Here is a 54,684-nt window from a genome sequence, read left to right as displayed (position 1 = left end):
GGCTTGGCGTCGGCGCTCAGGTCGCCCTTGGCCACGGTGTCGGCGAGGGCCGCCGTGGCGCGCAGGTTGGCGGTCATGCGGTTGACCGTGTCGACCAGGTCCTTGACCTCATCGTTGGACGTGACCTTCACCTCCTGGTTCAGGTCGCCGATGGCCACGGCGTCGGCCAGCATGCCGATGCGGCCAAGGCCGCGCGACACGGTGAGGCCGATCCAGGCGGCCGCGGCGCCCGCCAGGGCAAGGGACGCCAGGGCCAGGCTGATCAGGATCGCGCGGGTTCGGCCATAGTCGGCCGCCGCCTTCGCGGTGGCGTCCTGGACCACCTGCTGCTCGTGGGCGTGCAGCGCGGTCATGGCCTTGTCCATGTGGTCGGCGGCAGTGTGCAATTCGCCGTGCGAGACGGCGACGGCTTCCGCCGTCTTGTTCTGCATGCCGAACTCGCGCAGGTGGGTGTCGGCGGTGACGAATTCCCCCCAGCTGGAGCGCAGACCTTCCCAGGACGGCTTGCCAGCCTCCGAGACGGTCGCTTCCGTCTGGTCCAGCAGCGTCTGGAAGCTTGCGCGCCAGCGCAGCGCCTCATCGTTGTACTTGGCGTTGTCCTCGGCCTTGGAGCTGAGCATCAGGTTCTTCTCGGCCCGGATCATCTCCAGCTGCATGATGTTCAGCTTGTCCGCCGCAAGCTGCTTGCTGACCGGACCCGTAAGAATGCCGTTCAGCGAAGTGTTCATCGATCCCAGGCTGGCGACCCCAAAGCCGGCCGCGGCGAGCAGCAGGATGATCATCAGGCCGAAGGCGAGACCGAGTTTCAGTTTGATCGTGAAGCGCATGAAGGCGGTGGTCCTGTGGGCCCGTTCTGGGCCGGATTGGCGGTTGAGGAGAGCTGACCCGGGGGTCAGGCGTAGTCGCGGAAGTCCTGGTCGTCGGCGTCGGGGCCGCCCTGGGCGAGGTCGAGGGCGAAGCCCTTGGCCTTGGCCTGCTGCATGGCGACCGTGGCCTTGGCGACGGCGGGGGACTTGCGGATCGAAGGGGTCTTGAGCGGCGCGGCCGGGCGGCGGGCGGGAGCCCGGCGCTGGGACCCGGCGCTGTCGGTTCGGAAATAGGCGATGGAGGCCTGCAGTTCCTCGGCCTGGGCGGCGAGCTCCTCGGATGTGGCGCTCATCTCCTCGGAGGCGGAGGCGTTCTGCTGGGTGACCTTGTCGAGCTGCTGGATGGCCTCGTTGATCTGGCTGGCGCCGATGTCCTGCTCGCGGCAGGCGGCGCTGATCTCGGCCACCAGTTCGGCGGTCTTGCGGATGTCGGGCACCAGGGAGGACAGCATCTCGCCGGCCGACTGGGCGGCCTTGACGGTCTCGGAGGAGACGGCGCTGATCTCGGCGGAGGCGGTCTGCGAGCGCTCGGCCAGCTTGCGCACCTCGGAGGCGACGACGGCGAAGCCCTTGCCGTGCTCGCCGGCGCGGGCGGCTTCCACGGCGGCGTTGAGGGCCAGCAGGTCGGTCTGGCGGGCGATCTCCTGCACGATGGTGATCTTCTCGGCGATGGTCTGCATGGCGCTGACGGCGCGGGCCACGGCCTCGCCGGAGACCTCTGCGTCCTTGGCCGACTGACGGGCGATCTTCTCGGTCTGCGCCGCGTTGTCGGCGTTCTGCTTGATGTTCGCCGCCATCTCTTCCATCGAGGCGGAGGCTTCCTCGGCCGCGGAGGCCTGCTCCGTCGCCCCCTGGCTGACCTGCTCGGACGTCGCCGATAGCTCCTGGCTGCCGGAAGAGACGTTCTCCGAGGCGGACATCGCGTCCGCGACCACCGAGCGCAGGCGCTCGACCATCTGCTTCAGGGCGATGCCCAGGCTGTCCTTGTCGGAGAGCGGGCGCGCCTCGACCATCAGGTCGCCTTCCGCCACGGCGTTGGCCAGGGCGGCGGTGGCGCGCAGGTTGGCGGTCATCCGGTTGACCGTGTCGACCAGGTCCTTGATCTCGTCGTTGGTGGTGACGGTGACCTCCTGGTCGAGATCGCCGAGCGCCACGGCTTCGGCCAGGCCGGTGATCTTGCCGAGGCCCCGGCTGATGTTCAGGGAGATCCACACGCCGGCGGCGATGGCGATCGCCACCGAGGCCGCGAGCACAGCGATCAGGGCGTTGCGGGCATGGGCGTAGTCGATGTCGCCCTGCAGGTCGGCCGCCTTCACCTCTTCCTGGTCCATGTGGATCAGGTCGGTGGTGCGCTGGGTGATGGCCTCGACCACGGGCTTTTCCGCCGTCTGCATCAGCTTGGCGGCCTCGGCGTTCCTGTTCTCGGTCCCCAGGCGGCGGATCTCGGTGTCCAGCGGCACGAAGCGCTGCCAGGTGTCGCGGATGCCGGCCAGCTTCGACTTGCTCTCGGCGCTGGCGATGGCGTCCGACTTTTCCAGCAGGTCATTGAACGCCTTGATCTGCACGTCGATGGCGGCGCTCTCGGCGATGTCGTCCTGCGCGTTGTCGCTGATCGCCATCGCCTTTTCGCCCTGCACGATCTGTAGCAGGGCGATGTTCATCTCTTCCGCATTGCGCAGTCGCGCCACCGGGCCCTGGATCACGGCGCCCTCGGCGTCGTTGATCCTGTTCAGCTCGACGATGCCGAAGGTGGTCGCGCCGGCCAGCAGCAGCACGAGCATGCCGAAGGCGGCGGCGAGTTTCAGCTTGATGGTCAGGCGCATGGGCGGGACTCCAGCGGGTTCAGGCTGTGGCCATCGGGATGACCGCGCCGACGGCGCCGCCACGGGTCAGGAAGATCTGTTCGAGGTCGGGGACGACGATCAGGTCGCCGGCCCGGCGGGCGAGCCCGCGGATGAAGTCGCCGCGCCAGCGCAGCCCGACGCGCGGGGCCGGCTCCATCTCGGCGGGGTCGATCTCGGTGACCTCGTGCACCTTGTCGGTACGCAGGCCGATCAGGGTCGGATCGCCATCCAGCTCGTACTCGATGACGACGATGCGGCTGTCGATGTTCGCCGCGGTGCGTTCCAGACCGAAGGCGACGCGCAGGTCGGCCAGGGGAATGATCCGTCCCCGGAAGTTGATCACGGCGTCGACGAAGCTGGCGGCGCCCGGCACCGCGGTCTCGGCGGTCGGGTCGAGCACCTCGCGCACGACGCCGGCGTCCAGGGCGAAGGTCTCGCCGTCGAGGTCGAAGGTCAGGACCTGCATGGTGTCGTCCCCCATCAGCCCGCCGCCCGCAGCTGCGCATCGCGCTTCTGGCCGGCGGCGACCAGGTGCGGCACGTCGAGGATCAGGGCCACGGCCCCGTCGCCCAGGATGGTCGCGCCCGAGAAGGACCCGACGTCGGCATGGAACCGGCTCAGCGATTTGATCACCGTCTGGTGGTCGCCGAGGATCTGGTCGACCACCAGGCCGACGCGTTCCTGGCCGGTGGCGACGATCACCACCTTCTGGTGCTCGTCGGGCGCCGTGCGGGTGTCGAACAGCTCGCGCAGACGGATGAACGGCACCAGGCGATCGCGCAGGGTGATCAGGCTGCGGCCGGTGGAGCGCAGATCCTGCTCCAGGCTGAGCTCGACGCATTCCTCGACCGCCGCCAGCGGGATCACGTAGCGGGCGGACCCCACCCGGACCAGCAGCCCGTCGATGATCGCCAGGGTGAGCGGGATGCGCAGGGCGATCTGCGAGCCCTCGCCCAGCGTGCTGGTGACCTCGATGGCGCCGCGCAGGCCTTCGATGGTGCGCTTGACCACGTCCATGCCGACGCCGCGGCCGGACAGGCTGGTGATGGTCTGGGCGGTGGAGAAGCCGGGCTGGAAGATCAGCTGCAGCAGTTCGTGGTCGCTCAGCACCGCGTCGGCGGCGATAAGCCCGTTCTCTTCGGCCTTGGCGCGCACGCGAGCGCGGTCGATGCCGCGGCCGTCGTCGGTGATGGTGATGATCACCTCGGCGCCCGACTGGCGGGCGGCGAGCGCGATGGTGCCGGCGGCGGACTTGCCGGCGGCGGCGCGGGCCTCCGGCGTTTCCAGGCCATGGTCGGCGGCGTTGCGGATCAGGTGCACCAGCGGATCGGCGAGGCGCTCGATCACCGTCTTGTCGAGCTCGGTGGTCTCGCCTTCCAGCGTCAGGCTGATCGACTTGCCGGTGTCGCGCGCCAGGTCATGGATCAGGCGGCGGAAGCGGCCGAACAGCTGGCCCACCGGCACCATGCGCACGACCATCATGGTGTCGCGCAGCTCGGCGGCGAGGCGCTCGATCTCTTCCGATACGCTGCGCAGCAGCGGATCGACGCCGGCGCCGGCCAGCGACTTCAGTCGCGACTGGGCGATCACCAGCTCGCCGACCCGGTCCATCAGGGCGTCCAGCCGCTCGGCCGGCACGCGCACGGTCTCGCCGCCGCGCTGCGCCTTCTCGGCGGCTTCCGGTTCGGCCCTTTCGGCAGGCGCCGAGGCCGGCTGGGCGGTGACGGGCTCCGGCGTGGCCAAGGGCGAAGCGGCTGCGGCCACGGCCGGAACCGCCGGCGCCGACAGGGTCTCGACCTCCAGCTCCATCTCATCGATGACGAAGATGAACACGTCGTCGATCGCCGAACGGTCGTGGGCTGTGGTGAGGATCACCTCCCAGCCCAGGTGGCACTCGGTGGGGTTCAGGGCGCCCAGCGCCGGGACCTTGTCGGTCAGGGCCGTCACCTGGCACGCACCCAGGTCGCGCAACTCGTCGATCAGCGGCAGCGGCCGGGTGCCGTTCATCAGGGCGTCGGCCGGCAGACGGAAGACAATGCGGAAGGTGGTCAGGGCCGGTCCGGCAGGGGCTGCGGCCGGCGCCGCCGTCCCGCTGGCGCCGTCGACGGCCCGGCGCAGGCCTTCGAGCAGGGCCTCGCCCTCGGCGGCGGAGGCTTCGCGGCCCTCGGCCAGGGCGCGCATGTGGTCCTGGGCGGCCAGCACGGCGGTGACCAGGTCCGGCGAGGCCGGGACCTCGCCCTTGCGCACGCGGTCGAAGGCGGTCTCGCAATGATGGGTGAAGGCGGCGAGGGCGTCGAAGCCGAACATGGCCCCTGAACCCTTCAGGGTGTGCAGGGCGCGGAACACCGCGTCGACGGTGTCACGGTCACCCGGACGCGCAGCGAGATCGAGCAGGCCCTGCTCGATCTGCTCCAGAAGGTCCTGGGCTTCCTGGCGGAAGATTTCGACCGGATCGGAACTCACGCGGCCAGCACCTTCTTGACGATGCGCACCAGCTGCTGCGGGTCGAACGGCTTGGTCAGCCAGCCGGTGGCGCCGGCGGCCTTGGCCTGGGCCTTGATCTCGGCGTCGCTTTCGGTGGTGAGGAACAGGATCGGCACGCCCGCGCCGGCCGGCTTGGTGCGCAGCTGGCGGATCATGGTCAGCCCGTCCATGTTCGGCATGTTCAGGTCGGTGATGATCAGGTCGAAGCCGCCGGCCCCGGCCTTGGAGAGGCCTTCGACGCCGTCGCCGGCTTCGGCCACGGTGTAGCCCTCGCCGGCCAGGGCGATCTTGATCGCCTGACGGATGGAGGCGCTGTCGTCGACGGCGAGGATCGAGGCCATCAGGCTTCTCCCGATTGCGCGAGCCAGAAGGCCCGTTGCTCGGCGGTCTCAGTGAAGCCGCCGCGGTTGAGGGTTTCGAGAAAGGCGCCGGCCGCGGGGGCGGCCAGGGCGAAGTCGACGCCATTGTCCGTCGCGGTGCGCCGCGCGGACTCCAGGAGCTGGGCGAGCGTCAGGTCGACGGAAGCGTCCGGGGCCACGTCCACACGCACCGGGCCGCCGGCGGCGAAGGCTTCGCGCAACCGGGCGTGGGCGCCGGCGATGTTCTGGATCGTCAGGTCCCCGGCCAGGGTCACCACCGGCGCCTCGGGGCCGGAACCGGCGCGTGGCGCCTTGGGCGACGTAGACCGGGGGGCGCGGGACCGTGACGACGGGGACTTGGGCACAGGCGAAGCCAATGTCTGCGACGACCCTAACGGCCGACTGAGTGATGCCCTGTCGACTTACGGATTGGCCCACTAAGAGAAGGTAAAGTGCGACATTTTGGCGCGCGCGGGGGTCGGGAATGTGACGATTTTGTGTGTTCGGCCTAGCATTGGTTCGTTAATGACTGCGCACCTTGCTTAGGCAGGTGTGTGCATATTTCAATCAATATTGAATTGTGCCGCTATTCGGGAGCGAATGGGTGGCGTATCGGTGTTATTTCAATAAGCTTAACCGCAAGATTTGACGAAGATTACCCGGTGGTCGTTGAGTTCATCGTCTCGCAAAAGTTGCGAAGCGGCCCGTGCTCTTCCCTTCGCTCTCGCGACAAGTGGTAGCGATGCCGGTGGATCAACCGGTGCGTTTGTGTGCGCAGCTGCCGGCGACAAATGTACGCGCGATGGCGCGGTCGTCGGCCAGCAGGCTGAGGGCGAACAGCCGCTCGCGCCAGTTGCGCGCCGCGGCGGTGCGTCGGGCCAGCAGGGGCGTGGCCGCCGGATCGATCACCAGGAAGTCGGCTTCCTTGCCCGGCGCCAGGTTGCCGATCCGGTCGTCCAGGCGCAGCGCTCGGGCGCCGGCCAGGGTGGCGGCATAGAAGGCCTGGAACGGGTCCAGCGGTTCGCCGGCCAGCTGGCCGACCTTGTAGGCCTCGCCCATCATCGCCAGCTGCGAGAAGCTGGAGCCCGCGCCCACGTCGGTGCCCAGCGCCACGTTGACCCCGCAGCGGCAGGCCTGGCGCAGGCTGAACAGGCCGCTGCCCAGCAGCAGGTTGGACGAGGGACAGAAGGCGGCAGAGGCGCCGGCCGCGGCCATGCGCTTCAGGCTGTCCTCGCTGGCGTGAACGCAATGGGCGAAGACCGATCGCGACGTGACCAGGCCGTGCTGGGCATAGACGTCCAGGTAGTCCTTGGCGCCAGGGAACAGTTCGGCCACCCGGTCGATCTCGGCCAGGTTCTCCGACAGGTGGGTGTGGATCAGCACCTCGGGGTGGGCGGCGGCGACCGCGCCGGCCATGGCCAGTTGCTCGTCGCTGGAGGTGACGGCGAAACGCGGGGTGACGGCGTAGCCCAGCCGTCCGCGGCCCTGCCATGCGCGGATCAGGGCCTCGGTGTCGGCGCGGCCCGTCTCGACCGTGTCCAGCAGCCCGGCAGGGGCGCCGCGGTCCATCAGCACCTTGCCGGCCACCAGCCGCATGTTCCGCGCCAGCGCCGCCTCGAACAGGGCCTCCACCGAAGCCTTGTGCACGGTGCAGAACACCAGGGCGCTGGTGGTTCCGTTGCGCAGCAGCTGGTCCAGAAAGAACCCGGCGGCCTCGTCGGCGTGGCCGCGGTCGGCAAAGGCCAGCTCGGCGGGGAAGGTGTGGTTGTTCAGCCAGTCCAGCAGCTGCGAGCCCCAGGCGGCCATCACGTCCGTCTGCGGATAGTGGGTGTGGGCGTCGATGAAGCCGGGGATGATCAGCTGGCCCGGCAGTTCGGTCAGCTCGACGTCGGCCGACAGGGTCGGACCCCGTTCTGCCCAGTCGCCAAAGGCGGCGACATGCCCGTCCTCCACCAGCAGCAGGCCGTCGTCGTGGGCGACGATCGCCTCGTCCGCCGGGACCACCGAGGGGTCGTCGACGGCGTGCAGCAGGGCGGCGCGATAGGCCTGCCGGCTCATGCGTCGGCCAGGATCTGGTCGGCCTCGGCCAGGAACACCTCGTCGAGGTTGTCGCCAGGCCCGGCGCGGTCGATCACCAGGAAATCGCTCTCGGCCTCCAGCGCCAGCAGGAAGTGGTGCCAGACCCCCTTGGCGTAGTTCACGCCCTGGCTCGGCGCGGCGCGGAACAGGCGCACGGCGGCGGGGTCGAAGTCGCCCGCCGGGGCCACCGCCACCAGGTAGGGGCGCCCGTGCAGCGGCATGAAGGCCTGGCTACCGGCCGGATGCCGTTCGAACACCTTCAGCAGGGGCGGCTCGAGCGGCCGGGCGCGGAACAGGCTGACGATGGCGTGGCCGCCGCCATCGCCCACGTCCAGGCGCGCCAGGTCGTTATAGCGGGTGGTCCAGCCGTAGTTGATCGGCAGGCGCTCGGCGCGGTCCGACGCCTCGATGACGTCGCCGAACGAGGCGAAGGCCTCGGCGGTCAGGGGTTCGGGGACCAGGCTCCGGCTCATGGCGCCGCGCCGTCGGTTGGCGCGCCCGCCTTGATCCAGGCTCCCAGCCTGGCGCGCTCGGCGTCGGTCATGCCGGTCTCGTTGCCGAGCGGCATGGAATGGGTGGCCACCGCCCGTTCGTAGATCTTGTCGGCGCGCGCCTTCAGGCCCTGGGCGGTGTCGAACATCGCGCCGTTGGGCGCGGCGGCGATGCCGGCGTGCGTCGGGTGGGCGGCGTGGCACATGACGCAGTGCCGGTCGACCAGCGTGCGCACCTCGGCATAGGCGGGGACCGGCGCCGCCGCCACCTTCGGCCGGAAGCCCTCGTTGGCCAGGGCGACGCCGATGAACACGAAGGCGCCCAGGGCCAGCACCTCGGGATGCATCCGCCCGGCGTTCTTCAGGTTGAAGAAATGCCGGATCGTCCAGCCGGCCACCCCCAGAGCGGCCAGCCACAGCCAGTTCAGCGGGGCGGCGAAGATCATCGGATAGTGGTTGCTGATCATGATGAACAGCACCGGCAGGGTCATGTAGTTGTTGTGCACCGAGCGCTGTTTGGCCTGCTTGCCGAGGCTCGGGTCGGGGGCCTGGCCGGCCAGGATCTGGGCCACAACCTTGCGCTGGTTGGGGATGATGATCAGGAAGACGTTGGCCACCATCACCGTGCCGATGATCGCCCCGACGTGCATGAAGGCGCCCAGGTCGGAGAAGATGCGCGTCAGGCCGTAGGCCGCGGCGGTGAGCAGCAGAAACCACACCACGCCGAAGAGGCGCAGGTTCTGGCCGACGGGCGAGCGACAGAGGCCGTCGTAGACCAGCCAGCCGGCGACGAGGCTGCCGAGCCCGATCGCCACCGCCTGCCAGGGGGCAAGATCCAGCTTGGCCTTGTCCACCAGGTTGATATCCGCGCCGAGGTAGAAGATCAGCGCCAGCAGCAGGAAGCCGCTGATCCAGGTGGTGTAGGCCTCCCATTTGAACCAGTGCAGCTCTTCCGGCATGCCCGCCGGGGCCACCATGAACTTCATCTGGTGATAGAAGCCGCCGGAGTGGACGCTCCACAGCTCGCCCGCGACGCTGCCGCTGGCCATGTCCTCGCGCGCCTGCCCGGGCGGCTTCAGGTGGCTGTCCAGCCACATGAAGTAGAAGGACGAGCCGATCCAGGCGATGCCGGCGGTCAGGTGCAGCCAGCGGAGGGCGAGATTGGCCCAGGCCCCGGCGTCAGACATCATCTCGGCCAGACTCACGCCCCCTGGTCCTCCGTCAGCTGCAGAAGTTCGGCGGCGAGCGAGACCGCGATCACGGCCGGCGCCTTGCTCTTCAGCGTGCGCACGCCCAGCGGACAGGTGAGCCGCGCCAGATCGCCGTCGCCGAAGCCGTCATCCCGCAACCGGCTCTCGAAGCGCGCGCGCTTGGTGCGCGAGCCGATCAGGCCGAGATAGGCGAAGTCGCCCCGGGCGAGCACCGCCCGGGTCAGGCGATAGTCCAGCTCGTGGCTGTGGGTGAAGATGGCGAACAGGGTCCCCGCCGGCGCGGCCTCGATGCAGGCTTCCAGTTCGTCCTCGGAGAGGATCGTCGCCTGGGTCCCGCCGGCCTCGGGCCGCAGGTCCTCGCGGCTGGCCAGCCAGTCCACGTCGAAGGGCAGGGGGGCGAAGGCGCGCGCGACGGCCTGGCCGATGTGGCCGGCGCCGAACATCACCAGGCGGGGCTGGGCGGGGGTGAACATCTCGCTGAGGATCCGGACTTCGGCCAGGGGAACCCGCGGGCCGTCGGCGGCCGCGGAGGGGGGGATCGCCGCCACGCTGCGCGCCATCGCGCCATCGTGGAAGCGGGTGGTCAGGTGGAAGCGTTCGCCGCCGGCGCGGGCCGTCTCGGCCGGGCCCAGCCACGCCAGGCTCTCGCGATCGAGGGTCTCCAGCAGCAACCGGACATGGCCGCCGCAGCACTGTCCCAGCATCGGCCCCAGCGGATAGTCCTGCAGGGCGTGGCGGCGGCAGGCCTGGGACAGCAGCCGGCGGGCCTGATCCAGGGCCTGGCGTTCCAGGGCGCCGCCGCCGATCGTGCCTTCGAACCGCCCGCCCGCCCAGACCAGCATCCGCGCGCCCGCCTCGCGCGGGGTCGAGCCGCGCGCGCCGACCACGCTGACCATGACCAGCCGCTCGCCCCGGCGGACGGCGGCGTGGGCGCTGCGGATCCACTGGGTGGCGAGGTCGGTCATGCCGCCCCGCTCCCCGCCAGGCCGCTTCGCCGCCGCACATCCTCGATCGCCGCCAGCACCCGCTCGGGCGTGGCCGGGGCGTCCAGGTCGGGCATGATCCTGTGGCCGCCGACGCTGGCGACGGCGTCGGTCAGGGCGCTGAACACCGAGATGGCCAGCATCAGCGGTGGCTCGCCCACCGCCTTGGACCGGTGGACCGTGTCCTCCCGGTTCTCGCCGGGGCCCCAGATGCGGATGTTGAAGGCGTCCGGCCGATCGCCGGCGGTGGGGATCTTGTAGGTGGAGGGCGAGTGGGTGGCCAGGCGGCCGCTGGCGTCGAACACCAGCTCCTCGGTGGTCAGCCAGCCCATCCCCTGGATGAAGCCGCCCTCGATCTGGCCGAGGTCGATGGCCGGGTTCAGCGAGCGGCCGACGTCGTGCAGGATGTCCGCGCGCAGCAGCCGGTGTTCGCCGGTCAGGGTGTCGACCGCCACCTCCGACGCCGCCGCGCCATAGGCGAAATAGTAGAACGGCCGGCCCTTGTGCGCCGCCCGGTCGTAGTGGATGTCGGGCGTCCGGTAGAAGCCGGCCGCCGACAGCGAGACCCGCGCCAGATAGGCCTGGCTCACCAGTTCGCGGAAGCTCATCCGCACTTCGCCGGCGCGCACGCCGTCCGGCGTGAATGCCACCTCGCGCTCGGAGCAGCTGAATTCCTCGGCGGCGAAGGCAGTCAGCCGCGCCTTGATCTGCCGGCAGGCGTCCAGCGCCGCCATGCCGTTCAGGTCGCTGCCGGACGACGCCGCGGTGGCCGAGGTGTTCGGCACCTTGTCGGTGCGGGTCGAGGTGATCCGCACCTGGCTGATCGGAACCTGGAAGGCGTCGGCCGCCACCTGGGCGACCTTGATGTTGAGCCCCTGGCCCATCTCCGTGCCGCCGTGGTTCAGGTGGATGGAGCCGTCCACATAGACGTGCACCAGGGCGCCGGCCTGATTGAGGTGCTTGGTGGTGAACGAGATGCCGAACTTGACCGGCGTCAGCGCCAGGCCCCGCTTCAGCCAGGGGTGTTCGGCGTTCCAGCGGCCGATCGCGGCGCGCCGGGCGCGATAGTCGCAGTCGCGCTCCAGCTCGCGCATCAGCTCCGCCGCCACCGCGTCGGTCACTACCTGGCCGTAGGGGGTGAGATCGCCGGCGACGCCGTAGAGGTTGGCCAGGCGCACGTCGAGCGCATCCTTGCCGAGGCTGAGGGCGATGGCGTCCATCGCCCGCTCGATCCCCATCATCCCCTGCGGCCCGCCGAAGCCTCGGAAGGCGGTGTTGGAGACGGTGTGGGTGCGCAGCCGGTGCGAGACGATCCGCGCGGCCTTCAGCGCATAGGCGTTGTCGGCGTGGAACATGGCCCGGTCGTTGATCGCCATGGACAGGTCCGCCGAATGGCCGCAGCGCGAGGCCAGGTCGAGGTCGGCCCCCGCCAGCCGGCCGTGGTCGTCGAAGCCCACCCGCCAGCCGATCTCGAAGTCGTGCCGCTTGCCGGTCATGGCCATGTCGTCGTCGCGGTCCAGCCGGATCTTCGCCGGCCGGCCGGTCAGGCGCGCGGCCAGGGCGGCGATGGCGGCATAGTGCACCGACTGGGTCTCCTTGCCGCCGAAGCCGCCGCCCATGCGCCGGACTTCGACGGTGATCAGCGCGTCGGCACAGCCCAGGGTGCGGGCGATGACGTGCTGGGTCTCGGTGGGATGCTGGGTGGACGACCAGACGTGCAGCTCGCCGGCCTCACCGGGGATGGCCAGGGCGACCTGGCCCTCGAGATAGAAGTGCTCCTGGCCGCCGATGGCGAGGCGGCCTTCCAGCCGGTGCGGCGCGGCGGCGATGGTGGCCTCGGCGTCGCCCAGGACCATCACCTGGGCGGGCTCGATCACGCTTTCCGCCGCCCGCGCCTCGGCGATGGTCAGCAGCGCCGGCAGGTCTTCGTAGTCGACGACGGCCAGGGCGGCGGCGGCGCGGGCCTTGGGCAGGCTGTCGGCGGCCACCGCGAACAGCGGCTGGCCGAGGAAGCGGACCTCGCCCTCGGCGAACATCGGGTCGTCGCCGGCGAACGGGCTGATGTCGTTGCGGCCCGGAATGTCGGCGGGGGTCAGGACGGCGGCGACGCCCGGCGCCGCGCGGACGGCCGCCAGGTCAAGCCGGGTGATCCGCGCATGCGCCCGGGCCGATTGGGCGACGAACAGGTGTGTCAGGCCTGGCGGCTCGGGCAGGTCGTCGATGTAGACGGCCGTCCCCGCCACGTGCCGCTCGGCGCTGTCGTGGCCCAGGGCCGCGCCGACCACCGGCGCGGGCTTCAGCGGGGCGCCAGCGTCAGCCATCGACCGGCTCCAGGTCGGCGAGACCGGGGGCGGCTGGCGCCTGGTCTTCCAGCAGGGTCTTGAGCAACAGGTTCTTCGCCGCCTGCAGCCGGTAGCCGGCGCTGGCGCGCAGATCGTCGATCGGCTGGAAGTCCATTGCGAGGCGCTCGGCGGCGGCGCGGACGACATCCTCCGTCCACGGAGCATCGACCAGGGCCGCCTCCGTGGCGCGGGCGCGCCGGGGCGTCGCCGCCATGCCGCCGAAGGCGATGCGGGCGCCGGCGACCCGCCCTTCCGTCACGGTGATGGCGAAGGCGGCGCAGACGGCGGAGATGTCCTGGTCGAAGCGCTTTGACAGCTTGAACAGGCGGAAAACCTGCCCGGCCGGCGGCTTCGGCACGATCACCGCCTCGACCACCTCGCCCGGCCGGCGGTCCTGGCGACCATAGGCCAGGAAATAGTCCTCCAGCGGCATCTGCCGGGTCGCCTCGCCGAGGCGCAGCACCAGGGTCGCGCCAGCCGCGATCAGCGCCGGCGGGGAGTCGCCGATCGGCGAGCCGTTGGCGATGTTGCCGACCAGGGTCCCGGCGTTGCGCACCTGCTGACCGCCCAGCCGCCGCAGCAGGGCGCCGAACGCGGGGTGCAGGTCGCTCAGGGGGCCGATCGCGTCGGCGTAGCGCACCGCCGCGCCGATGCGGATCGCGTCGGCCAGATCCTCCACCCGCGCCAGCTCGGCGACCTCGCCGACCGAGATAAGGTCGGGCAGCGCCCGGTGCTGCTTGGTCACCCACAGGCCGATGTCGGTGGCGCCGGCGATGATGCGGGCCTGCGGCCTCGCCGCCGCCGCCGCGGCGAACGCAGCCAGTGTGCGTGGCGCGCTGAAGCGGCCCTTCGGGTGGTCGATCTCCAGCGGTTCGGCGACGTCCAGCGCCCGCAAGGCCTCGGCCAGCGCGGCCAGGGCGGCCGCATCAGGCTGCGCGCCCATGGCCTGTCCGGCGGCCAGGATCGGACCATAGCCGGTGCAGCGGCAGAGGTTGCCGGCCAGGGCGTCCTTCAGGCTGGCGGTATCGGTCGGGGCGCCGGACTGCTGGTGCGCCCACAGCGACATGACGAAGCCGGGGGTGCAGAAGCCGCATTGCGAGCCGTGCAGCTCGACCATGGCCCGCTGCACCGGATGCAGCTCGCCGCCTTGCGCCAGGTGCTCGACGGTATAGAGCGCGCGGCCGTCCAGCATCGGCAGGAACAGGATGCAGGCGTTCAGCGCGCGCAGGCGCACGCCCCCGGCGCTGGCCTCGGCCAGCTCGCCGAGCACTACGGTGCAGGCGCCGCAATCGCCCTCGGCGCAGCCTTCCTTGGTCCCGGTCTTGCGCGCGTCGTAGCGCAGCCAGTTGAGCACGGTCGCCGTCGGCGCGACGTCCGCCAGCTCGCGGACCTTCCCGTTCAGCAGGAAGCGGATCGGACGGCCCATGGCTCAGCTGCCGCGGTAGGTGGAATAGGCGAACGGGCTGACCAGCAGCGGCACGTGATAGTGCGCGGCCGGTTCGGCGACGCCGAAGTCGATGCCGACGGTCTCCAGGAAGGCCGGTTCGGGCAGGGCGACCCCCAGCCCGCGGAAATAGGCCCCGACCTCGAACTCCAGCCGGTAGGCGCCCGCCGCCAGGTCGTCGCCGGCCAGCAGCGGCACGTCGACCCGGCCGTCGGCGTTGGTGCGCGTCTCGACCAGCACCGCGCCATCCCGTTTCAGGCGCAGCGCGACGCCTGCCGCCGGCCGGCCGTGCATGGTGTCGAGGACGTGGGTGGTAAGACCGCTCATGAGGCTTTCGTGACCGCGAGCCGACCAGAATCCGCCGACGCGACGGCAATTGCAACTTTCACCCCGCCTTGCGACGGTGCGCGCCCGATTTTTGCTTAGTAAGCAGCCCTGATGAGTTCAGACGCCTATCCCCGCGATCTGGTCGGCTACGGCCCGGTCCCACCCCACGCCGACTGGCCCGGCGGCGCGCGCATCGCCGTGCAGATGGTGCTGAACTACGAGGAAGGCGGCGAGAACAGCATCCTGCACGGCGATCCGGCGTCCGAGAGCTTCCTCTCCGACATGATCAATCCGGCGCCGGTGGTCGGCGCGCGGCACATGAGCATGGAGCAGATCTACGAGTATGGCGCCCGCGCCGGGGTCTGGCGGCTGCTGCGCCTGTTCGACCGCTACGACGTGCCGGTGACGGTGTTCGGCGTGGCGATGGCCATGGAACGCAATCCCGCCGCCGTGGAGGCCATGCTGCAGGCGGGGCACGAGATCGCCAGCCACGGCTGGCGCTGGATCAACTACCAGGACGTGCCCGAGGCGATCGAGCGTGAACACATGGCCCGCGCCATCGAGATCCACACCCGCCTGACCGGCGAGCGGCCGCTGGGCTGGTACACCGGCCGCACCAGCCCCAATACCCGTCGCCTGGCGGCGGAAGAGGGCGGCTTCCTCTACGACGCCGACGACTATTCCGACGATCTTCCGTTCTGGACGCTCGAGGCCGGCCGGCCACACCTGATCGTCCCCTATACGCTGGAGGCCAACGACATGCGCTTCTCCGGCACGGGCCTGAACACCGGCGAGCAGTTCTTCAGCTACCTGAAGGACGCCTTCGACGTGCTCTACGCCGAGGGGGCCGAGCGGCCGAAGATGCTGTCGATCGGCCTGCACTGCCGGATCGTCGGCCGGCCGGGCAAGATGGCCGGCCTGGAGCGCTTCATCCGCTACGCCCTCGGCCACGACGACGTCTGGTTCTGCCGCCGCCTGGACATCGCCCGCCACTGGCGCGCGCGTCATCCGTACGGGGGCTGACATGGCTTGCCCAGCGATTCTCCTCCCCCCCTGGGGGAGGGGGACCCCGAAGGGGGGGAGGGGGCTTCCGCTGGACGCCGGCGGTCGGTTCTTCGCTGGAGCCCCCATCCCCCGCTTCGCGGGCACTTCCCCCAGGGGGGGAAGAGAATGACTCCGGACCGCGCAACCTTCCTCGCCCGCTACGGGGGTGTCTACGAGGCGTCTCCCTGGGTGGCCGAGGCCGTCTGGTCGCGGGTGGCCGACGGGACGATCGCCGATCTGCAGGCCCTGAAATCGGCGATGGCGGACGTCGTCGACGGGGCCAGCCACGAGGCCCGAATGGCGCTGGTGCGCGCGCACCCGGAGCTGGCCAGCCGTGCGCGCATGGCCGACGCCTCGGTGCGCGAACAGTCCGGCGCGGGGCTGGACCAGTGCTCGGCGGAGGAGTTCGCCGCCTTCCAGCGCCTCAACGCCGGCTACAACGCCCGCTTCGGCTTTCCCTTCATCGTCGCGGTGAAGGGCCTGACCCGCGGCGACATCCTGGAGCAATTCAAGTTGCGACTTAACAACGACGCGGAGGTGGAATTCCGCACGGCGATGGCGCAGATCCACCGGATCGCCGGCTTTCGCCTGGACGACCTGGGGTTCGGCGCATGAGCCTGTTCGACGACCTGCGCGGCCGCTACGTCGACCTGGCCCAGCCGCGCCTGGGCTCGGCGGTGGTCTACGCCACCGATGACTTCTTCGCCGACAAGAGCCGGCTGATCAGCCCGGCCGAGCCGGTGTTCATCCCCGGCAAGTACGACGACAACGGCAAATGGATGGATGGCTGGGAGAGCCGGCGCAAGCGCACGCCCGGTCACGACTGGTGCGTGGTCGCGCTGGGCGTGCCGGGGATCGTCGCCGGCTTCGAGATCGACACGCGGCACTTCACCGGCAACTTCCCGCCCGGCGCCATGGTCGAGGTGTGCCGCTCCCGCGACGAGCTGCCGGGCGACGACGCCGGCTGGCTCGCGCTGACGCCGCGGCTCGACCTCAAGGGCGACGACCGGGCCTGGGTTGCGGTCGACCACGCCGAGCCCGTGACCCATGTGCGGCTGCACATCTATCCCGACGGCGGCGTCGCGCGGCTCAGGGTCTGGGGCCGGGTGGTGGCGGACTGGTCGACGACGCTTCCCGGCGACGTGGTGGACCTGCTGGCCATGGCCGCCGGCGGGCGCGGGGTGATCGCCAACAACGAGCACTACGGCCGGGTCGAGAACCTGACGGCGCCCGGGCGCGGGGTCGATATGGGCGACGGCTGGGAGACCCGCCGCCGGCGCGAGCCGGGGCACGACTGGGCGGTGCTGGAGCTTGGCGCCGCGGGGATCGTCGAGGAGCTCGAGGTGGATACCGCCCACTTCAAGGGCAACTACCCTGACCGCTGCTCGGTGCAGGCGGCGCTGACGGCCGACGGCGCGCCCGAGGCGATCGCCGCCGCCGCCGAGGCCTGGCCGGAACTGCTGCCGGAGACGAAGCTGCGGGCCGACCACGTGCACGTGTTCCGCGGGCTGGCGCCGCTCGGCCCGGTGCGGTTCATCCGGCTGAACATCTTCCCGGATGGCGGCGTCAGCCGGCTGCGCGTGCGCGGACGGCTGGCGGCGGGCGGATGACCGAGAACGCCACCGCGGACGTCGCCAGCTTCATCCGCGAGCGTATGCCGCTGACCGCGGTTCCCGGCCGGCCGGACCTGCGGCTGCATCGCGCCACGCCAGCCAGCGGCCTGGGCCGACTGGCCGCGGCCGACGCCGAGCGCTTCGGCTCGCCGTACTGGGCCTATGCCTGGGGCGGGGGATTAGCCCTGGCGTTGCATCTGGCGGCGGAGCCCGGGATAGTCGCCGGCCGGTCGGTGCTCGATCTCGGCGCCGGCTCGGGACTGGTGGCCATCGCCGCGGCGAGGGCCGGCGCGCGGTCGGTGCTGGCGGCCGACACCGACGCCTACGCCGTCCAGGCCATCCCGCTGAACGCCGCCGCCAACGGGGTGGATGTGAAGGTCGTTGCCCGCGACCTGACCGCCGGCGATCCGCCGAACGTGGAGGTCGTGCTCGTGGGCGACCTGTTCTACGCCCGCGATCTCGCCGAGCGGGTGACCGGCTTCCTCGCCCGCTGCCGGGCGGCTGGGGCGCTGGTGCTGGTGGGCGATCCGGGCCGGGCCTTCCTGCCGCTGGACCGCCTGACGCCGCTGGCCGAGTACCCGGTGGCCGACTTCGGCGACGCACCGGCGTTCGGGACGGCGCTGGGGCAGGTGTTCGCGTTCGACTAAGTTGGAGGGCGGCCGAACCCCTCACCTTCCCACGCGCCTTGCTGCCGCACGCCGCGCGGGCCCCTCCCTCTCCCTGTGGGAGAGGTGAAGGACTGGGGCGCCGCGAGCGATTGATCTTATTGATCACGCTGGGAAAACCACCTCTCCCGTAGGGAGAGGGAGGGGCCCATGGCGCAGCCATGGGAAGGTGAGGGGTTCCGCCGTTCGGCCCTGCTAAGCCGCAACCTCACGCGGCGCCGGCAGGCCGCCGGCCCGCACCAGGAAGGCCTCGATCTCGTCCACCCCGACCTGCCGGTTGAGGTCGGTGAAGACGTAGGGCCGCTCGCCGCGCGCCCTGGCGGTGTCGGCGCGCATGACGGCAAGGTCGGCGCCCACGTGCGGCGCCAGGTCGGTCTTGTTGACGATCAGCAGGTCCGAGCGGGTGATGGCCGGGCCGCCCTTGCGGGGGATCTTCTCGCCCTGGCAGACGCTGATCACATAGAGGCTGAGGTCGGCGAGGTCGGGGGAGAAGGTGGCGGCCAGGTTGTCGCCGCCGCTCTCGATGAAGATCACGTCCAGGTCGGGAAAGCGCCGGTTCATCTGGGCGATGGCGGCCAGGTTGATCGAGGCGTCCTCGCGGATGGCGGTATGCGGACAGCCGCCGGTCTCGACGCCCAGGATGCGGTCCTCCGGCAGCGCCTGCACGCGCGCCAGGATCATGGCGTCCTCCTGGGTGTAGATGTCGTTGGTGATCACGGCCACCGACCAGCGGCCGTGCATGCGCCGGCACAGCTTTTCCACGAGGGTGGTCTTGCCCGAGCCCACCGGCCCGCCGATGCCGACGCGAAGCGGTCCCTTCATGTGATGAAAATCCTTGTGGACAGGGTTTCGTGGCGCATGGCGGCGATGTCGGAGACCAGGCTTGCGGCGCCCAGGTCGTCGAGGGTCGAGGCCGCGGCCCGTTCGGCGGTGGCCAGCAGCAGCGGGGCCAGGCCGGCGATCACCGCCACGCCCTGGGTCTGGCCCAGCGGAACGAAGCGAACGGCGACGCTGACCAGGTTGGCGGCGAAGGCCTGCAGCCAGGCGGCCAACGCCGGCCGTAGCGGCACGCCCGCTGCGCCGCACACAGCGCCCACGGCCACCGGATAGGCGATTGGGCCGAAGAGCGGCGTCTGGCCCCAGGCCCCGGCGGCGATCAGGAAGGCCTCGCCCTGGCTCAGGGTTTCGCGGCGGCGCTCCAGCGAGGGGCAGAGCGCCTGCGCCAATTCGGCGACCTCGGCCAGGACGGAAGCGTCGCCCGCGGCGCGCCAGGCGGCGGCGAACAGCACCGCGTCGGTCCAGGCGGAGCCGAACTCCACCAGACCGCTGATCCAGGCCGTCAGGGCGTCGGGGTTCGCCACGACGCCGTCGACGATCACCGTCTCCAGCCCGTGCGAATAGGAGAACGCCCCCACCGGGAACGCTGGCGACAGCCAGGTCTGCAGGCGCAGCAGGTGGGCGTCAGTGATCATGACCGTGGTCATGCTGGGGGTCGTGATGGTGGTGATGGCCGTGGTCATGGCCGTGGCCATCGTGGTGATGGCTGTGATCGTGCGGCCCGTGATCGGGAGCATGGTCGTGGTAGGCGCCACCCTCCGGATCGAACGGCGCCTCGACCTCGGTGACCTCCGCGCCCAGGTGCTCCAGCATGTGGCCGATCACGGGATCGCGCCGGATCAGGATCACGTCAGCCTTGAGGGCGGCGGTCAGGTGCCGGTTGCCAATGTGCCAGGCCAGGCGCAGCAGCGCCTCGGGGCTGGCCGCGCGCACGGCCATCAGCGGCTCCGGCCTGGCGACCACACGCACGTACCGCCCGCGCCCGATGGCGAGGCCGTCGCCATCGCGCAGGTGCTGCGCCTGGTCGAGATCCAGCAGATAGGCGGCGCCCGAGGTTCCGGTGAGCACGATCCGGCGGCGGTGACGGCCGTCGTAGTCGAGCACGGCTTCGTCGACCGTCTCGCCGCTCCAGGTTCCGGCCGGCGCCACGCCGGCGATGGGGATGGGATTGGGCTGGGTCATGCTCAGAACAGGAAATAGCGCTGGGCCATGGGCAGCACCTCGGCCGGTTCGCAGGTCAGCACCTCGCCGTCGGCGCGCACGACGTAGGTCTCGGGATCGACCTCGATCACCGGGGTGGCGCTGTTGTGGATCATCGAGGCCTTGGAGAGACCCCCGCGGACGTTGCTGACCGCCAGCAGCTCCTTCTCCAGGCCCAGCCGGCCCTTCAGATCCAGGTCCATCGCCCGCTGCGAGACGAACGTCACCGAGGTGCGGGCCAGCGCCCGCCCAAGCGCGCCGAACATCGGCCGGTAGTGGACCGGCTGCGGCGTCGGGATCGAGGCGTTGGGGTCGCCCATCGGCGCGGCGACGATCATCCCGCCCAGCAGCACAAGGTCCGGCTTGACCCCGAAGAAGGCTGGCGACCACAGCACCAGGTCCGCCCGCTTGCCGGCCTCGACGCTGCCGATGTGGGCGCTGACCCCGTGGGCGATGGCCGGGTTGATCGTGTACTTGGCGATGTAGCGCTTGATGCGCGCGTTGTCGGCCAGACCTTCGCTTAAGGGGCCATCGCCGGGCAGGGCGCCGCGCTGACGGCGCATCTTGTCGGCAGTCTGCCAGGTGCGGATCAGCACCTCGCCAACCCGCCCCATGGCCTGGCTATCGGACGAGATGATCGAGAACGCCCCCAGGTCGTGCAGGATGTCCTCGGCGGCGATGGTCTCGCGCCGGATCCGGCTCTCGGCGAAGGCCACGTCCTCGGGGATCGACGGGTCCAGGTGGTGGCAGACCATCAGCATGTCGAGATGCTCGGCCAGGGTGTTGCGGGTGTAGGGCCGGCTCGGATTGGTGGACGAGGGGATGACGTTGCTTAAGCCCGCCACCTTGATGATGTCCGGCGCATGGCCGCCGCCGGCGCCCTCGGTGTGGAAGGCGTGGATGGTGCGGCCCTTCAGGGCGGCGATGGTGTCCTCGACGAAGCCGCTCTCGTTCAGGGTGTCGGTGTGGATCATCACCTGCACGTCGTGATCGTCGGCCACCCCCAGGCAGCAGTCGATGGCCGCCGGTGTGGTGCCCCAGTCCTCGTGCAGCTTCAGGGCGCAGGCCCCGGCCTCGACCTGTTCCACCAGCCCCTCGGGCAGGCTGGCGTTGCCCTTGCCGGCGAAGCCGATGTTCATCGGCAGGCCCTCGGCCGCCTCGATCATCCGCGCCAGATGCCAGGCGCCCGGCGTGCAGGTGGTGGCGTTGGTCCCGGTGGCCGGCCCCGTGCCCCCGCCCAGCAGGCAGGTGACCCCGCTCATCAGCGCCTCCTCCACCTGCTGCGGGCAGATGAAGTGGATGTGGCAGTCCATCGCCCCGGCCGTCAGGATCTTGCCCTCGCCGGCGATGATCTCGGTGGCCGGGCCGATGACGATGTCGACGCCCGACTGGGTGTCCGGATTGCCGGCCTTGCCGATGCGGGCGATGCGGCCGTCCTTCAGGCCCACATCCGCCTTCACGATGCCCCACCAGTCGATGATCAGGGCGTTGGTGATGACCGTGTCCACCGCGCCGGCCGCGCGGGAGACCTGCGACTGGCCCATGCCGTCGCGGATCACCTTGCCGCCGCCGAACTTCACCTCCTCGCCATAGGTGGTGAAGTCCTTCTCCACCTGGGCGAACAGCGCGGTGTCGGCCAGGCGCACGCGGTCGCCCACCGTCGGGCCGAACATGTCGGCATAGGCGGCGCGGGGCAGGCGGGCCGGCATCAGAGGTCTCCCATCACGGCGCCGCGGAAGCCGTAGGCGCGGCGCAGGCCGCCGATCGGGACCAGGCTCACCTCGCGGGTCTGGCCGGGCTCGAAGCGCACGGCCGAGCCGGCGGCAATGTCCAGCCGCTGGCCGCGCGCCGCCTCGCGGTCGAAGGCCAGCGCCGGGTTGGTCTCGAAGAAGTGGTAGTGGCTGCCGACCTGGATCGGCCGGTCGCCGGTGTTGGCCACGGTCAGCACCGTCACCGGCGCGCCGGCGTTGAGCTCGATCTCGCCCTCGGCGGGGATCAGTTCTCCCGGGATCATGGCGTGGGGCCTTTCAGCGGATCGGGTGGTGGACGGTGACCAGCTTGGTCCCGTCGGGAAAGGTCGCCTCGACCTGGACGTCGGGGATCATCTCAGGCACGCCCTCCATCACCTGGTCGCGGGTGATCACATGGGCGCCGGCCTCCATCAGCTCGGCGACGGTGCGTCCGTCGCGCGCGCCCTCGACCACGAAGTCGGTGATCAGGGCGATGGCCTCCGGATGGTTCAGCTTCACGCCGCGCTCCAGGCGGCGGCGGGCGACCACGGCAGCCATAGCGATCAGCAGCTTGTCCTTCTCGCGCGGGGTCAGGTTCACGGCGCTTCAAAGTCTCCAGACACGGGGGCAGGGCTGGCCGTCCCGCAGGATGGCGAGGGCCGGGATCAGGGCGCGGCGCAGGGCCAGGCCATCCTCGGCCACCAGCCGGCAGAACAGCTTGCCGTCGAAGGCGCTGGCGGCGCCGACGCCGGCGATGGCGGCGCGCAGGGGGGCCAGGAAGCGGTCGGCGTCCTGCGCCATCAGCAGCAGGGAGGCGAAGGCCCGCGCGCCGCCAAGCAGCGGCGCGGCCGCGGCCGTGGCGGCGATCGGACCAGCCAGGGCCAGGTCGTCGGCGAACACCAGCCGGCCCTCCCGCCGGATGCGCCAGCGGTCACGCAGTTCGCCGCGGCGGACGGTCTCGTTCATGGCCGTGCGGCCCAGGATCACCGCCTCGACGGCGAGCAGCGTCGCATCGGCCGCCAGGTCGACGTCCAGCCGCCGGGCCAGGGCCGCGCCGTCGAACAGGATGGTCTCCTGCGGCAGCCAGTCCAGCCGGGCGCCGGCGCCGACCGACAGCCGGGTCTCCACCTCGGCGCGCCCGGCCTCGGCGCGGTACAGCTTCTCGCAGGCCTGGGTGGTGAGGGTCAGGCGGGTTCCCGCAGCAGCGTCGGCATTCCAGCTCAGGCGATCGCCCCCGGTCAGCCCGCCCGCAGTGTTGATCAGCACGGCCTCCAGCCCGTGCGCCGCCGCGTCGCGCGGCAGGCGGATCTTGCCGCAACCGTCCTGGTGCAGACGATCCAGCCGGGTGACGAGGCCTTCAGCCCCAACGCCCAGCTTGACGCTGATCCGCCCCAGCCCCCTGGCGCGTTGCAGACTCGCCTCCGGACCCGGCCGTTCGGCCGCTCGGGTGTCGGGGATGGACAGGGCCGGCTTGAGGATCACCCGGGCGAGCCTGGAACGCCGGTCGTGGGTTGTCCAGGCCGCCTCGCCGCGCCGCAGCCCCCGGTCCGGTCGCGCTCAACAATTGGGCGCCGGCCCGCCACGGCCCATAAGGGCTTGCCAAGGTTCAGGTTTGGGGATCACTCTCCCGTCTCAAAGGCTCCTCGCCGGCGAAACCGGTGATGGGGCCTTTTGCTTTTGGAGGCTGCCCATGTCCGGCAACAGGACATCCCATATCCGGCTGACGTCGCATCCCGGCGGCGGGTCCACCGGCCGGTTCCCGATCCACTGGTACGGCAAGACGGCCGCCGAGCGCGGCCCGGTCGTGGTCACCAGCAACGCCGGTCCCGATCGCAACGCCATCGGCGCCCACGGCGGCGCCTATTCGATCTATCGCGCCCTGGCGATCAGCGCCGGCGCCCTGGACCCGATGGTCCGGCCGGAGCTGGTCAACACCTTCCCCGCCGCCGAGATCGGACCGCATGCTCAGTGGTCGGAGCCCGGCAAGATCGTCTCCCTTGATCCCTGGGGCCACCGGGTGGCCGAGGACTTCGCCGCCGAACTGGCCGAGGGCGTCGACATCCGCCCCACCATCGCCGTGACCAAGGCCCGCCTGACCCTGCCGGAGCTGCAGGAGGCCATCGCCAAGGGCCGGCTCGCCGAGGACGGCGAGATCGTCAAGGCCGGCGGCGAGGTGGCGGTGACCAAGGCGGCGCTGGATCCCGTCTGGTATCTGCCGGGCGTCGCCGAGCGGTTCGAGGTGGACGAGCTGTCGCTGCGGCGCACCCTGTTCGAACAGACTGGGGGCATGTACCCGGAACTGGTCACCCGGCCGGACCTGAAGGTGTTCCTGCCGCCGATCGGGGGCATCACCCTGTACATCTTCGGCGATCCGGCGCGCATCGGCGACACCCGCTATCGCCTGACCTGCCGGGTGCACGACGAGTGCAACGGCTCGGACGTGTTCGGCTCGGACATCTGCACCTGCCGGCCCTACCTGACGCACGGCATCGAGGAGTGCGTGCGCCAGGCCCAGGAGGGCGGCGCGGGCCTGATCGCCTACAACCGCAAGGAAGGCCGGGCGCTGGGCGAGGTGACCAAGTTCCTGGTCTACAATGCCCGCAAACGCCAGCCGGGCGGGGACCAGGCGGCGACCTATTTCGAGCGCACCGAATGCGTCGCCGGGGTGCAGGACGCCCGCTTCCAGCAGCTGATGCCGGACGTGATCCACTGGCTGGGCATCCGCCGCATCGACCGGTTCGTCTCGATGTCGAACATGAAGTACGACGCCCTGGTGAACAGCGGCGTGGAGATCGGCGAGCGCGTGCCGATCCCGCCGGAGCTGGTGCCGCAGGACGCCTCGGTGGAGCTGGAAGCCAAGAAGGCCGCCGGCTACTTCACCCCCGAGGCGCCGCCCTCGACAGAGGATCTGACCCGCGTGGTCGGACGCGATCTCAAGGAGTTCTGAGACGGTCGTGGCGAGCCTTGATGTGACGCCGGCGGCCAACGCCGCGGCGAAAAGCCTGCTGTCGGCGCGCGCGGTGCGCGAACGGGCGCATGAGATGCTGGCGCTCGGCCTGGAGGACGGCCTCCCGGCGTGGCGGGTCGACCTGACCCGGCTGGCGACGGCGGCCGATCTCACGGCCGCGACGGTGCGCGACAGCTACCCGGACCTGAAGGTCCCCTTCCACGCCCGCTGGCGGCACTTCTGCGTCGGCGGCCGCGACCTCTGGGCCGAGCGGCTGGCCGCTTCGCCCGGGCGGACGGCGGCGGAGACCGGCCGCGCCGCCTTCGACCTGGCCATCACCTCGGTGCTGCTGGACGCCGGCGCCGGGGCGGCGTGGCGGTTCTCGGACGCATCGAGCGGCGCGGTGCTCGGCCGTTCCGAGGGGCTGGGCGTGGCGTCGCTACGGCTGTTCGAGCGTGGGGCGCTGTCGGCGGATGCGCACGATCCCCTGCGGGCCGACGGCCTGGAGCGGGTCGACGCGGCCATGCTTGGCGAGGCCTTCCAGGTCTCGGCGGACAACCCCCTGGTGGGCCTGGAGGGGCGGGCCAGCCTGCTGCGCCGGCTGGGTCAGGCTGTGGGGCGGCCGGGGCTGCTGTTCGACCGGATGGTCGCGCGCGCTGAAGCTGGGCGGCTGCCGGCGCCGGTGATCCTCAAGGTGCTGCTGGACGCGCTGGGGCCGATCTGGCCCGGTCGGCTCAGCCTGGGCGGCGTTCCGCTGGGCGACTGCTGGCGCCACCCGGCGCTGAAGCGTGACGACGAGACCGACGGCCTGGTCCCGCTGCACAAGCTCTCGCAATGGATGGCCTATTCGCTGATCGAGCCGTTGCAGGCCGCCGGCGTCGAGGTGGTGGAGATCGACGGCCTGACCGGACTGGCGGAGTACCGCAACGGCGGCCTGTTCGTGGACACCGGCGTCCTGGCGCTGAAGGATCCGGCCGACGCGGACCGGGGCCACCCGGTGGATGGACCGTTGGTGGTGGGCTGGCGGGCGCTGACCGTGGCGCTGCTGGACCGCCTGGCGCCGCTGGTGCGCGAGCGGTTGGCGGTGAGCGCTGAGGCCTTCCCCCTGGCGCGGGTGCTGGAGGGCGGCTCCTGGGCCGCCGGGCGGCGCATCGCCCGCGAGCGGCGCTCGGACGGGGGGCCGCCGATCGCCGTCATCAGCGACGGCACCGTATTTTAGCGGAGACTTGAATAGATGCAGGGCGTCACCGTCGTCGACCACCCGCTGGTGCAGCACAAGCTGACCCTGATGCGGCGCAAGGACACCTCGACCAAGAGTTTCCGCGAGCTGCTGCGCGAGATCGGCGGGCTGATCTGCTACGAGGTCACCCGCGACCTGCCGCTGGGCGACATCGAGGTGGAGACGCCCCTGGCGACGATCCGCTCCCCGGTGCTCTCGGGCAAGAAGCTGGTGCTGGCCGCGATCCTGCGCTCGGGCATGGGCATGCTGGACGGCATGCTGGAGATGGTCCCCGCCGCCCGGGTCGCCCACGTCGGCCTCTACCGCGATCCCGAGACGCTGGAATGCGTGGAGTACTACTTCAAGGTCCCCGCCGGCATCGCCGACCGCGAGGTGATCGTGGTCGACCCGATGCTGGCCACCGGCAACACGGCCATCGCCGCCGTCGACCGGCTGAAGGAGGTGGGCGCCCGCTCGATCCGCCTCGCCTGCCTGCTGGCCGCGCCCGAAGGCGTGGCCAAGTTCCGCGGCTACCACCCCGACGTGGCGATCTGGACCGCCAGCATCGACAGCCACCTGAACGACCACGGCTACATCGTCCCCGGGCTGGGCGACGCGGGCGACCGGCTGTACGGCACGAAGTAGGGGCTGGGCGGCGCCTACCGCGGCGGCATCCGGATCGCCCCGTCGAGCCGCACCACCTGCCCGTTGAAATAGCCGTTGCGCAGCATGGTCAGGGCCAGGTCGGCGAACTCCTCCGGGTGGCCCAGGCGGCGCGGGAAGGGGACCGAGGCGTTGAGGCTCTCCCAGATCGCCGGGCGCCGCTCGCGCACCGACAGCATCGGCGGCGTGGCCATGATGCCGGGCAGGATGGTGTTCACCCGGATGCCTTCGCTGGACAGGTCGCGGGCGATGGTCAGAGTCATGCCGGCGATCGCCGCCTTGGCGGCCGAATAGTTCACCTGGCCGATCTGGCCGTCCTGCGCGGCCACCGAGCCGGTGTTGACGATGGCCCCGCGGTCGCCGTCCTCGCTGAGCGGGTCGAGGGTCAGCATGCCGGCGGCGGAGGCGGTGATGCAGCGGAAGGTGCCGACGGTGTTCAGCCGCAGCACGCGCTCGAAGTCCTCGGCCTTGTGGCGGATGATCTCGCCGGTCTCGCGGTTGCGCGACACGGTCTTGCCGCCCGGACCGCCGCCGCCGGCGCAGTTCACCAGGATGCGCTCCTGGCCGTTGGCCGCGCGGGCCTTTTCGAAGCCGGCGTCGACCATCTCGTCGCTGGTCACGTCGACCTGGCAGAAGGTGGCGCCGATCTCGCCGGCCACCCGCTCGCCGTTGGCGGCGTTGAAGTCGAAGATCGCCACCTTGACGCCCAGCTCGCGCAACGCCGTGGCCGTCGCCCGGCCCAGGCCCGAGGCGCCGCCGGTGACCACCGCCGACAGGGATCCATCCAGTTTCATCGCTTGTTTCCTTCGCCGGCGGGCCGTTCGCCGCCCCTGACCACCCTGGTGGCCCGGCCTGCGCCGCGTAAGGCAAGCGCCGCACGGCGGTTTGCGCAAATCGGCGCCCTGTTTGGGCTAGCCGCGGGGGCGTATCGGCGCGAGCATGCGCGCAGCCGTTGTTGTGCGGCGGCGAGCGGGGGAGACCATGGATCCGCTGATCCTCTCCAGGCTGCAGTTCGTGTGGGTGATCGCCTGGCACATCCTGCTGCCGGCGTTCACCGTGGGCCTGGCCTCGTACATCGCCTTCATGGAGGGGCTGTACTTCTTCACCCGGCGACAGACGTATTTCCGCATCTCCGCCTTCTGGACCAAGGTGTTCTCGATCTCCTTCGGCATGGGGGTGGTCTCCGGGATCATCATGCCGTTCCAGTTCGGCACCAACTGGAGCCGTTTCTCCGACGCCACCGCCAACGTGCTGTCGCCGCTGCTGGCCTACGAAGGCCTGACCGCCTTCTTCCTGGAGTCGGCCTTCCTCGGCGTGCTGCTGTTCGGGCGCAAGCTGGTGCCGCCCTGGCTGCACTTCTTCGCCGCCCTGATGGTGGCGGCGGGCACCCTGTTCTCGTCGTTCTGGATCCTGGCCACCAACAGCTGGATGCAGACCCCGGCCGGCTACGCCCTGGTCGACGGCCGGTTCTTCCCGAAGGACTGGACGGCGATCGTGTTCAATCCGTCCTTCCCGTTCCGGCTGGCGCACACGGTGACCGGCTTCTATGTCACCACCGGCTTCGTGGTGCTGGGCGTCGGCGCCTGGATGATCCGCAAGGGAAAGATCGCCGCCGAGGACGGCCGGGCGATGCTGTCGACCAGCCTGTGGCTGCTGCTGATCCTGGTTCCGCTGCAGATCTTCCTCGGCGACGCCCACGGCCTCAACACCCTGGAATACCAGCCCACCAAGCTGGCGGCGATCGAGGCGCACTGGGATCGCGAGGCGGCCGCGCCGCTGACCCTGTTCGCCATTCCCGACCAGGCGCACCAGCGCAACCTGGCGGCCATCGAGGTCCCGCGCCTGGGCAGCCTGATCCTGACCCACGACCCGAACGGGGTGGTCCCGGGGCTGAAGGACGTCCCGCCGGACCGCTGGCCACCGGTGATCATTCCGTTCTTCGCCTTCCGCATCATGGTGGGGGCCGGCCTCGCCATGCTCGGCCTGGCGCTGCTGGGCAACGCCATGCGGCGCGGGAGCCGGGTCTACGAGAGTGGCTGGTTCCTCAGGCTCGCCACCTGGTGCGCGCCGCTCGGCTTCGTCGCCGTCCTGGCCGGCTGGACCACCACCGAGGTCGGCCGCCAGCCCTGGCTGGTCTACGGGCTGATGCGCACCCGCGACTCCGTCACCCCGTCGCTGACCGGGGCGGACGTGGCTCTGTCGCTCGCGGGATACATGGCCGCCTATCTGATCATGTTCCCGGCCGGGCTCTGGCTGATGGCCCGCGTCGTGCGCCGGGGCATCGGCGGCCAGGACGCCCATGAGCCGGTCCTGGGCGGCCGTCCCGCGGCCCCGATCAGCGCCCTGCCCGGTGCGGCCACCGCCGCCGAGGGCGAGGGGAGCGCGCCATGAACGACTTCATCTTCGACCTGACGCCGATCTGGACCTTCGTCCTGGGCCTGGGCGTGTTCCTCTATGTGCTGCTGGACGGGTTCGACCTGGGGGTCGGCATGCTGTTCAACTTCGCGCCGGACACGCGCGCCCGCAATCTGGTGATGAACTCCATCGCCCCGATCTGGGACGGCAACGAGACCTGGCTGATCCTGGGCGGGGTGGGCCTGATGGCGGCCTTTCCACTGGCCTTCGCGATCATCATCCCGGCGGTGTACTTCCCGATCGCCATCATGCTGCTGGCCCTGGTGTTCCGCGGCGTGGCGTTCGAGTTCCGCTTCCGCGACGCCGATCGCAAAGGCTTCTGGGACCACGCCTTCGGCTACGGCTCGCTGGTGGCCACCTTCGCCCAGGGGGTGGTGCTGGGGGCCTTCATCCAGGGCTTCAAGGTGGAGGGCCGTCACTTCGTCGGTTCCAGCTTCGACTGCTTCACCCCGTTCTCGGCGCTCACCGGCGTGGCGCTGGTGTTCGGCTACAGCCTGCTGGGCGCCGGCTGGCTGGTGATGAAGACCGAGGGCGATCTGCAGGATCAGGCGCGCAGGCTGGGCCGCCGGGCGCTGCTCGGCGTGCTCGCCGCCATCGGCATCGTCAGCCTCTGGACCCCGGCGGTGGACCCCGACATCGCTCACCGCTGGTTCAGCTGGCCGAACCTCGCCTGGTTCGCCCCGGTGCCGGTGATCACCGCCGCCCTGGCCGTGCTCACCTGGTGGTCGTTCGGCCGCAAGGCCGAGGCCCTGCCGTTCCTGGGCGCGGTCGGGCTGTTCGCCATGTCCTACCTGGGGATCGCCATCAGCCTGTGGCCGATGATCGTGCCGCACCACTACACCCTGTGGCAGGCCGCCTCGTCGGAGAGCACCCAGGCCTTCCTGCTGGTCGGCACCCTGTTCCTGCTGCCCGTGATCCTGCTCTACAGCGGCTGGTCCTACTGGGTGTTCCGCGGCAAGGTGCGGGCGGACATCGGGTATCACTGAACGTGTTGGGCGACCTACAGGCCCCCATCTCCACCGTCACCCTCGGGCGTCAGTCCCGAGGGTCCAGGCGCACGTGAGGACGGGGGGCGCGCTTCGAAGGGCGCGCCACGACGGGACGCCGCCGCCGGATCCGCCAAAAAATGTAGCGTCGCTTCGCTCCCGCTCGCGATCCCACGTTCCGTGTTCATGGATCCCCGGGACTGACGCCCGGGGATGACGGTGGAGAAGTGGGGGTGGCGGGACCCACCCGACAAATCCCCTCGCACACAACCGATCGGCCCTGGACGTGGACGGTCCGTCTCCATACATACGGATCGGTATGGAAATCGAGACCGCACATCCGGCCCGCGGGCGGCCGCGCGAGTTCTGCGTCGAGGACGCCCTGGCCCAGGCCCTGCGGGTGTTCTGGAGCAAGGGCTATGAGGGCGCGTCGATGACCGACCTCACCGAGGCCATGGGCATCACCAAGCCCAGCCTCTACGCCGCCTTCGGCAACAAGGAATCCCTGTTCCGCAAGGCGCTGGACCTCTACGAGCGCGACAAGCTGGCGTACATGAAGAACGCGCTGGAGGCGGACACCGCCCGCGGCGTGGCCGAGCGCCTGCTGGAGGGCGCCTATGGCATGCAGATCGAGGACGGCGACCCCAAGGGCTGCCTGGGGGTGATCAGCTCCACGGCCTGCGGCACCGAGGCGGAGTCGATCCGCGAAGAGGTGATCAAGCGGCGGGCGACCTCCGACGCCCTGCTGCTGGCGCGCATGGAGCGGGCCAAGGCCGAGGGCGACCTGCCGGCGCACATCACTGCTGACGGGATCGTGCGCTACCTGAGCGCAGTGTTGCAGGGCCTCTGCATCCAGGGCGGCGCGGGCGCGAGCCCGCAGGCCCTGCGCGACGTGGTCAACACGACGCTGGAGCTCTGGCCCGGGCGCTGAGGCTCTTCTTCTCTTCCCCCTTTGGGGGAAGTACGGCCGAAGGCCGGGAAGGGGGCTCCAGTGGATTGCGGGCTTCGGTGTTTCACTGGAGCCCCCTCCACCGCCTTTGGCGGTCCCCCTCCCCCAAGGGGGGAGGAGATTCGGCTCCGCTGCGCCGCAGCGATCCCTCCCCGGCAAGGGAAAATATTTTATACCGACCGGTATTGAGCGCCTTGCGCCATGGGTCTCGCGCCCTAGATATATACCAACCGGTACGTAATGGGGCCTCCCAAGCCGCCCCAGACGCCTGTTGGGGATCATCCGCATGTCTGTTCTTACCCTTCCGGGTCGCCTGGCGGCCTTTCTTGCTTTGTTGGCTCTTGCCGGTTGCGGCGCCGCCGCCCAGGCGCCCCCCGCGGCCCAGCCGCCGGCCGTGGTCGCCGTCTCCACCGTCGAACTGCGCAGCCTGCCGCAGTGGGACGACTTCACCGGCCGACTGGAGGCGATCGACACCGTCGAGCTGAAGCCGCGCGTCTCCGGCCAGCTGGTCGCCGCGCCGTTCGCCGAGGGCGCGCGGGTGCGCAAGGGACAGGTCCTCTTCCAGATCGACCCGCGCCCGTTCCAGGCCGAGGTCGACCGCCTGGCCGCCGAGGCGAAGCGCGCCAGGGCCCGGGCCGAGTTGGCGATTGCCGACGACGGCCGCGCCCAGCGCCTGCTGGCGCAGAACGCCATCGCCAAGGAGGAGGCCGAGCGCCTGTCGTCCGAGGCCCGCTCCGCCCAGGCCGATCTGGGCGCCGCCCAGGCCGCCCTGCGCGCGGCGCAGCTGAACCTGTCCTTCACCCGCGTGACCTCCCCGATCGACGGGCGGGTGTCCAAGGCGATGATCACCCGCGGCAACCTGGTGACCCCGGCGGACCTGCTGACCACGGTGGTGTCCGACACGCCGATCTACGCCGCCTTCAACACCGACGAGCAGACCTATCTGAAGTACGCCGCCAGCCAGCGCGGCGACGGGGCGCCGGTGTACATGGGGCTGATGACCGAGCAGGGCTTCCCGCACGCCGGCAAGCTGCACTTCCTCGACAACGCCGTGGACGCCCACTCCGGCACCATCGCCGGGCGGGCGGTGTTCGACAACGCGGACGGCGCCTTCACCCCCGGCCTCTTCGCCCGCATCCGCCTGGTCAGCCAGACCTCCAGCCCCGTCGCCCTGGCGCCGGAACAGGCGCTGGGCGCCGACCTGGGTAAGCGTTTCGTGCTGGTGGTGGGGCCGGGCAACCGGGTGATGTACCGGCCGGTGACCCTGGGCCGCGCCGTCGGTGAATACCGCATCGTCACCGCCGGCCTGAACGCCGGCGACCGGATCGTCGTCTCCGGCCTGCAGAAGGTGAAGCCGGGCGACGTGGTCTCGCCGCAGCCCAGCACCCTGAAGCTGAACACCGCCGACCTCGCGAGCCTGGCCGCCGCGGCGGGCTGAGCCCGCCGCTCCCGACCTTTCTCTCCCCTCTTCCCAAGCCCGGAGATCACCGGCCGCAAGGCCGGGCGGCCTCCTGCACCCTGCCTCCTGCAGCCTGATTGGGCCTTCGCATGAACTTCTCGGACTTCTTCATCGGCCGGCCCCGCTTCGCAGCGGTGTTGTCGATCATCATCTTCGTGGCCGGGCTCATCGCCCTGCCGATCCTGCCGATCGGGGAGTATCCCGAGGTGGTGCCGCCCACGGTGGTGGTGCGCACGACCTACGCCGGCGCCGACACCAACGTCATCGCCCAGACCGTCGCCGCCCCGCTGGAGCAGTCGATCAACGGCGTCGAGGGAATGCTCTACCAGTCGTCCCAGTCGACCCCCGACGGGGCCATGGCGCTGACCGTGACCTTCGCCCTGGGCACCGACCCGGACAAGGACCAGGTGCTGGTGCAGAACCGGGTGGCGCAGGTGCTCTCCAAGCTGCCGCCGGAGGTGCAGCGGGTGGGGGTGACCACCACCAAGGCCTCGCCGACGCTGATCGAGGTGGTGCACCTGACCAGCGACGACAACCGCTACGACATGGGCTACCTGGCCAGCTACGCCCAGCTTCACGTCAAGGACGCCCTGGCCCGCAGCTACGGCGTGGGAGACGTGCAGATGTTCGGCCAGGGGCCGTACTCGATGCGCATCTGGCTGGACCCGGAAAAGCTCGCCTCCCGCTCGATGACGCCTGGCGACGTGGTCGCCGCCCTGCGCGAACAGAACGTCCAGGTGGCCGCCGGACAGGTCGGCGCCCCGCCGGCCCCCGGCCAGTCCGAATTCCAGATCTCGGTGAACACGCAAGGGCGCCTGGAGACCGAGCAGCAGTTCGGCGACATCATCATCCGCGCCGGGCCGAACGGCGAGATCAGCCACCTGCGCGACGTCGCCCGCATCGAGCTCGGCTCCGACAGCTACGCCCTGCGCTCGCTGCTGGACGGCAAGTCCGCCATCGCCATGCCGGTGTTCCAGCGCCCGGGCACCAACGCCCTGCAGATGGCCGACGGCGTGAAGAAGACCATGGACCAGCTGGCCAAGGACTTCCCGCAGGGCGTCCGCTACCACATCGTCTACGACACCACCGGCTTCGTGCATGAATCCATCAATGCGGTGATCCACACCCTGCTCGAGGCGCTCGTGCTGGTGGTGCTGGTGGTGATCCTGTTCCTGCAGAACTGGCGCGCCGCGATCATCCCGCTGGCGGCGGTGCCGGTCAGCCTGGTGGGGACCTTCGCCCTGCTGCTGATGCTGGGCTTCGGCCTCAACGCCCTGACCCTGTTCGGCCTGGTGCTGGCCATCGGCATCGTGGTCGACGACGCCATCGTCGTGGTCGAGAACGTCGAGCGCAACATCGCCCTGGGCCTCTCGCCGCCCGACGCCACCCGCCAGGCGATGCGCGAGGTCACCGGCCCGATCATCTCCACGGCCCTGGTGCTGTGCGCGGTGTTCGTGCCCACCGCCTTCATCACCGGCCTGACCGGGCAGTTCTTCCGCCAGTTCGCCCTGACCATCGCCATCTCGACGGTGATCTCGGCCTTCAACTCCCTGACCCTGTCGCCGGCCCTGGCCGCCGTGCTGTTGCGCCCGCACGACGCGCCGAAGGACCGCTTCGAGCGGCTTATCGAGGGCGGGCTGTCGTGGCTGTTCGCGCCCTTCAACAAGGCCTTCGCCTGGATGTCGCAGTCCTACGTCGGCGGCGTCTCGCGGATGCTGGGCCGCTCGTCGATCGCGCTCGCCATCTACGGCGTGCTGATCGCCCTGACGGTGTTCACCTTCGCCAACACCCCCGGCGGCTTCGTGCCCCAGCAGGACAAGCTCTACCTGGTGGCGGTGGCCCAGCTGCCCGACGCGGCCACCATCGACCGCACCGAACAGGTGGTGCGCCAGATCAGCGACATCGGCCTGAAGACTCCCGGCATCACCCATGCCGTCGGCTTCCCCGGCCTGTCGGTGAACGGCCTGGTCAACTCCTCCAACTCCGGGGCGGTGTTCTTCCCGCTCGATAGCTTCGACAAGCGCACCTCGAAGTCTCTCTCCGCCACCGCCATCGCCGACCAGCTCAACAAGAAGCTGGCGGCGATTCCGGACGCCCAGATCGCGGTCTTCCCGCCGCCGCCCGTGCAGGGCCTGGGCAACATCGGCGGCTTCCGCATGCAGATCGAGGACCGCGCGGGCCTCGGGCCGCAGGAGCTTTACGAGGCGACGCAGAAGATCATCGCCGACGCGCAGAAGGACCCGACCCTGACCGGGGTGTTCTCGTCCTACCAGGTCGGGGTGCCGCAGATCCGCGCCGACGTCGACCGCGAGAAGGCCCGGGCCCAGGGGGTGAACCTGACCGACCTGTTCGAGACCATGCAGGTCTATCTGGGCTCGCTTTACGTCAACGACTTCAACCGCTTCGGCCGCACCTATCCGGTGACGGTCCAGGCCGACCAGCGCTTCCGCCTGCAGCCGGACGACATCCTGCGCCTGCAGACCCGCAACGGCGCCGGCCAGATGATCCCGCTGGGCGCCTTCGTCACCACCCACGAGATGACCGGCCCGGAACGCACCGCCCATTACAACGGCCTGCTCACCGCCGAGATCAACGCCGGCCCGTCGCTGGGCCATTCCAGCGGCGACGCGCAGAAGGCGCTGGAGGCCATCGTCGCGCGCGATCTGCCCAACGGCATGGGCTACGAATGGACCGAGCTGACCTACCAGCAGATCCTGGCGGGCAACACCGCGGTGTTCGTCTTCCCGATCTGCGTGCTGCTGGCCTTCCTGGTGCTGGTCGCCCAGTACGAGAGCTGGAGCCTGCCGCTGGTGGTGGTGCTGATCGTGCCGATGTGTCTGCTGTGCGCCCTGGTCGGCGTGCATCTCAGCCACGGCGACGACAATGTCTTCACCCAGATCGGCCTGATCGTGCTGGTGGGCCTGGCCTGCAAGAACGCCATCCTGATCGTCGAATTCGCCCGCGAGCGGGAGAAGGAGGGCGAGAGCCTGCTGCAGGCCGTGCTCGACGCCTGCCGTCTGCGCCTGCGGCCGATCCTGATGACCTCGATGGCCTTCATCATGGGCGTCGCCCCGCTGGTGGTCTCCACCGGCGCCGGTTCGGAGATGCGTCGCGCCATGGGCGTGGCGGTGTTCTCCGGCATGCTGGGAGTGACCCTGTTCGGCCTGGCCCTGACGCCGGTGTTCTACTGGACGATCCGGCGCCTGACCGGCGGCGGCAGGCGCCGCCGGGGCCATGTCTCCGCCAACGACACCACTTCCCCCGGCGCGCCGCCCGCGGCGCCCCAGCCGGCCGCCCTCGCGGCGGCCGAATAGGACCTCAGGACCATGACCCGTCTCTCCCGCATCCTGCTGCTGGCCGGCGCGGCCGCCAGCGTCGCCGCCCAGCCGGCCATGGCCTGGCCCAGCTGGCCCAGGCTCCTGTCTGTCGGGCCGAAGTACCAGGCCCCGGTCGAGGCGCCGGTGACCCTGGTCCCGGCCGATCCGCGCCTTACCGCCCAGCCGGTCGCCCCGGCCTGGTGGCAGGCGTTCGGCGACCCGGAGCTGAACGCGCTGATCGTCCGGGGCCTGGCGGCCAACCTCGACATCCGCATCGCCCTCGACCGGGTGGGGCAGGCCAGGGCCCTGTTCCACCGCAGCCAGCTCGACTTCCTGCCGCATGTGGGGACCGAGGCGACCTATGCCCGCAGCCATGAGCAGCAGCCGGGGTTCACCACCTCGCCGGTGGATGTGGAGCAGGCCGACATCGGCTTCGACGCCACCTGGGAGATCGACATCTTCGGCCGGGTCCGCCACCAGGTGGAGAGCGCCCGGGCCGACGCCGAGGCTGCACGCGAGGACCTGCGCGGCGCCCAGGTGCTGGTCACCGCCGAGATCGCCCGCAACTACCTTCTGCTGCGCGGCGCCCAGGCGCGCCGGGCGGTGGCCGAGGAGAACGCCCAGACCGCCCGCGACACCCTGCACCTGACCCAGGTGCGCACCGAGGTCGGCACGGGCGATCCCGTCGACGTGGAAAGCGCCCGCGCCCGGCTCAACGCCACCGAGGCGGCGATCCCGCCGTTGCGCAGCGAGGAGGCTCAGGCGGCGCACCGGCTGGCGGTGCTGGTGGGCGCGCGGCCGGGCGAGCTCGACGCCGAACTGGCGGCGCCCTCCGCGGGCCTCACCGCCCCGGCGGCGGTGCCGATCGGCGATGCGGCCACGTTCCTGCGCCGGCGCCCGGACGTCCGCGCGGCCGAGCGGCGGCTGGCGGCGGAGACCGCCAACACCGGCGTGGCCACCGCCGACCTCTTCCCGCGCATCAACGTCACCGGCTTCGTCGGCTTCCTGTCGGGCGACGTCTCGTCGCTGTTCAGCAAGGGCTCGCACGCCTGGGCGGTCAGCCCGACCGTGACCTGGCCGGGGCTGGACCTCGGCAGCGCCCACGCCCGGCTGCGCGCCCAGCAGTCGAAACAGGACGAGAGCCTGGCGACCTACGACAAGACCGTGCTGACGGCGATCGAGGACCTGCAGAACGCCGTCGTCGCCTACCGCGAGCGCCAGCTGCAGGTGGTCAGCCTGTCGCAACAGGTGGACGCGGCCCGCAGAGCCGCCGACCTGGCGCAGATTCGCTACAAGGAAGGCCGGATCGACTTCCTGCGCGTGCTCGACGCCGAACGCACCCGCCTGGAGGCCGAAGACGCCCTCACACAGGCGCAGACCAACGCCAACGTCGACGTGGTCTCGATCTATCGGGCCCTCGGCGGCGATGTGACCTGACCCTATTTCGCCCTCCCCCTTGCGGGGAGGGACAGCCCGCGCAAGCGGGCCGGGTGGGGGTCACCTGCCGGCGCACAGGCCAGTCAGATTGGCCGGCGTACGACATCCCCCTTCCTCACCCTGATCGCTGCGCGATCTGTCCCTCCCCACTTCGGGGGAGGGAGGGCGTCGCGAACCAAGTCACTCGCCATTGACATATCGCTGTTCAGGTACGACCGTTCCGCCCACAAGGGAGAGGAACCCGACATGACCATCGCCGTGAAGCCGGAGGCCGGCGCGGATGCCGGCGACGCGTACGCCCTGCCGCTGGCGGAGCTGAACCCGGCGCTCACCGAGCGCTTTCAGAACGACACCATCTGGCCGGTGTTCGAGCGCCTGCGCCGCGAGGATCCGGTGCATTTCACGGCCGACTCGGAGTTCGGCCCCTACTGGTCGGTGACCAAGTGGGAAGACATCATGGCGGTGGACACCAACCACGAGGTGTTCTCCTCGGCCGACGGCATCGGCCTGGCCAATCTCAAGGCCATGGAGGAACAGGACAAGGCCATGGAGGCCATGGGCCAGCAGCGCCGCCGCGGCGGGGCCGGCTTCATCACCATGGACGAGCCCGAGCACAGCGTGCACCGCAAGGCGGTCAGCCCCACGGTTGCCCCCGCCAACTTGGCGAAGATGGCGCCGCTGGTGCGCGAGCGGGCCGGGGCGATCCTGGACAGCCTGCCGATCGGGACGCCGTTCGACTGGGTCGACCTGATGTCCAAGGAACTGACCGCCATGACCCTGGCGACGCTGTTCGACTTCCCGTTCGAGGACCGCCGCAAGCTGCCGTACTGGTCGGACATGGTGATGAACCAGCCGGGCCACGGGCCGGTGAAGAGCTGGCAGCACAAGGCCGAGGCGATGGTCGAGTGCTTCGGCGCCTTCGAGGGCCTGTGGAATGAGCGGATTCAGGGCAAGGGCGACGGCATCGACCTGATCTCGATGCTCGTGAACCACCCCACCACCAACGCCATGTCGCGCGAGCAGTACCACGGCACGGTGATCCTGCTGATCGTCGGTGGCAACGACACCACCCGCAACACCATCTCGGGCAGCGTCAACTGGCTGAACAAGAACCCGGCCGAATACGACAAGCTGCGCGCCGACCCGTCGCTGATCACCTCGATGGTCTCCGAGACGATCCGCTACCAGACGCCGCTGGCGCACATGAGCCGCGTGGCGCTGAAGGACGCCGTGGTCGGGGGCAAGACCATCAAGGCCGGCGACCGGGTGGTGATGTGGTACATCTCCGGCAACCGCGACGACAGCGTGATCCAAAATCCGAACGCCTACATCATCGACCGCGAGCGCTCGCGCCAGCACCTGTCGTTCGGCTTCGGCGTGCACCGCTGCGTCGGCAACCGCGTCGCCGAACTGCAGCTGACCATCATCTGGGAAGAGATCCTCAAGCGCTTCCCGCGCATCGAGCTGGTCGAGGAGCCGGTGCTGACCTACTCGTCGTTCGTGCACGGCTACGAGAGCATGCAGGTGATCATCCCCGAAAAGGTCGCCTGAACCTTCCGGACACCGCCGGTTAAGCGCCTTCTGCTAGCGGATGGGACGACCCATCCAGGCAGAAGGCCTTGCTGGCATGACCCTGTCCCCGACCGCTTCCGCCCTCGCGACGGCGGCCTCGGCCGTCGCCCGCCCGACCGCGGGACCCTCCACGGCCTATGTGCCCAAGGCGGTGCTGGACCAGCTGGCGGCCGCGCGCAAGGCGGCGATCGGCAATGCCGTGACCCAGGCGCGGGGCGGCGCCCGCTTCCAGCCCGACGACATGTCCAAGGACCTGGCCCGCGCCAAGCTTCAGGCGCTGATCGAACGGGTGAAGATCCTGAAGAAGCTCTACGGCGCCAACCCGCGAGAGATGGCGCGGGCGCTGACCGAGGTGTTCAAGGAACTGAAGGCCGCGGTGAAGGCCTACCAGCAGGCCACCGGCGACGAACTGGGCATGGCCGGCGAAGCGGCCGAGGGCGCCCTGGGCGAGGCGGTCGCTCAGCCGCCCGTCGCCGCGTCGCAATCCGCCGCCGCCGCGACCGCCGGGGCTGGCGCCGCGGACGCGTCCTCCCCGTCCGACGGCGACGCGGCCGCCCCCACGGCGCAGGCTCCGGCCGAACCCACGTCCGCCACGTCGTCGGCATCGGATCCGCCGCCGGCGGGGGGCGAGCCGGCCTCCGGCGGCGCGTCGACCTACGCCGCCGTGACCCAGGGGGTGCGCGAGGGCATCGGCCAGGACGCCCTGTCGTTCGACCACGACGTCCGCGACTTCGTGCAGACGCTGTCGGACCTTCTGGATACCGCCCGGATGCAGACCAGGACCTCGCGCCCGGACAAGGCGACCCGCAGGGCCTTCGAGGACGCCGACAAGCAGTTGAAGGCGCTGCGCGACGACCTCGACGACCTCGATCGCGACGTGCGCGCCCAGGTCCCGACGCTGGGGCTGCGCCTGTCGGTGGCCGCCTGAATCTTGCAGCCCGCCCTGCGCGTGGCGGCGACTGTCCCGGAACGGGTCGGCCCGCCATCCCACTGAAGGCGGACAGGACGCATGATGGACTCCTACAGGGACACGCTCGGCTATCGATCCGCGGTGCTGGTGGGCCGCGCCCAGGGCCTGGCCGACGCCACCGACCTGCTGAAGCTGCTGAACCAGCCGCTGCTGCGCGCCCGCGCGGCGCTGGAGACCACGCCGCCGGACGAACAGCCGGCCGTGGTCTGCGCGCTGCAGGCCGAGATCGCCGCCACCCTGGCCGACGTCAGCCGGCGTCTGGCCGAGGCGCACCAGGAGATCGCCCAGGAAGCCTCGCTGCTCTCCGCCGAGGTGCGCATCGCCGGCGCGGTCAGCTGAGGCCGTAGCTCTCCGCCGCGGCTGAGGACGCCGGCGGACCCGTGCGTTCCCCTCTTGCCGGCCGCCAGGGCAGGGGCCCCAGGCTGCGCCGAACGAACCGGGAGGACGCCGTCGTGGCCAATGCATTCGACACCCAGTGGACCTGCTTCGACGTCGGCCTGGAGGGGCAGGTGGCGCACATCCGGCTTAACCGGCCGGATGCGTTCAACGCCATGAACCGGGCGTTCTGGAACGAGCTGCCGGCGATCGTCGGCGACATCGACGACAACGCCCGCGCCCGGACGATCGTCATCTCGTCCACCGGCCGGCACTTCTGCGCCGGCATGGACCTGGACAACTTCGCCGGCATCGGCGGCGGTGAGGGCGGCGACGGCGCGCGGACGGTGGATCGCTGGACGGCGGCCGAGGCCTCGCGCGAGCACCTGAAATCGCTGCAGGACGCCTTCTCGTGCCTCGACCGGGCGCGCATGCCGGTGATCGCCGCGATCCAGGGCGGCTGCGTCGGCGGCGGGGTCGACCTGACCAGCGCCTGCGATATCCGCTACGCCAGCGCCGACGCCTTCTTCTGCATCCAGGAGATCAACATCGGCATGACGGCCGACGCAGGCACCTTTCCGCGGCTGTGCCGGCTGATCCCGCAGGGCTGGGTGCGCGAGCTGGCCTATACCGGCCGTCGCCTTCCGGCCGAACGCGCGCGCGAGATCGGCCTGGTCAACGAGGTGCTGCCCGACCATGACGCCGTGGTCGCCCACGCCCTGGCCGCCGCCGCCGAGATCGCCGGCAAGGCGCCCCTGGCCGTCGCCGGCTCCAAGGCGATGATCAACTATGCGCGCGAGCACGACACCGAGACCGCGCTGGAACACCTGCGCGTGTGGCAGGCGGGCATGTTCGCCGGCCCGCACATGGCCGAGAGCTTTCAGGCCAAGCGCGAGGGCCGCGCGCCGCAGTTCCCCGACCTGGCCCCGGTGCGGCGCGGCATGTGACGGCGGGCGGCGACGCCTGCCGGCGCTTCGCGGTCCAAGCGCCCTATCGCGTGTCCGCGGATGCAAGGCGCCGGCGAGACCCGCGTCTAGCGTTCGTTCCGAGCCGCCGGCCAGGACGCCTCCACGGCGCCCGCCAGGCTCGGGAGCGCGCCGCATGGACAGCCACACCGCCCCGCCACCGGCCGCCGCGCGGCATGAGGCGGCCACGGACCACTTCCGCACCATTCGGCCGGAGGACATCGTCTGGCGGCCGTTCGCGGCGTTTCCACCCGCCGCGCGCCTGGCGGTCCTGATCGGTGATCCGACCCGTCCCGGCCCCTACGTGATCCGGGTCCACCTGCCCGCGGGCGAGAGACTGGCGCCGCACCGACACCCGGAAGATCGGGTCTATACGGTGATCTCGGGGGTCTTCTACATCGGTCTCGGCGAGGTGTTCGACGAGGCCGCCCTGGAAGCCTATCCGCCAGGGTCGGTCGTCGTCCTGCCCGGCGGCCAGGCGCACTTCCACTGGGCGAAGTCCGGCGACTACGTCACCCAGGTGACCGCCCTGGGCCCGCTGGGCCTGGCCTACATCGACCCGGACAACGACCCCAGGCGCAAGCGCGCATCCTGAACGCGCCGGCGGCGGTCTTGCGCCCCGCATGGCGGGCTCTATTTATATGACAATCGTCATATGATGGAGCCTTCCCATGACCGGAGCCGTGATCGCCGGGTACGCCCGCACCCCCTTCCACTTCGCGCGAAAGGGGGCTCTGGTCGGGGTCCGTCCCGACGATCTGGCGGCTGTCGCCATCAAGGGGCTGGTCGAGCGCAGCGGAATCGACCCCAACGCCATCGACGACGTGCTGCTGGGCTGCGCCTATCCGGAGGCCGAACAGGGTTCGAACATTGCCCGGCTGGCGGCGCTGCTGGCCGGCCTGCCGATCGAGGCGGGCGGCATGACGGTCAACCGGTTCTGCGGCTCGTCGATGTCGGCGATCCACATCGCGGCCGGCCAGATCGCCATCGGGGCCGGCGAGGCGTTCGTCTGCGGCGGGGTGGAATCGATGACCCGCGTGCCGCAGGGCGGCTTCAACCATTCGCCCAACCCAAGGTTCCGGGGCCGTGACGGCGCCCCGGCCGAGATCGACCTGGAGGCCTACATCCCGATGGGCGAGACGGCCGAGAACGTGGCGCGCATCTATGGCGTCAGCCGCGCGGACCAGGAAGCCCTGGCCTACGCCTCGCAGATGAAGGCCGCCGACGCGCAGGCGCAGGGGCGGCTGAACGGCGAGATCGTGCCGGTGACAACCTCGGACGGCGAGGTGGTGAGCGAAGACGGCTGCCTGCGGCCGCAGACCACGCTGGAGGGCCTGGCGTCGCTGAAGCCGGCCTTCCGCCCGGACGGCACGGTGACGGCCGGCACCTCGTCGCCGCTGACCGACGGCGCCTCGGCCGTGCTGGTCTGCTCGGAAGCTTTCGCGCGCGCCCACGGCCTGGACGTGCTGGCCCGCATCCGTTCGGTGGCCGTGGCCGGGGTGGCGCCGGAGATCATGGGCATGGGTCCGGTCCCGGCCACGCGCAAGGCTCTGGCCCGCGCCGGCCTGACCATCGACGACATCGACGTGGTGGAGATCAACGAGGCGTTCGGCAGCCAGGCCGTTGCCTGCCTGCGGGAACTCGGCATCGACGAGGCCCGGGTGAACCTTGACGGCGGCGGCATCGCCATCGGCCACCCCCTGGGCGCCACCGGCGCGCGCATCACCGGCAAGGCGGCGCAGCTGTTGCGGCGGGAAGGCGGCCGCTTCGCCGTGTCCACCCAGTGCATCGGCGGCGGCCAGGGCGTGGCGACGGTGCTGGAAGCCGTCTAGCGGCGGCCTCGAGGCCAGCGCGATCGCCTCGTCGGGGGCCGTGGAAGCTCGGGCGGGGCGGTCGCTGACGGCGCTGGGCCTGCGTTCATCCGCACGGGACGCAGTACAGGACGGTCCATACCAAGGTGTCGACGACACCCTGGTGCTATAGGGAGCGCCTTCCCGGCATCCAAAGTCATCCTGCGCCCGGTGACCTGCTTTCCTGGCGGACGGCAGGCGCCTCCGGGTATTCAGGAGGTCTGTCATGTCTTCAGAATCTGCCCGCACCACGCGGCGGGGTTTCCTGGCCGCGTCGGCGACGGCCGGCGCCATCGGCTTCGCCGCGAGTGCGTCCGCCGACGACTTCGTCCTGGCTGCCGATACGCCCGCCGGCGGCGGCGGCGCGGCGGGCGGCGGCGAGGCCATCCGGCCATTCCACGTGAGCTTCCCGTCGTCCGCGCTGGACGACCTGCGCCGGCGCATCCAGGCCACGCGCTGGCCAGACCGCGAGACCGTCGCCGACGACACCCAGGGCGTGCAGCTGGCGACGGCGCAGGCGCTCGCGCGCTACTGGGCCACGCAATACGATTGGCGCAAGTGCGAGGCGCGGCTGAACAGCCTGCCGAACTTCATGACCGAGATCGACGGGCTGGACTTCCACTTCATCCATGTCCGCTCGCGCCATCCCAACGCCCTTCCGCTGATCATCACCCATGGCTGGCCGGGCTCGATCATCGAACAGCTGAAGGTCATCGAACCGCTGACCGATCCCACCGCGCACGGCGGGACGGCGGCCGACGCCTTCGACGTGGTGATCCCGTCGCTGCCCGGCTACGGCTTCTCGGCCAAGCCGACCGCCCCGGGCTGGGATCCGCCGCGCGTCGCGCGCGCCTGGACCACCCTGATGCGGCGGCTGGGCTACAAGAGGTTCGTGGCGCAGGGCGGCGACTGGGGCAACGCGGTCTCCGAACAGATGGCGCTGCAGGCGCCGCCGGAGCTGCTGGCCATCTCCACCAACATGGCCGCCACCGTGCCGCCGGACATCGCCAAGGCGCTGGCGCTGGGCGAGCCGCCGCCGGCCAGCCTCAGCGCCGACGAGCGCCACGCCTGGGACCGGCTGGACTTCTTCTACAAGAAGGGCCTGGGCTACGCGAACGAGATGTCGCTGCGCCCGCAGACCCTGTACGGCATCGCCGACTCCCCGGTGGGCTTGGCCGCCTGGATCCTGGACCACGACGACGCCAGCGAGAAGCTGATCGCCCGGGTATTCGCCGGCGAAAGCGCCGGCCTCAGCCGCGACGACATCCTCGACAACATCACCATGTACTGGCTCACCAACACGGCGATCTCGTCGGCCCGGCTCTACTGGGACAACACCATCACCAGCCGCTCCGGCTTCTTCGACGTCAAGCACGTGACCATCCCGGTGGCCGTCAGCGTGTTTCCCGACGAGATCTATCCGGCCCCGCAGACCTGGGCGGAGAAGGCCTATCCGAAGCTGCTGCACTACAACAAGCTTCCGGCCGGCGGCCACTTCGCCGCCTGGGAGCAGCCTGCGCTGTTCACCAGCGAGATGCGGATGTCGTTCCGGTCGTTGCGCCAGGCCTAAGCGGCGCCGTTCAGGGACTTCAAGGGCCGGGGACGTCCCCGGCCCGCCCCTCAGGCCGGCTCCGGCGCGCCGGCCGCCATGGCCGCGGCCATGTCCATGAACATCGGCTCGAAGACGTTGCCGTCCGGGTCCTCGAAGGTGCGGCCATACATGAAGCCCAGGTCCTGCGGCTCGCGGATGTCGCCCTTGCCGCCGGCCGCGATGGCCGCCGCGACGATGGCGTCCACCTCGGCGCGGCTGTCGCGCGAGATGGCGAACAGCGCCGCGCTGGACGTATGCGGGTCGGTGACCGGGCGGGAAATGAAGGTGGCGTAGTAGTCGCGGGTCAGCAGCTGGAACACGATCTCGTCCGACCACATCATGGACGATGCGCGCTCGTCGCTGAACTGCGCGTTCTTCACGCAGCCGATCGCCTCGTAGAAGCACGTCGACGCCGCCAGGTCGCGCACGGGCAGGTTCACGAACAGCATCTTGGCCATGGGGCAGTCTCCTCAAGGTTACGTCTTCGGCGCAGAGGACGGCCGGCGCACGCCGGTTCCGACATCGGACCGACGAATAGTCCGCTAAGGCGCCCGGAAGGTGACGACCAAGGCGTCGCGATGGCCGGGGGCGGCGGGATCGATCGGGGTGATCGGCGTCACGCCGTGCAGCACCCGGCGATCGTCCAGGAAGATGCCGTCGCCAGGCTCGGTCAGGGTGAAGCGGCCCAGGCGCCGGCCGTCGGCGGCGCCGATCTCGGTCACCCCCTCGGCGACATTGCGCCGGCCGACCAGCATCACGAACACCCAGTCCACCCCGTCGCGGTGCAGGCCCTCGGGCGTGGGCCGACCCTCGGCGTCCGGCGTCGCCTCGATGCGGAACTGGTGCAGTTCCACATGCCACGGCTGGCGCGCCGGCCGGCCGGAGGCGGCGGTGAACAGGGCCCCGCAGCGGGCGAAGATCGCCTGCAGCACGGGGCCGTCCGCGACCGCGTCGGTGACCGGCTCGAACCAGCGCTGCACCCCGCCGTTCAGGCGGTTGAAGTCGCGGCTCTGGAAGTGCGGCTGGTGCGGCTTGCGCGTGGCGACGCCGGCCACGACCTCGAAGGTGGCGAAGCGCCGGCGGCGATAGCGGCCGCCGTCGGCCATGAACAGGTCCTGGCCCAGGTCGTCCCAGGACGCGGCGAACCGCGCCCAGTCCTCGGCGGCCGGCGCGCCCAGCAGGGCCAGGGTCTGCGTCCCCGCAAGCCGCGCATAGCCGGCGACGGCAAGCTCATGCTCCACCGCCGTCGCCTGCACGGCCCGTCCGTCGATCGCCTGCATGTCGTCCGCCTCCATCTCGGCGCTATGTGGCGCCGAAGCGCCCCGGGCGCCACCGGCGCGGCGGGGCCTGCAGACAGCGGGGTGTCAGCGGCGGTAGGCGGAGAGGGCTTGCGCGAACGCTTCGCCATCCGCGGGCGCCGCCGCCGCCGCGATGGCCTGGTCCGCCTGGTCGCGGTCCGACAGGCTGACGACGATGGCTGTCGTGGCCGGGTGCAGCAGCGGGAAGCGCAGGGCCGCGGCGACACTGGCCGGATCGCGCGGCAGGTCGCCGGCGAACAGCGGGCGCAGGGCGACGAAGCCCTGTCCCGCCGCCTGCAGCCGGTCCAGCCAGGGCGCGGCCTCCAGCTCCCGCGGGTTCAGATAGTCGACCAGGCCGTCGACGAACGGTTCGGCCAGGGCGGCGGCCCGGAACGGCTCGCTGTAGGGGAACATGGCGAAGGCGCCGATCTTGCCCTCGGCCTTCAGACGGTCGGCGGCCTCGGCGATGGCGTCGCGGTCGCGCCGCAGGATGTCCAGGCGCGGGGCGTCGTCGTTGGGCGTGTGGCGCACCATCCATTGCGCCACGTCCACGCGCTCGGCCGGCAGCTGGCGCAGCAGGGCTTCGACCCGCGCGCGCAGGCTCTGGGCGGAGAAGCCGGCTTCATCGAAGTGCGGCGCGGCGAGCTTGGCGATCAGCTCGATCGGCGCGGCCGGCCGCGCGCGGCGCAGCGCCGCCAGGGCCTGGCAGACGAACGGGTGGCTGTCGTACTCGTGGGAGACGTGGAAGCTGCTCACCCCGTGGTCCGACAGGTGCAGCAGCAGCGCCAGGGCGCTGTCCGCGTCGAACTTCGGCGGCGCCAGCCGCATGGTCCCCAGCGCCAGGGCGCTCAGGGTCACGTCCCTGCGCCCGAACCGCCGGCGCGGCGTGGCCATCAGGCGGCGGCCCGGCGCGCGGCCACTCACCGTCCGGTCTCGTCCACCACCACGGCCACGGTCTTGCCGCGTGACAGCGGCTCCCAGCCCGAGGCGATGGCCGAGGCGATCGCGCGCGCCACCAGCTCCGGGGGGATCTGCGAGGGCTTCAGCTGCGGCGCGCCATAGCGCGGCTGCGGCCCGGGCGGAAACTCCACCACCACCTCGCGCTTTCCCTCGCGGTGGCGCGCGGCGAGCGCCATGCCGTGCTGGCCGGCGGTGTCGCTGGACCAGCCGGGGCGGCGATGCAGCCGCCACAGATAGGGCTCTCCGTCGACCTCGATCTCGAATTCGGGGCTTTGCTTGGTCCGCGCCATGCGGGCAGGTTAGCCCGGTTGAGGCTGTTGATGGACATCTTTATCGGCGGCGGGGCCGACGATCTGGGCTGGCTGGGGTTCGGCGTGGTCCGCCAGTACGCGGCCGACTTCGCCGCGCGCACGGGCCGTCCGGCGCTTTATCTGCCGAACAACCGGCCCCGCCGCCTGCGCCGCGCGCTCGTGGCCGCCGTGCAGCGGACCGGCGCGGCAAACCTGGTCGGGCACAGCTGGGGCGCGGTGGACGCCTACGAGGCCGCGGTCTGGGCGGCGCGGCGCGGGCTGGCGGTGGCCAACCTCATCACCCTCGACCCGGTAAGCGGCCCCTTCCGCCGCCCCTCGCCCTGGCCGGGCGAGGCCGCCTGGCTGAACGTCACCCTGCAACCCAGCGCGCCGGACGCCTCCGACCGCCTCACGCGGCGCAGACCCCTGGCGCACAAGCCCTCCCGCCTGCCGCTGCACGCGGCCGACGCGCACCTGGTGCTCGACCTGCACCACTGGGACGTGGAGGCGATGATGCGCCGCTCCGGCGCCGAGGCGCGGCTGACAGGGGCGTGAGCGCAGCGCAGGCGGTCGCCGTGCGTCGCCGCGCCCCGGATTGTCCGCCACCACCACGGGCGCTAGGCTTGCCCATGCACCGTCGACCCTGCCCCTGTCCGGGCGCCGCGCCCCGATGAAGACCGTTCTGTTCGTGTGTTCGCAGAACCGCTTGCGCAGCCCGACCGCCGAGCAGGTGTTCCAGGCGCATCCGGGCATCGAGGTGGCGTCGGCGGGGACCAACAACGATGCGGACAATCCCCTGACACCGGAGCTGGTGCGCTGGGCCGACCTCATCTTCGTCATGGAAAAGACCCACCGGACCAAGCTGCAGCGGCGGTTCAAGGCCGACCTGAAGCGCGCCCGCGTGATCTGCCTGGATATCCCCGACGACTACGACTTCATGGACGAGGCCCTGGTGCGCCTGCTGAGGACCAAGGTGGAACGGCATCTGCCGTGACGAGGCCGCGTCGGTTGCTGCACGAAAATCCGCCGGGCCAAGCGCTCGCCCAGCAGGCCTTGCCGATGAAATCGTCAGGCGTCGCAGCTGTGTCGGGAGGGCCTACCCGTGACGGGTGGCGGTGAGAGAGGGATTCGAACCCTCGATAGAGTTTCCCCTATACACGCGTTCCAGGCGTGCGCCTTCAACCACTCGGCCACCTCACCCCACGCCGCGGCCTTCGGAAGGCCGCAACGGCGGAAGGCGGGCAAATATACTATCGTGCCCGGGGCCACAAGCGCCCGGGCCGGGGCATATTCGGCCTGTGACGGAAAGTCCGTCTTCGGCCGCGGGTGAGGGGAGGCTGCATGACCCTGGACGAGATCGAGGCCTTCTGCCTGTCGCTGCCGGGCGCCAGCGTGGTGGTGCAGTGGGGCGACGACCACGTCTACAAGGTCGGCGGCAAGATGTTCGCCGTCGCCGGCGGGCGGGCGCTGGGGATCAGCTTCAAGGCTTCCGAGATGGCCTTTGAGCTGCTGCCCGAGACCGGCGTGGCGCGCCCGGCGCCCTATCTGGGGCGGGCCCGGTGGCTGCAGGTCACCGACCCGGACGCGCTCGGCGACGAGGCGCTGCAGAGCTACCTGCAGCAGGCCCATGACCTGATCGTCGGCCGCCTGCCGAAGAAGACCCGTGCGGCGCTGGGGCGGTCCTGACGCCGCTGCGGGGCTGGCGGCCGGGGCTCAGTCCTCGAGAATCAGGCTGTGGCGCTGGGTGTCGCGCATGCGCAGGGCGGTGAGGGCGGCGATGGCGCACAGGGCGGCGACGTAGACGAAGAACGCCGACTCCACGTGATGCTGCTTCAGCCACAGGGCGACGCCCTCGGCGGTGCCGCCGAACACCGCGTTGGCCACGGCGTAGGGCAGGGCGACGCCCAGGGCGCGGATGTGCGCCGGAAACAACTCGCTCTTCACCACCGCGTTCACCGCCGTGTAGCCGGCCAGGCAGAACAGGGCCAGGCACACCAGCGCCAGGGCGGCGATGGGGTCGGTGGCGCGCGCCAGGGCCGTCATGATTGGATAGGTGGCCAGGGCCAGCGAGCCGAACGCGAACACCAGCAGCCGGCGCCGGCCGATCCGGTCGCCGACCCAGCCGAACAGCGGATGCACCAGCAGATAGGCCACCAGCGAGGCGGCGCTGATCTCCGTCGCCTGGTCCTTGCTGAAATGGCCGGAGTTGGTGAGGAACTTCTGCATGTAGGTGGTGAAGGCGTAGAAGGCGAGCGAGCCCGCCGAGGTCAGGGCGAAGATCATGCCCGTCTCGACCGGGTGGCGGACCACCAGGTGGTGGGTGGCCGAGCGGCCCTCGCGCTCGGCCTGGACGGCCTCGAACGAGCCGGTCTCCTCCAGGCCCCGCTGGATGGCGAACACCACCACCGCCAGCGCCGCGCCGATCACGAACGGGATGCGCCAGCCCCACGCCTCCAGCTGCGCCTTGGCCAGGGTGTGCTGCAGCACGATCAGCACCCCCAGCGCCAGCAGCTGGCCGCCGACGATGGTGACGAACTGGAACGACGACCAGAAGCCGCGGTTGGCCTTGCCGGCCATCTCGGACATGTAGGTGGCGCTGGCCCCATACTCGCCGCCCACCGACAGGCCCTGCAGCAGGCGGGCGACGGTCAGGATGATCGGCGCCGCCGCGCCGATGCGGGCGTAGCCAGGGGTCAGGGCGACGATCAGCGAGCCCAGGCACATCAGCGCCACCGACAGCACCAGGGCGGCCTTGCGCCCCGCGCGGTCGGCGTAGAGTCCCATCACCCATGCGCCCACCGGCCGGGCCAGGAACCCCAGGGCGAACACCCCGGCGGTCTGCAGCAGCTGGGCCGTCTGGTCGCCGTTGGGGAAGAAGGCCTTGGAGAAGTACAGCGCGAAGGAGGTGTAGGCGAACCAGTCGTACCACTCGACCAGGTTGCCGGCCGAGCCGCCGAGGATCGCCTGCACGCGCTTCCAGGGCGAAAGACTTGCAGAGGCGGGCAGGCGCGCAGCCGACGATGGGGCGGCGGCCACGCCCACGGCCGCGCCGCCCGGTTCAACCTGCCCCATCCGCATCCCCCGACCCTTTACTTCAGGCCAGGGTAGCGGCGGAACCGGGCGAGGCAAGGGAGCGGGGCTAGATCCTGCCGATCAGCACCAGCACGACGACGATCACCAGCACCAGGCCGACGCCGCCGGAGGGGAAGTAGCCCCAGCTGCGGCTGTAACCCCACGAGGGCAGGGCGCCCAGCAGGGCCAGGATCAGGATGACGATCAGAATGGTGCCAAGCATGGCGTTCCTCCAGACAGGTGCGGCGCCGCGCGGGGGCGCCGGTCTCTTGCCTGGACGAACGTGGGCTCGGGGCCGGGGTTCCTCGGACCGCCCGGGGGCGGCCGGGGCGGGGCGGCTACTCCAGCCGGTCCGCCGTGTGCAGGGCCCCGTCCTCGCGGGTGACCCGCATGGCGTACAGCATGCCCACCACCGCGCCCTTGATGCGCGGCAGCAGCAGCAGGGTGATCACCGCCAGCGGGATCAGGGTGCCGGGCACCACGATCCACAGCGAGGCGCGCCAGATGAACGACAGCGCCACCAGCGGCGCCACCACCAGGTGGCCGACGATCAGGATGGTGAAATAGGCCGGCCCGTCGTCCGACGGGTACTGGTCCAGGTCGTGGCCGCAGGCCGGGCAGGCGTCGTTGACCTTGAGGTAGCGCCAGTAGAGCTTGCCCTTGCCGCAGTTCGGGCAGCGCTCGGCGAAGCCGCGCAGCAGCGACCTTCCGACGGGACGTTTTGCGGGTTGGTCGAGCATGGCCCCCATATGGCGCGTTCCGCGTGGCGCCGAAAGGGCGCCAACGGCGTTATGGCCGCGTTAGGGTGTCGCGATCTGTCGGGAGCAGGCGATGGCGTACGAGCTGCACTACTGGCCGGGCATCCAGGGACGGGGCGAGTTCGTGCGCCTGGCCCTGGAGGACGCCGGGGTCGACTATGTGGACGTGGCGCGGCTGTCCGAGGCGGACGGTGGGGGCGAGGCGGCCCTGGTCAACTGGATGGACTTCGCCACCCCGCCCCCGTTCGCTCCGCCCATATTGCGCGCCAAGGGCCACACCATCGCCCAGACCGCCAATATCCTGGAGTTCATCGGCCGCCACCACGACCTGGCGCCGCCGGACGAGGACGGGCGCATGTGGGTCAACCAGCTGCAGCTGACCCTCGCCGACCTGGTGGCCGAGGTCCATGACACCCATCACCCGATCTCGTCCTCGACCTACTACGAGGACCAGAAGGACGCGGCCCTGGCCCGCGCCAAGGCGTTCCGCGAAGAGCGCATGCCCAAGTACCTCGGCTATTTCGAGCGCATCCTGCAGGGCAACGGCGCCGACGGCGGCGGCCTGGCGGGGGCGGCGATCACCTATGCCGACCTGTCGCTGTTCCAGGTCACGCGCGGGCTGCAGTACGCCTTCCCCAAGGCCATGCAGGCCCTGGCGCCCAAGATCCCCGGCGTGCTGCTGCTGGCCGAACAGGTACAGCGCCGGCGGCGCATCGCCAGCTACCTGAAGTCCGAGCGTCGCGTGCCTTTCAGCGAGGAGGGCATCTTCCGCCACTATCCCGAACTGGACGCCAACTGATGCCCGATCCCGAGCCGGACATCCCGCCGCAGCCGGCGGTCACCCCGGGCGAGGCGGCGGCCGAACAGACGCCGGACCTCAGCGACGCCGAGCGCGCCGCCTTGGCGCAAGAGGCGTCGCGGGCCGAGGACGCCTGAGACCGGGCCGGGGCGGCCCCTCACCTTCCCGCTCGCTGCGCGATCGGGCCCCTTCCTCTCCCTTAGGGGAGAAGAAAGCCGACCATGCGGTCGCGACTCCTGTTTCCTCTCCCTGCAGGGAGAGGAAGGGGCCCGCGCCCGCCAGGGCGTGGGAAGGTGAGGGGCCGCGGGCTCCTGCCATCGACGGCTGGACTCGCGCCGGCCCCTCTGGTCGAGTGCGCGCATAAAAGCATCGGGAGAACGACCATGGGGACCGCGACCGCCATCGACTTCAAGCGCGCCACCGCCGGGGACCTGGCGCAGGCCCTGCGCCGGCGCGAGGTCAGCGCCGTCGAGCTGGCCGACGCCGCCATCGCCGCCATCGAGGCCGGCGACGGTCCGATCAACGCGGTGGTGGTGCGCGACTTCGAGCGCGGCCGGGCGGCGGCCCGGGCGGCCGACGCGGCCCTGGCGCGGGGCGAGACGGCGCCGCTGCTGGGCGTGCCGATGACGGTCAAGGAGGCGCACAACGTCGCCGGCCTGCCGACCACCTGGGGCCTGGCCGCGGCCAAGGACTTCATCGCGTCCGAGGACAGCGTGGGCGTGCAGCGGCTGAAGGGCGCCGGGGCGGTGATCCTGGGCAAGACCAACGTGCCGCCCAACCTCGGCGACTGGCAGAGCGCCAATCCGGTCTACGGCCGCACCAACAACCCGCATGATCTTTCCCGCTCTCCCGGCGGCTCGTCGGGTGGCAGCGCGGCGGCCCTGGCGGCGGGCTTCGTGCCGCTGGAGTTCGGCTCCGACATCGGCGGCTCGATCCGCGTACCGTCGCACTTCTGCGGCGCCTATGGCCACAAGCCCAGCTACGACCTGATCCCGCAGCGCGGGCACATGCCCCCCGGCGTGGACGGCAATGGCACGGCGCTGGGGGTGATCGGACCGATGGCGCGCTCGGCCGCCGACCTGGCTCTGGCGCTGAAGGTGCTGGAAGGCCCGGCCGGGCTGGACGCGGTGGGCTACCGCGCCGACCTGCCGGCGCCGCGCGCCACCCGGCTGAAGGACTTCCGCGTGCTGGTGCTGGACAGCCATCCCCTGGCGCGGGTGGATCGCCAGATCCTGGCGGCCTCCGCCGACCTCGCCGGCCGGCTGGAAGCCGTCGGCGCCCGGGTCGAGCGCCAGAGCGCCCTGATCCCCGACCTGGAGGCCGCGCACCACACCTACCTCGGCATCCTGATGACGGTGATGTCGCGCGGCGCCCCGCCCGAGGCGCAGCGCAACCCGCCGGTCACCGCCTACCAGCTGATGGACATGCAGGACCACCAGATGGCCGTGCGGCGGCAGTGGGCGCGCCTCTACCAGGACTTCGACATCGTGCTGACCCCGACCCTTGGCGTGCTCGCCTTCCCGCATGACGACAGCCCCGACTGGGGCGCGCGCACCCTGCCGCTGGACGGCGAGGCCACCCCCTTCGGCGCCCAGCTCGCCTGGCCCGGCCTCGCGGTGTTCGGCCACCTGCCGTCGACCGCCTTCCCGGTGGCTCGCTCTGCCGACGGCCTGCCGATCGGCCTGCAGGCCATGGGGCCGTATCTGGAAGACTACACCTGCATCGCCTTCGCCGAGGCGGTGGCGCGCGAGGTGGGGTAGGGGTTCGGCGGGGCGCGCCTGAACCCCTCACCCTCCCATGGCTACGCCACGGGCCCCTCCCTCTCCCTATGGGAGAGGTGATTTTTCAGTTGCCACAAAGGCTTGAACGAACTCGAGCCGCCCCCCTCTTTCACCTCTCCCATAGGGAGAGGGAGGGGCCCGCGCGGCTTGCGCGAGCAAGTCGCGTGGGAAGGTGAGGGGTTCCGCCGCCCTCGCCGCCGATCCCCCTTTCCGGAGCATGCGCCGCCCGCCCAGTCATCGCATCTTCCCCGCACGGAGGGAGACTGCGGCGATGCGAATGCTGATCACGGCCCTGGCCGCCGCGGCGGCGGTGGCCTTCATGCTGCTGGCGGCGGGGCCGACGGCCGGCGCCTAGCCGGCGGCGCGCAGGGGCAGGGCGCGGCGCACCTGGCGCACGGCCAGGCAGCCGCAGGCGCGGTCGATCACCGGCGGCCCGGCGACGAAGCCCGTGGCGGCGAGGGCCGCGCGCAGCGGCGCGTCGACGGCCGGGCGGTCCAGCTGAACCACCAGGGTCCCGCCGTCCTTCAGCAGCCGGGCGGTGCGGGCGACCAGGGCGGCCAGCTCGGTGGCGCTAAGCGCGCCGACGATCAGCAGCACGTCGCTGGCCTCGTCGGCGCCGCGACAGGTGGCCTGGCGGGCGCACTCCACCCGCTCGAAGCCGGCCCGGAGCAGGGCGACCATGGCCGCCAAGCCGTCGGGACCGGCCACGCTGACCAGGTCTGTCGGGTGGGCGGCGGAAAGGGCGATGGCGCGCTCCACCACCTGGGTCGGGGACGCGAGGATGCTGGCGCCGAAGCTGCGCATGGGAACGCTCTGAAGCTGGAGGACATGGAGGCGGCCGCGGCGGGCGGCCGTTCAGGTGCGCTCGCCGGCGCAGGTGGGGGTGGGGTGCGGCTCGGCGGCCAGGGCCGCGGCGACGGCCTGGGCCATGGCGGTGTCGATCCGCCTGCGGCAGGCGGGCGCGCCGCAGCGGCAGTCGAACGGATCGGCGATCTCGGCTTCGGTGGTCAGATAGTCGAAGCTGATCAGCGCGCCTGGGGCGATGTCGCGCCGCGCCACCAGCGCCATCAGCCGGAAGCTCGGCCGGCCGTTGGGGTCGCAGGCGTGGGCCACGCGGGCCAGGATCGGGTCGTACAGGTGCTGCCCGTCCGGCGTCTGAACCGTGTAGCGGTCGCGCCGCGGGCGCCAGGAGATGTGGTCGAAGGTGAAGATCGGCTCGCCGGCGGCGAAGGCGCGCGTGGCGTACAGCGCCTCGCCCGTGCCGATGTGGCGGATCTCCAGCCCGTCGGGAGCGTGCGCCGGCTGCGGCGTCGGCAGGATGGGCAAGGCCGGCGCCCGGTCAGGCGCCGCGTCGGCCTCGAAGCGATGCGGGACGGGGGAGGGGTGTGGCCCCATGGACGGCTCCGGGTCTGGATCGCCGTCGGGATCGGAAAGCAACATGGCAAGCGCCTGGCTCAGCCGCACATCAGGCCGGTGCGGACGGCGAGGGTGT

General features: G+C 71.0%; 56 protein-coding genes, 1 tRNA gene and 1 pseudogene. 27 read left to right on the top strand and 31 right to left on the bottom strand.

Going from position 1 to position 54,684, the window contains the following annotated elements; genetic code table 11:
- Positions 1-68: 68 nt before the first annotated feature.
- From ACO2Q3_RS14670 to uraH, 13 genes and pseudogenes are all read right to left on the bottom strand, one after another.
- Positions 69-827, bottom strand: a pseudogene (locus ACO2Q3_RS14670) (MCP four helix bundle domain-containing protein); the annotation flags it as partial.
- A 65-nt stretch (positions 828-892) separates the two neighbouring features.
- Positions 893-2,689: a methyl-accepting chemotaxis protein gene (locus ACO2Q3_RS14665; protein ID WP_423307729.1), complete on the bottom strand. Its 1,797-nt coding sequence runs from the start codon at positions 2,687-2,689 to the stop codon at positions 893-895.
- Positions 2,690-2,708: 19 nt separating this feature from the next.
- Positions 2,709-3,191 carry a chemotaxis protein CheW gene (locus tag ACO2Q3_RS14660; RefSeq protein ID WP_423307727.1) on the bottom strand — a complete coding sequence of 161 codons (483 nt, stop codon included), beginning with the start codon at positions 3,189-3,191 and terminating at the stop codon, positions 2,709-2,711.
- A complete protein-coding gene (locus tag ACO2Q3_RS14655; protein WP_423307725.1) occupies positions 3,191-5,173 on the bottom strand; it encodes a chemotaxis protein CheA in 1,983 nt (660 codons plus the stop codon). Before ACO2Q3_RS14655 ends, ACO2Q3_RS14660 begins: the two co-directional genes overlap by 1 nt.
- Positions 5,170-5,538 (bottom strand): response regulator, encoded by a 369-nt coding sequence (locus ACO2Q3_RS14650; protein WP_423308009.1) that lies wholly within the window; start codon positions 5,536-5,538, stop codon positions 5,170-5,172. The genes ACO2Q3_RS14655 and ACO2Q3_RS14650 overlap by 4 nt, the downstream gene beginning before the upstream one ends.
- Positions 5,535-5,831: an STAS domain-containing protein gene (locus ACO2Q3_RS14645; RefSeq protein ID WP_423307723.1), complete on the bottom strand. Its 297-nt coding sequence runs from the start codon at positions 5,829-5,831 to the stop codon at positions 5,535-5,537. Before ACO2Q3_RS14645 ends, ACO2Q3_RS14650 begins: the two co-directional genes overlap by 4 nt.
- A 475-nt stretch (positions 5,832-6,306) precedes the next feature.
- Positions 6,307-7,611 carry a guanine deaminase gene (gene guaD / locus ACO2Q3_RS14640; RefSeq protein WP_423307721.1) on the bottom strand — a complete coding sequence of 435 codons (1,305 nt, stop codon included), beginning with the start codon at positions 7,609-7,611 and terminating at the stop codon, positions 6,307-6,309.
- On the bottom strand, positions 7,608-8,105 hold the full coding sequence (locus ACO2Q3_RS14635; RefSeq protein WP_423307719.1) for an ureidoglycolate lyase: 498 nt from the start codon (positions 8,103-8,105) through the stop codon (positions 7,608-7,610). Before ACO2Q3_RS14635 ends, guaD begins: the two co-directional genes overlap by 4 nt.
- A complete protein-coding gene (locus tag ACO2Q3_RS14630; RefSeq protein WP_423307717.1) occupies positions 8,102-9,328 on the bottom strand; it encodes a urate hydroxylase PuuD in 1,227 nt (408 codons plus the stop codon). The genes ACO2Q3_RS14635 and ACO2Q3_RS14630 overlap by 4 nt, the downstream gene beginning before the upstream one ends.
- Complete coding sequence (gene xdhC, locus ACO2Q3_RS14625; RefSeq protein ID WP_423307715.1) at positions 9,325-10,299, bottom strand: xanthine dehydrogenase accessory protein XdhC; 975 nt, start codon at positions 10,297-10,299, stop codon at positions 9,325-9,327. Before xdhC ends, ACO2Q3_RS14630 begins: the two co-directional genes overlap by 4 nt.
- On the bottom strand, positions 10,296-12,638 hold the full coding sequence (gene xdhB, locus ACO2Q3_RS14620) for a xanthine dehydrogenase molybdopterin binding subunit (protein ID WP_423307713.1): 2,343 nt from the start codon (positions 12,636-12,638) through the stop codon (positions 10,296-10,298). Before xdhB ends, xdhC begins: the two co-directional genes overlap by 4 nt.
- Positions 12,631-14,085, bottom strand: a complete 1,455-nt coding sequence (xdhA, locus tag ACO2Q3_RS14615; protein ID WP_423307711.1) for a xanthine dehydrogenase small subunit — start codon at positions 14,083-14,085, stop codon at positions 12,631-12,633. Before xdhA ends, xdhB begins: the two co-directional genes overlap by 8 nt.
- A 3-nt stretch (positions 14,086-14,088) precedes the next feature.
- Positions 14,089-14,430, bottom strand: coding sequence for a hydroxyisourate hydrolase (gene uraH, locus ACO2Q3_RS14610; protein ID WP_423307709.1), 342 nt, complete (start codon positions 14,428-14,430; stop codon positions 14,089-14,091).
- A 111-nt stretch (positions 14,431-14,541) separates the two neighbouring features.
- On the opposite strand from uraH, the gene puuE reads away from it, so the two are divergent.
- The 4 genes from puuE to ACO2Q3_RS14590 all read left to right on the top strand — a co-directional run bounded on the left by puuE (position 14,542) and on the right by ACO2Q3_RS14590 (position 17,734).
- The gene (gene puuE, locus ACO2Q3_RS14605; RefSeq protein WP_423307707.1) at positions 14,542-15,453 is read left to right on the top strand and encodes an allantoinase PuuE; all 912 of its coding nucleotides are present in this window, start codon (positions 14,542-14,544) and stop codon (positions 15,451-15,453) included.
- A 147-nt stretch (positions 15,454-15,600) separates the two neighbouring features.
- A complete protein-coding gene (gene uraD / locus ACO2Q3_RS14600; RefSeq protein WP_423307705.1) occupies positions 15,601-16,089 on the top strand; it encodes a 2-oxo-4-hydroxy-4-carboxy-5-ureidoimidazoline decarboxylase in 489 nt (162 codons plus the stop codon).
- Positions 16,086-17,084 carry an allantoicase gene (gene alc / locus ACO2Q3_RS14595; RefSeq protein ID WP_423307703.1) on the top strand — a complete coding sequence of 333 codons (999 nt, stop codon included), beginning with the start codon at positions 16,086-16,088 and terminating at the stop codon, positions 17,082-17,084. Before uraD ends, alc begins: the two co-directional genes overlap by 4 nt.
- A complete protein-coding gene (locus ACO2Q3_RS14590) occupies positions 17,081-17,734 on the top strand; it encodes a class I SAM-dependent methyltransferase (RefSeq protein WP_423307701.1) in 654 nt (217 codons plus the stop codon). The genes alc and ACO2Q3_RS14590 overlap by 4 nt, the downstream gene beginning before the upstream one ends.
- Before the next feature lie 213 nt (positions 17,735-17,947).
- Here ACO2Q3_RS14590 and ureG read toward each other — a convergent pair whose 3' ends face one another.
- From ureG to ACO2Q3_RS14555, 7 genes are read right to left on the bottom strand one after another with little or no spacing between them, the layout of a single operon-like run.
- On the bottom strand, positions 17,948-18,574 hold the full coding sequence (gene ureG / locus ACO2Q3_RS14585; RefSeq protein WP_423307699.1) for an urease accessory protein UreG: 627 nt from the start codon (positions 18,572-18,574) through the stop codon (positions 17,948-17,950).
- Positions 18,571-19,272, bottom strand: coding sequence for an urease accessory protein UreF (locus tag ACO2Q3_RS14580; RefSeq protein WP_423307697.1), 702 nt, complete (start codon positions 19,270-19,272; stop codon positions 18,571-18,573). The genes ureG and ACO2Q3_RS14580 overlap by 4 nt, the downstream gene beginning before the upstream one ends.
- Entirely contained in the window at positions 19,214-19,771 is a 558-nt protein-coding gene (locus ACO2Q3_RS14575) for an urease accessory protein UreE (protein ID WP_423307695.1), read from the bottom strand. Before ACO2Q3_RS14575 ends, ACO2Q3_RS14580 begins: the two co-directional genes overlap by 59 nt.
- Positions 19,772-19,773: 2 nt before the next feature.
- Entirely contained in the window at positions 19,774-21,498 is a 1,725-nt protein-coding gene (ureC, locus tag ACO2Q3_RS14570; protein ID WP_423307693.1) for an urease subunit alpha, read from the bottom strand.
- Positions 21,498-21,803, bottom strand: coding sequence for an urease subunit beta (locus ACO2Q3_RS14565; RefSeq protein ID WP_423307691.1), 306 nt, complete (start codon positions 21,801-21,803; stop codon positions 21,498-21,500). The genes ureC and ACO2Q3_RS14565 overlap by 1 nt, the downstream gene beginning before the upstream one ends.
- Before the next feature lie 13 nt (positions 21,804-21,816).
- Complete coding sequence (locus ACO2Q3_RS14560) at positions 21,817-22,119, bottom strand: urease subunit gamma (protein WP_423307689.1); 303 nt, start codon at positions 22,117-22,119, stop codon at positions 21,817-21,819.
- Between the two features lie 6 nt (positions 22,120-22,125).
- The gene (locus tag ACO2Q3_RS14555) at positions 22,126-23,001 is read right to left on the bottom strand and encodes an urease accessory protein UreD (protein ID WP_423307687.1); all 876 of its coding nucleotides are present in this window, start codon (positions 22,999-23,001) and stop codon (positions 22,126-22,128) included.
- 208 nt (positions 23,002-23,209) lie between these two features.
- On the opposite strand from ACO2Q3_RS14555, the gene ACO2Q3_RS14550 reads away from it, so the two are divergent.
- From ACO2Q3_RS14550 to upp, 3 genes are read left to right on the top strand one after another with little or no spacing between them, the layout of a single operon-like run.
- Positions 23,210-24,466 carry a GTP cyclohydrolase II gene (locus tag ACO2Q3_RS14550; protein WP_423307685.1) on the top strand — a complete coding sequence of 419 codons (1,257 nt, stop codon included), beginning with the start codon at positions 23,210-23,212 and terminating at the stop codon, positions 24,464-24,466.
- A gap of 7 nt (positions 24,467-24,473) precedes the next feature.
- Complete coding sequence (locus ACO2Q3_RS14545) at positions 24,474-25,685, top strand: DUF1688 family protein (protein ID WP_423307683.1); 1,212 nt, start codon at positions 24,474-24,476, stop codon at positions 25,683-25,685.
- Positions 25,686-25,700: 15 nt separating this feature from the next.
- Positions 25,701-26,330 (top strand): uracil phosphoribosyltransferase, encoded by a 630-nt coding sequence (upp, locus tag ACO2Q3_RS14540; protein WP_423307681.1) that lies wholly within the window; start codon positions 25,701-25,703, stop codon positions 26,328-26,330.
- A gap of 14 nt (positions 26,331-26,344) precedes the next feature.
- Here upp and ACO2Q3_RS14535 read toward each other — a convergent pair whose 3' ends face one another.
- Positions 26,345-27,142: an SDR family NAD(P)-dependent oxidoreductase gene (locus ACO2Q3_RS14535; protein ID WP_423307679.1), complete on the bottom strand. Its 798-nt coding sequence runs from the start codon at positions 27,140-27,142 to the stop codon at positions 26,345-26,347.
- A gap of 187 nt (positions 27,143-27,329) precedes the next feature.
- Here ACO2Q3_RS14535 and ACO2Q3_RS14530 point away from each other — a divergent pair, with 187 nt between their 5' ends.
- The 13 genes from ACO2Q3_RS14530 (at position 27,330) to ACO2Q3_RS14470 (ending at position 44,213) form a co-directional block, all read left to right on the top strand.
- Entirely contained in the window at positions 27,330-28,739 is a 1,410-nt protein-coding gene (locus ACO2Q3_RS14530; protein WP_423307677.1) for a cytochrome ubiquinol oxidase subunit I, read from the top strand.
- The gene (gene cydB / locus ACO2Q3_RS14525) at positions 28,736-29,749 is read left to right on the top strand and encodes a cytochrome d ubiquinol oxidase subunit II (RefSeq protein WP_423307675.1); all 1,014 of its coding nucleotides are present in this window, start codon (positions 28,736-28,738) and stop codon (positions 29,747-29,749) included. The genes ACO2Q3_RS14530 and cydB overlap by 4 nt, the downstream gene beginning before the upstream one ends.
- Positions 29,750-30,068: 319 nt before the next feature.
- The gene (locus tag ACO2Q3_RS14520; RefSeq protein ID WP_423307673.1) at positions 30,069-30,680 is read left to right on the top strand and encodes a TetR/AcrR family transcriptional regulator; all 612 of its coding nucleotides are present in this window, start codon (positions 30,069-30,071) and stop codon (positions 30,678-30,680) included.
- Between the two features lie 304 nt (positions 30,681-30,984).
- On the top strand, positions 30,985-32,136 hold the full coding sequence (locus ACO2Q3_RS14515) for an efflux RND transporter periplasmic adaptor subunit (protein ID WP_423307671.1): 1,152 nt from the start codon (positions 30,985-30,987) through the stop codon (positions 32,134-32,136).
- A 110-nt stretch (positions 32,137-32,246) separates the two neighbouring features.
- On the top strand, positions 32,247-35,471 hold the full coding sequence (locus tag ACO2Q3_RS14510) for an efflux RND transporter permease subunit (RefSeq protein ID WP_423307669.1): 3,225 nt from the start codon (positions 32,247-32,249) through the stop codon (positions 35,469-35,471).
- Positions 35,472-35,483: 12 nt separating this feature from the next.
- Positions 35,484-36,911, top strand: a complete 1,428-nt coding sequence (locus ACO2Q3_RS14505) for an efflux transporter outer membrane subunit (protein WP_423307667.1) — start codon at positions 35,484-35,486, stop codon at positions 36,909-36,911.
- A 246-nt stretch (positions 36,912-37,157) separates the two neighbouring features.
- Entirely contained in the window at positions 37,158-38,462 is a 1,305-nt protein-coding gene (locus ACO2Q3_RS14500; protein WP_423307665.1) for a cytochrome P450, read from the top strand.
- 76 nt (positions 38,463-38,538) lie between these two features.
- Entirely contained in the window at positions 38,539-39,411 is an 873-nt protein-coding gene (locus ACO2Q3_RS14495; RefSeq protein ID WP_423307663.1) for a hypothetical protein, read from the top strand.
- Between the two features lie 84 nt (positions 39,412-39,495).
- Complete coding sequence (locus ACO2Q3_RS14490) at positions 39,496-39,792, top strand: hypothetical protein (protein WP_423307661.1); 297 nt, start codon at positions 39,496-39,498, stop codon at positions 39,790-39,792.
- Positions 39,793-39,905: 113 nt separating this feature from the next.
- Positions 39,906-40,775 carry an enoyl-CoA hydratase-related protein gene (locus ACO2Q3_RS14485; protein ID WP_423307659.1) on the top strand — a complete coding sequence of 290 codons (870 nt, stop codon included), beginning with the start codon at positions 39,906-39,908 and terminating at the stop codon, positions 40,773-40,775.
- Between the two features lie 154 nt (positions 40,776-40,929).
- Positions 40,930-41,388 (top strand): cupin domain-containing protein, encoded by a 459-nt coding sequence (locus ACO2Q3_RS14480; RefSeq protein ID WP_423307657.1) that lies wholly within the window; start codon positions 40,930-40,932, stop codon positions 41,386-41,388.
- 76 nt (positions 41,389-41,464) lie between these two features.
- The gene (locus ACO2Q3_RS14475) at positions 41,465-42,625 is read left to right on the top strand and encodes a thiolase family protein (protein WP_423307655.1); all 1,161 of its coding nucleotides are present in this window, start codon (positions 41,465-41,467) and stop codon (positions 42,623-42,625) included.
- Positions 42,626-42,869: 244 nt separating this feature from the next.
- Positions 42,870-44,213: an epoxide hydrolase family protein gene (locus ACO2Q3_RS14470; RefSeq protein WP_423307653.1), complete on the top strand. Its 1,344-nt coding sequence runs from the start codon at positions 42,870-42,872 to the stop codon at positions 44,211-44,213.
- Between the two features lie 50 nt (positions 44,214-44,263).
- On the opposite strand, the gene ACO2Q3_RS14465 is transcribed toward ACO2Q3_RS14470, so the two are convergent.
- The 4 genes from ACO2Q3_RS14465 to ACO2Q3_RS14450 form a co-directional block, all read right to left on the bottom strand.
- Positions 44,264-44,692, bottom strand: coding sequence for a VOC family protein (locus tag ACO2Q3_RS14465; RefSeq protein ID WP_423307651.1), 429 nt, complete (start codon positions 44,690-44,692; stop codon positions 44,264-44,266).
- An 84-nt stretch (positions 44,693-44,776) separates the two neighbouring features.
- The gene (locus ACO2Q3_RS14460; RefSeq protein WP_423307649.1) at positions 44,777-45,514 is read right to left on the bottom strand and encodes a 2OG-Fe dioxygenase family protein; all 738 of its coding nucleotides are present in this window, start codon (positions 45,512-45,514) and stop codon (positions 44,777-44,779) included.
- An 84-nt stretch (positions 45,515-45,598) separates the two neighbouring features.
- On the bottom strand, positions 45,599-46,456 hold the full coding sequence (locus ACO2Q3_RS14455) for an aldo/keto reductase (protein WP_423307647.1): 858 nt from the start codon (positions 46,454-46,456) through the stop codon (positions 45,599-45,601).
- Positions 46,453-46,782 carry a hypothetical protein gene (locus tag ACO2Q3_RS14450; protein ID WP_423307645.1) on the bottom strand — a complete coding sequence of 110 codons (330 nt, stop codon included), beginning with the start codon at positions 46,780-46,782 and terminating at the stop codon, positions 46,453-46,455. The genes ACO2Q3_RS14455 and ACO2Q3_RS14450 overlap by 4 nt, the downstream gene beginning before the upstream one ends.
- 30 nt (positions 46,783-46,812) lie before the next feature.
- Between ACO2Q3_RS14450 and ACO2Q3_RS14445 the strand changes: the two genes are divergently transcribed.
- Entirely contained in the window at positions 46,813-47,337 is a 525-nt protein-coding gene (locus tag ACO2Q3_RS14445) for a hypothetical protein (RefSeq protein ID WP_423307643.1), read from the top strand.
- Positions 47,338-47,452: 115 nt separating this feature from the next.
- The gene (locus tag ACO2Q3_RS14440) at positions 47,453-47,776 is read left to right on the top strand and encodes a low molecular weight protein tyrosine phosphatase family protein (protein WP_423307641.1); all 324 of its coding nucleotides are present in this window, start codon (positions 47,453-47,455) and stop codon (positions 47,774-47,776) included.
- Positions 47,777-47,892: 116 nt separating this feature from the next.
- Here the strand turns inward: ACO2Q3_RS14440 and ACO2Q3_RS14435 are convergent.
- A tRNA-Ser gene (locus ACO2Q3_RS14435) sits at positions 47,893-47,982 on the bottom strand.
- Between the two features lie 141 nt (positions 47,983-48,123).
- Between ACO2Q3_RS14435 and ACO2Q3_RS14430 the strand changes: the two genes are divergently transcribed.
- Complete coding sequence (locus tag ACO2Q3_RS14430; RefSeq protein ID WP_423307639.1) at positions 48,124-48,468, top strand: MmcQ/YjbR family DNA-binding protein; 345 nt, start codon at positions 48,124-48,126, stop codon at positions 48,466-48,468.
- A 27-nt stretch (positions 48,469-48,495) separates the two neighbouring features.
- Here the strand turns inward: ACO2Q3_RS14430 and ACO2Q3_RS14425 are convergent, their stop codons facing one another.
- The 3 genes from ACO2Q3_RS14425 to ACO2Q3_RS14415 form a co-directional block, all read right to left on the bottom strand.
- Positions 48,496-49,854, bottom strand: coding sequence for an MFS transporter (locus ACO2Q3_RS14425; RefSeq protein ID WP_423307637.1), 1,359 nt, complete (start codon positions 49,852-49,854; stop codon positions 48,496-48,498).
- Between the two features lie 67 nt (positions 49,855-49,921).
- Positions 49,922-50,077: a DUF3309 family protein gene (locus ACO2Q3_RS14420; protein WP_423307635.1), complete on the bottom strand. Its 156-nt coding sequence runs from the start codon at positions 50,075-50,077 to the stop codon at positions 49,922-49,924.
- 115 nt (positions 50,078-50,192) lie between these two features.
- Positions 50,193-50,594, bottom strand: coding sequence for a DUF983 domain-containing protein (locus ACO2Q3_RS14415; RefSeq protein WP_423307633.1), 402 nt, complete (start codon positions 50,592-50,594; stop codon positions 50,193-50,195).
- A 91-nt stretch (positions 50,595-50,685) separates the two neighbouring features.
- On the opposite strand from ACO2Q3_RS14415, the gene ACO2Q3_RS14410 reads away from it, so the two are divergent.
- The 4 genes from ACO2Q3_RS14410 (at position 50,686) to ACO2Q3_RS14395 (ending at position 53,547) form a co-directional block, all read left to right on the top strand.
- Positions 50,686-51,411, top strand: coding sequence for a glutathione S-transferase (locus ACO2Q3_RS14410; RefSeq protein WP_423307631.1), 726 nt, complete (start codon positions 50,686-50,688; stop codon positions 51,409-51,411).
- Positions 51,411-51,548 (top strand): hypothetical protein, encoded by a 138-nt coding sequence (locus ACO2Q3_RS14405; RefSeq protein WP_423307629.1) that lies wholly within the window; start codon positions 51,411-51,413, stop codon positions 51,546-51,548. The genes ACO2Q3_RS14410 and ACO2Q3_RS14405 overlap by 1 nt, the downstream gene beginning before the upstream one ends.
- A 246-nt stretch (positions 51,549-51,794) precedes the next feature.
- Complete coding sequence (locus ACO2Q3_RS14400; RefSeq protein ID WP_423307627.1) at positions 51,795-53,171, top strand: amidase family protein; 1,377 nt, start codon at positions 51,795-51,797, stop codon at positions 53,169-53,171.
- Positions 53,172-53,409: 238 nt separating this feature from the next.
- Complete coding sequence (locus ACO2Q3_RS14395; RefSeq protein WP_423307625.1) at positions 53,410-53,547, top strand: hypothetical protein; 138 nt, start codon at positions 53,410-53,412, stop codon at positions 53,545-53,547.
- Here ACO2Q3_RS14395 and ACO2Q3_RS14390 read toward each other — a convergent pair.
- Together ACO2Q3_RS14390 and ACO2Q3_RS14385 are read right to left on the bottom strand one after the other, a co-directional pair.
- Entirely contained in the window at positions 53,544-53,996 is a 453-nt protein-coding gene (locus ACO2Q3_RS14390) for a hypothetical protein (protein WP_423307623.1), read from the bottom strand. The two genes, ACO2Q3_RS14395 and ACO2Q3_RS14390, sit on opposite strands and share 4 nt — an antisense overlap.
- A 51-nt stretch (positions 53,997-54,047) precedes the next feature.
- Positions 54,048-54,632 (bottom strand): hypothetical protein, encoded by a 585-nt coding sequence (locus tag ACO2Q3_RS14385; protein ID WP_423307621.1) that lies wholly within the window; start codon positions 54,630-54,632, stop codon positions 54,048-54,050.
- Positions 54,633-54,684 lie beyond the last annotated feature (52 nt).

The sequence above is a fragment of the Caulobacter sp. KR2-114 genome (assembly GCF_049446115.1).
Taxonomy (GTDB): Bacteria; Pseudomonadota; Alphaproteobacteria; order Caulobacterales; family Caulobacteraceae; genus Acaudatibacter.
This window is presented reverse-complemented; position numbering and strand designations above follow the sequence as displayed.

Bases quoted from the DNA above. Each gene is read 5' to 3' on its own strand.
- ACO2Q3_RS14480 (WP_423307657.1), top strand. From the start codon at position 40,930: ATGGACAGCCACACCGCCCCGCCACCGGCCGCCGCGCGGCATGAGGCG.
- cydB (WP_423307675.1), top strand. From the start codon at position 28,736: ATGAACGACTTCATCTTCGACCTGACGCCGATCTGGACCTTCGTCCTG.
- ACO2Q3_RS14635 (WP_423307719.1), bottom strand. From the start codon at position 8,105: ATGAGCCGGAGCCTGGTCCCCGAACCCCTGACCGCCGAGGCCTTCGCC.
- ACO2Q3_RS14515 (WP_423307671.1), top strand. From the start codon at position 30,985: ATGTCTGTTCTTACCCTTCCGGGTCGCCTGGCGGCCTTTCTTGCTTTG.
- ACO2Q3_RS14565 (WP_423307691.1), bottom strand. From the start codon at position 21,803: ATGATCCCGGGAGAACTGATCCCCGCCGAGGGCGAGATCGAGCTCAAC.
- upp (WP_423307681.1), top strand. From the start codon at position 25,701: ATGCAGGGCGTCACCGTCGTCGACCACCCGCTGGTGCAGCACAAGCTG.
- ACO2Q3_RS14470 (WP_423307653.1), top strand. From the start codon at position 42,870: ATGTCTTCAGAATCTGCCCGCACCACGCGGCGGGGTTTCCTGGCCGCG.
- ACO2Q3_RS14475 (WP_423307655.1), top strand. From the start codon at position 41,465: ATGACCGGAGCCGTGATCGCCGGGTACGCCCGCACCCCCTTCCACTTC.
- ACO2Q3_RS14425 (WP_423307637.1), bottom strand. From the start codon at position 49,854: ATGGGGCAGGTTGAACCGGGCGGCGCGGCCGTGGGCGTGGCCGCCGCC.
- uraD (WP_423307705.1), top strand. From the start codon at position 15,601: ATGACTCCGGACCGCGCAACCTTCCTCGCCCGCTACGGGGGTGTCTAC.
- ACO2Q3_RS14445 (WP_423307643.1), top strand. From the start codon at position 46,813: ATGGACATCTTTATCGGCGGCGGGGCCGACGATCTGGGCTGGCTGGGG.
- ACO2Q3_RS14460 (WP_423307649.1), bottom strand. From the start codon at position 45,514: ATGCAGGCGATCGACGGACGGGCCGTGCAGGCGACGGCGGTGGAGCAT.
- ureC (WP_423307693.1), bottom strand. From the start codon at position 21,498: ATGCCGGCCCGCCTGCCCCGCGCCGCCTATGCCGACATGTTCGGCCCG.
- ACO2Q3_RS14430 (WP_423307639.1), top strand. From the start codon at position 48,124: ATGACCCTGGACGAGATCGAGGCCTTCTGCCTGTCGCTGCCGGGCGCC.
- ACO2Q3_RS14530 (WP_423307677.1), top strand. From the start codon at position 27,330: ATGGATCCGCTGATCCTCTCCAGGCTGCAGTTCGTGTGGGTGATCGCC.
- ACO2Q3_RS14575 (WP_423307695.1), bottom strand. From the start codon at position 19,771: ATGACCCAGCCCAATCCCATCCCCATCGCCGGCGTGGCGCCGGCCGGA.
- ACO2Q3_RS14410 (WP_423307631.1), top strand. From the start codon at position 50,686: ATGGCGTACGAGCTGCACTACTGGCCGGGCATCCAGGGACGGGGCGAG.
- ACO2Q3_RS14665 (WP_423307729.1), bottom strand. From the start codon at position 2,689: ATGCGCCTGACCATCAAGCTGAAACTCGCCGCCGCCTTCGGCATGCTC.
- xdhB (WP_423307713.1), bottom strand. From the start codon at position 12,638: ATGGCTGACGCTGGCGCCCCGCTGAAGCCCGCGCCGGTGGTCGGCGCG.
- ACO2Q3_RS14580 (WP_423307697.1), bottom strand. From the start codon at position 19,272: ATGACCACGGCCATCACCACCATCACGACCCCCAGCATGACCACGGTC.
- ACO2Q3_RS14590 (WP_423307701.1), top strand. From the start codon at position 17,081: ATGACCGAGAACGCCACCGCGGACGTCGCCAGCTTCATCCGCGAGCGT.
- alc (WP_423307703.1), top strand. From the start codon at position 16,086: ATGAGCCTGTTCGACGACCTGCGCGGCCGCTACGTCGACCTGGCCCAG.
- ACO2Q3_RS14385 (WP_423307621.1), bottom strand. From the start codon at position 54,632: ATGTTGCTTTCCGATCCCGACGGCGATCCAGACCCGGAGCCGTCCATG.
- ACO2Q3_RS14660 (WP_423307727.1), bottom strand. From the start codon at position 3,191: ATGGGGGACGACACCATGCAGGTCCTGACCTTCGACCTCGACGGCGAG.
- ACO2Q3_RS14535 (WP_423307679.1), bottom strand. From the start codon at position 27,142: ATGAAACTGGATGGATCCCTGTCGGCGGTGGTCACCGGCGGCGCCTCG.
- ACO2Q3_RS14500 (WP_423307665.1), top strand. From the start codon at position 37,158: ATGACCATCGCCGTGAAGCCGGAGGCCGGCGCGGATGCCGGCGACGCG.
- ACO2Q3_RS14465 (WP_423307651.1), bottom strand. From the start codon at position 44,692: ATGGCCAAGATGCTGTTCGTGAACCTGCCCGTGCGCGACCTGGCGGCG.
- puuE (WP_423307707.1), top strand. From the start codon at position 14,542: ATGAGTTCAGACGCCTATCCCCGCGATCTGGTCGGCTACGGCCCGGTC.
- ACO2Q3_RS14420 (WP_423307635.1), bottom strand. From the start codon at position 50,077: ATGCTTGGCACCATTCTGATCGTCATCCTGATCCTGGCCCTGCTGGGC.
- ACO2Q3_RS14495 (WP_423307663.1), top strand. From the start codon at position 38,539: ATGACCCTGTCCCCGACCGCTTCCGCCCTCGCGACGGCGGCCTCGGCC.
- ACO2Q3_RS14510 (WP_423307669.1), top strand. From the start codon at position 32,247: ATGAACTTCTCGGACTTCTTCATCGGCCGGCCCCGCTTCGCAGCGGTG.
- ACO2Q3_RS14450 (WP_423307645.1), bottom strand. From the start codon at position 46,782: ATGGCGCGGACCAAGCAAAGCCCCGAATTCGAGATCGAGGTCGACGGA.
- ACO2Q3_RS14440 (WP_423307641.1), top strand. From the start codon at position 47,453: ATGAAGACCGTTCTGTTCGTGTGTTCGCAGAACCGCTTGCGCAGCCCG.
- guaD (WP_423307721.1), bottom strand. From the start codon at position 7,611: ATGAGCCGGCAGGCCTATCGCGCCGCCCTGCTGCACGCCGTCGACGAC.
- ACO2Q3_RS14490 (WP_423307661.1), top strand. From the start codon at position 39,496: ATGGACTCCTACAGGGACACGCTCGGCTATCGATCCGCGGTGCTGGTG.
- ACO2Q3_RS14520 (WP_423307673.1), top strand. From the start codon at position 30,069: ATGGAAATCGAGACCGCACATCCGGCCCGCGGGCGGCCGCGCGAGTTC.
- xdhC (WP_423307715.1), bottom strand. From the start codon at position 10,299: ATGACCGACCTCGCCACCCAGTGGATCCGCAGCGCCCACGCCGCCGTC.
- ACO2Q3_RS14505 (WP_423307667.1), top strand. From the start codon at position 35,484: ATGACCCGTCTCTCCCGCATCCTGCTGCTGGCCGGCGCGGCCGCCAGC.
- ACO2Q3_RS14400 (WP_423307627.1), top strand. From the start codon at position 51,795: ATGGGGACCGCGACCGCCATCGACTTCAAGCGCGCCACCGCCGGGGAC.
- ACO2Q3_RS14550 (WP_423307685.1), top strand. From the start codon at position 23,210: ATGTCCGGCAACAGGACATCCCATATCCGGCTGACGTCGCATCCCGGC.
- ACO2Q3_RS14395 (WP_423307625.1), top strand. From the start codon at position 53,410: ATGCGCCGCCCGCCCAGTCATCGCATCTTCCCCGCACGGAGGGAGACT.
- ureG (WP_423307699.1), bottom strand. From the start codon at position 18,574: ATGAAGGGACCGCTTCGCGTCGGCATCGGCGGGCCGGTGGGCTCGGGC.
- uraH (WP_423307709.1), bottom strand. From the start codon at position 14,430: ATGAGCGGTCTTACCACCCACGTCCTCGACACCATGCACGGCCGGCCG.
- ACO2Q3_RS14405 (WP_423307629.1), top strand. From the start codon at position 51,411: ATGCCCGATCCCGAGCCGGACATCCCGCCGCAGCCGGCGGTCACCCCG.
- ACO2Q3_RS14415 (WP_423307633.1), bottom strand. From the start codon at position 50,594: ATGCTCGACCAACCCGCAAAACGTCCCGTCGGAAGGTCGCTGCTGCGC.
- ACO2Q3_RS14390 (WP_423307623.1), bottom strand. From the start codon at position 53,996: ATGCGCAGCTTCGGCGCCAGCATCCTCGCGTCCCCGACCCAGGTGGTG.
- xdhA (WP_423307711.1), bottom strand. From the start codon at position 14,085: ATGGGCCGTCCGATCCGCTTCCTGCTGAACGGGAAGGTCCGCGAGCTG.